Genomic DNA, 46,814 nt, shown 5'->3' on the forward strand with positions numbered 1-46,814 from the left:
CTCGGTTGATCTCATTCACTTTCTTTTCGCTGAGATCAAAGCCGGTAACCTTCACGCCCGAGTTCGCCAAGAGGAGGGAAGTCGGAAGTCCCATGTAACCAAGACCTGCAACGCAAACAGCATCCTGAGTTTGCGGAGCCAACCGAAAATGCTCGCCCATGACGATGTCAAGTATTCTCTCGGCGGTGTGGCCATCTCCAAAAGGATTCGTCCAAGGTTTAATCGGACGATTGAGAGCCGCGACCATCGCCTCAGCGTTTCGGTGTACCAAAACATTTGCGCCGACGTCGACGGTTTCAGGCCGTTCCGTGCGATCGCGAATGGTCACGCAAGGTACGCCGAGGATACAGGCTTCCTCCTGCACGCCGCCGGAATCCGTAATGACGGCCGTGCAATTCGAAAGCAAGTTCAAGAAATCCGAATAGCCAACGGGCTCGGTCCAGGCCAGGTTCATCGGCAAATCAATCTTGTTTTCTTTGAGAACCTTCTGGGTTCGATAGTGTATCGGCCAGCACACTTTACCGGGGATTTTCGCGATCAGTTGGATGATTTCCTTCAAGGCGTCCGGGTCATCAACGTTCGCGGCGCGGTGGGACGTAAGAAGGTAATAGCCGCTCTTCTGCAATTTCAGTTCGGTGAGAATCCGACTGCTCTTCTCCGCGTGAGCCCGATGAGAAAGTAGGGCGTCGACGATCGTGTTGCCGACCTGGAATATCTTCGAGTCTGGCAGGCCTTCGTGTTTGAGATGACCGACCTGCAAATCGGTAACGGCAAATAAATAGTCCGAAATATGATCTGTGATGATTCGGTTGCTTTCCTCGGGCATCGTTTGGTCGAACGAGCGTAACCCGGCTTCGATGTGCCCGACCTTAATATGAAGTTTGTGCGCCGCGAGTGCGCCAGCCACCACGGTGTTCGTATCGCCCTGAACGAGTAGTACATCAGGGTGTTCCGACATTAGGATCGGCTCAAGCTCAATCAGTATGCGACCCGTTTGGTTCGCGTGACCGCCGGAGCCGATATTCAAATTGTATTTTGGCGAGGGAAGAGCGAGTTCCGAGAAGAAGATCCCGTCGAGTTTCTCCGAGTAATGTTGCTTCGAGTGGATAATGAAGTAGTCGAGCTTTCGCTTCCGGCATTCGCGAATGACCGGTGCCATTTTGATGATTTCTGGACGGGTTCCCACGAGAATTGCGATTTTCATCTATTCTCCTTGAGCGGCTTGAGCATGACCAGGCTCATCGGCGCATCAACGGCTATCGATGTGACCAGCTCGATGTCGGTCGATTTACTGGCCTGCCGCTCCACAATGTCTCGGCCGACATGACGTCCGTTAAAGGAGAACAGCCTATGTTCGTCGTATTCGAACATTGCCCTACACGTCTCGAAGCACTGTCGTTGGCGTTACGGGTGCACTATCCCATCGCGCATGTACTCACGCACCAGCATAGTCTGTGATCCGGTTCGCGGCGCGACCCTTTAGGGTTACCAATTTCGATGGCAAGAGGAGGCTCAGACCGCTCGTGCACGCACCATGTCGGACAAATAGCTTATGGGTCCTGATGGGGCAGCCCTGGAGTTTTCCGAGCCAGCACAAGCAAAGAGGATTGTTGCTGGCGCCAGAGTGGCTATCCCGATTGCGAGGCTCCCAGCGTTCCGAGATACTACGCTGCCGAAGACAAGATCGGGATCGCTCATTGATCCGGCGTACAGCAGCGTTTGACGAAGAGTGTAGTCGCCGAAGCAATTTGCTGTTGCCTCCACTCAAGCGGAGCGGTTCGGCGTCGGCTGAGTCCGTTTTGGAGTATCGACGTATCCAGCGGCGGGCGGCAGCGCCTGAGCGCTTCAATCCGGATCATTTTGCGAATTGCTCGGACTGCAAGACGAAACCATGCAGTCAGGGAAGGTAGACGGTGATCTCCTCGTAGACGATAATGGCCTCGATGTCGCGAGAGCGCTCTATCGTGATCTGACCGAACAGACGGTGCAACACTCCGGCTGTCTGCTTCGCCAAACTACTGCGGGAAGGCAGCTCTACACGTCACTAGACCGGATGGACCTTTATCCGATCTCGCCACCGACCGCATTGTGTCGGATCGTCTGGCCGGCTTCAGAGGAATCGAGCTTCGATCCTTTCCCCCACACACGGGGATCACGACGTCGGGCAGATCCTTGGGTGGACCAGAAAACGATATCCGAAATTACCCTGGTGCGCGCGAACCCTATTGTCCAAAACTGGCGCCCGTGCGGACCCTTTTGGATTACCCCTATCGGCACCCGTCCTTGTGGGCGGACGGCGCGCGCAAGGCGACGAGACCCTTCGGGCCTACGTAGATCAGGCACATCTGCAGCCATAAGACGTTAGTCTATGGCCGTTGCTTTCTTAAGCGATCATGTCAGCGGTGGCACAGGCAACGGGTTGGAGATGCGCGACGCAAACGGCTGCGTGCCCGAGATATCGAACTCAAGGTTGGCGTACCAAACGGCGGTCGGACCAGCGCCGGTCACACCTTGGTAAAGACCAGTGATATTCCACCAGAACGGCGCACCTGTGGAAGCGGCAAATCGAATGCCCGTCGCATTCAGAACCTGCACGCCATCGAACCAAGCCTGACAGAACCCGTTCGGGCTATCGTCGAGTCTGTAGGTGGTCCTGACATGATGCCATACTCCTTTTGCGCATGGCGCACTGGTCACGACTGGATAGATGTTGTAGTGGGTCCCGTTGACATAGTACCACACGAGGAAATTCCCGGTGGCGGGATCAATCGCATGAGTCGGTCCGCAGTTCACGCCTCTCGTCTGGTCGTGCATGTTGGCTAAGTCGCAGAAGCCGGTATCAAAAACTGTCCCGTTTTCAATAAAGAACGAGAACGCCAGGTCGCAGGTCGTCTGCCATGGGATCGCAACAAGATTCGCCGTATTTATTTGCACCCGCGTGATGGTGGTGCGATCGAATGACGGACGATCCCCGGCGTGGGCCTCCAGTCTGATGATGGAATTATAGTTGGGATCGTTAACCTTGATCATGGCGTAGGGATAGGCGCTGGCTCGTCCCTGAAAACTGCCTGCAGGAGCGGGAAATGAGGGCGAAATCGGATAACCAGTCCCTGAAAAAGTGGCACAGTGCTTATAGGGGGCGACGTTGGTCGGGCCAGTACTCAACCCGGGGGTACCCGCCATCGGTCGTACATCCATCGCCGTCAGGAAAGCATAGAGTGCCTTGCTCAGCGCCAACTGTTGCGGAGCCGTCAGCTTCGAACCGTAATGCACAAAGGCGACTTGCCGCGTCGTATATGAGCCGCTTGCGCTCTTCAATAACTGCACGGCGCCGCTATCCGCACTGTGCGTTTGGGTGCTCGTGCCAAGCGATGAACCATCGACAAAGGCCTGCAACTGTGCCGTGGTATCATTCTGTTGAATGACCCAATGACCTACGGTCGAACCCCATAGGCTGGAGAATGATGCCTCTGCCGAAGTGTTGAGTGCAGCGAACAAGTTGGCAATCGCGGCGCCTGTACTGTTCGCTTGCAGCGCCATATAATGCTTTCCGCCGGCCGTCTGGAATGGCGAGATATTGTCGGTTGTACATTCGTTCAGTGTAAAGAATCCGTACTCGGCGTTACCATCCTGCGCCTTGTTTGAGTTGACGTCGAACGTCGTGGTAAAATAGCCAGTCGAACCGTCGCTGGCCACGCAGGCATTGGCACTGTAGGTCAGGTTGCCGTTGGCGGTCAGTCGTCCGCTTGTCATGTTGACCCAGTTGTAGGTACAGGCGGTCGAGCTGGGCGCGGCGAAACAATAGAAGAGGTCCAGCGTCTGCCAGACCCCGGCCGTCTTCAGCGAGGAAATCAGGGTATCTGCGGCCGCCAGCCACGACGCGCTCGGGACCGGCGTTATGGTTGCCAGCGCATTGGTCTCATCGTTGGTGAAAGGCGTCGATAGCCCGGCGGTCGGCAGGGCGCCCGCCGCCGTCGTGGCCACCAATCCGGTAAGAAGATCGCGCCGTCGCATGTGCCGCCCCCTCAAGGATCAGGCCTTTGTGATACGAAGGAAGCCTAGCACTTTCCCACGCTGCCCGAGCGGTAAAGTGACGGACCGCCTTTCCAGCTATTGGAAGGTGACCAGAGAGGTTGACATCGCGACCGGCTGTCCTTCTCGGCAAAACAATCACAAACTCTGTCGCAGATCCACGACCGACACGGCACTGATGTAGGGACCACCTGTCTGACCAATCTAGCCGATTTTGATGTGCCAGGCATGTCTACGACACCCGTCTCACGATTTAGGTAATCCTGATTGGTAAGCCCGCCCGCGGGGGGTTTGCTATTAAAGTACTGCTACGGTCAATTTTCGTCCCTCGGTGTCTCGCACCGGCTTGTTGGAGGAGAATTGATAGCGTGCGCGCGCTTTCTGCTGGCGCCTATCAAGCGTGGCCGTGGTGGCATTGCGGATGGATCGGCAGCTCGCGCGGCGTCGTACCAGTGCTGGAGTGGGATCGTGTTCAACGAGGTTCTTGTCGTCGCATCGGGAGGAGGGCACTGGATTCAACTGCGCCGGCTTCTCCCCGTGTTCGACGGATTTGATGTCGCTTATGTAAGTGTTCGCGCCCGTTTTGCGGTCCGACGCGCTGGCGAAATGACCCGGGTTGGACCGTTCAAGTCGAATGCCGCACGCCAATCGACAGGCTGCCTTAACACTTGGTCGAGCGGCGCCAATGGCGCACGGACGTCTGGACATCAATCATGATGCACGGCCGAAGAATAGCGGTGATTGGGCTCGGCTATGTGGGGTTGCCCGTGGCTGTGTCGTTCGCGCGTTCCGGAGTTCCGGTTGTCGGATTCGACGTGGACCCGCGACGTGTCGCTGAACTCAGAGAGGGAAGGGACCGGACCCATGAGGTTGATAGCGATGATTTGCACCAGGAAACGCTACGTTTTACCGCCGACCCAGCCGGAATGGTGAAGGCCGACTTCTTCATCGTCACAGTGCCGACTCCGATCGACGAGGCTCGGAATCCGGACCTGCGCGCGATGATAACGGCGTCGCGATCGGTGGGTGAGGTTCTAAAGAGGGGCGATATCGTCGTTTATGAATCAACCGTGTATCCGGGCGCCGTGGAGGACGACTGCATTCCGGTTCTTGAGCAAAACTCTCACCTGAAGGCTGGAGTAGATTTTGCAGTCGGCTATTCGCCTGAGCGGATCAATCCCGGCGACAAGCAGCACCGCTTCGAAACGATTACCAAGGTGGTCTCGGCGCAGGATGCCAGAACGCTTGAGATCGTGGCGGATGTCTACGGATCTGTAGTCAGCGCTGGTATTCACCGTGCTCCCTCGATCCGCGTAGCAGAAGCTGCAAAAGTCATCGAGAATACCCAGCGCGACCTGAATATCGCCTTCATGAACGAGCTGTCGCTGATCTTACAGGCGCTTGATATCGATACTGGCGACGTCCTAGCTGCGGCGCGGACCAAATGGAATTTCATGCCGTTCCAGCCGGGACTTGTCGGCGGCCATTGTATCGGTGTCGATCCCTATTACTTAACTTATCGCGCCGAAAAGGCTGGCTATCATCCCGAGGTAATTCTCGCCGGGCGGCGCATCAACGACGGCATGGGTCAGCGTGTGGCGCGCGAATGCGTTCGTGGGTTATTGCGCCGCAAGGCCCAGAATGGGATCGTGACCATCCTCGGGCTGACCTTCAAGGAAGACGTTCCAGACACGCGCAACTCCCGCGTCGTCGACATCGTTCGCGAGCTTCAGTCTTTTGGGCTCACGGTGCAGATCCATGATCCGTTGGCGAACGCTGCCGATGCCCGCCATGAGTATGGCGTGACATTGACCGAACTGCACGCACTGCAACCTGCAGATGCCCTCGTTCTCGCCGTCGCCCATCAGCCCTATGTCGATGGTGGCTGGCCGTTCGTTCAGCGCCTGCTGCGCGACGGCTCTGGCCTTGTGCTCGACGTCAAGACAAAGCTCGATCGTGCCGCAAAGCCCGCCGTCATTGACCTGTGGCGGCTCTAATCCGGAGATAAGATGCTGAACGACAAAGTACTGGTGACCGGGGCTGCGGGCTTCATTGGTTTTCATGTTGCCCGACAGCTCTTGGCTGATGGTCGCGAGGTGGTCGGTGCTGACAGTGTTAATGCCTACTACGATCCTAAGCTGAAAGAAGCGCGCATCGAGCTTCTCAAGCGCGATCCGAAGTTCAGTTTTGTGAAGCATGACCTAGCCGATCGTGCGGCATCATCAGCATTGTTCGAACAGCACCGATTCCCAATCGTGATTCACCTGGCTGCTCAAGCCGGCGTCCGCTATTCACTGCAGAATCCGCACGCCTACGTCGATGCGAATCTCGATGGGTTCATCAATGTGCTGGAGGGCTGTCGTCACAATGAGTGCCGGCATCTCGTGTTCGCATCCTCGTCGTCAGTGTACGGCGCGAATACGAAGCTACCCTTTTCGGTAAGGGACAATGTCGACCATCCGATTAGTCTCTATGCCGCCTCCAAGAAAGCCAACGAGCTGATGGCGCATGCGTACAGCCATCTCTATCGTATTCCAGCGACCGGCCTGCGGTTCTTCACCGTCTATGGTCCCTGGGGGCGCCCGGACATGGCGATGTTCATCTTTGCCAAGGCAATCCTTGCCGGCGAACCGATCAAGTTGTTTAACCATGGAGAGATGCGGCGCGACTTCACCTATGTCGATGACGTGAGCCAGGCTGTCGTACGCCTGATCGACCGTCCACCCCAGGGGCGGCCGGGCGCGCCTGCGGATCCCGCAACCAGCAGCGCCCCATGCAAAATTTACAACGTCGGCAACAATCGTCCTGAAAATCTGATGCATGTGGTATCGCTGCTGGAGAAGGAGTTCGGCAGGACGGCGATTAAGGAAATGCTTCCAATGCAGCCGGGGGATGTCGAAGCAACCTACGCCGATATTGACGAGCTCGAACGCGACATCGGCTTTCGCCCGTCGACGGCTCTCGACGAGGGTGTTGCACGGTTCGCGAAATGGTATCGTGAGTATCACAGGCTCTAGCGTAGGCTGCGATGAGCAAAAGTTCATTCCACTGATCATGTGGGGCGCCCGCAGGCGATTGTGGCCTGCCTCGCGTTCATCGCGGCGTGCCGGCAGGGAGCGGCTGCGGCAGGGCGCACCGTGGCGCGCTGCCGACACCGGGTGTCGTCTACCGTGCAGACCAAAGGCCATCGCGTTCCCGATTGAGGCCAAGCTGGCTCATGCGGCGATCAAGCTGCTCAACCGCCGGCTCGCACGCACAGCCTGCGGCAATCGAATCTGCGTATCGCCAAACGCGCCGAGATGATGGCGGGAGGCCCATGCCAGGCACTTCAAGCGCCGTCGTCGGCAATTGGGCCTGCTGCGGCCGCGGCTCCGGACATCCGTGCACGTTCCAGCCGATCGTGATCACCCTTGAGCATCGTGACCGGGACACCCAGGAGGGCGCGCACCCGCTTCATCGACAACGGCAGGATCGGGAATCAGCAGGTTGCCGCCGACCAAACACTGTGGCGACCGCTCCGGAAGCGCGTGGGACGCGTGGTCAGCGACGCGTCGCGATGAGCTGGACATCAAGGATATGGCGTAGGATCGGCAGGTTGGAAGCGCGCCATCCAAGGCGCCGCGGTAGCCACCCGACGGCGGTTTCGAGGGCGGTCACGACGCCTAGCGGCAGCGTCGTCTGGAAGTTGCGGATGCGCACGAAAGCCTGCACGCGCGCGAAGCCCACTGAGCGGAACAGGCCCGCTAGTTCGCTGTTCGTGTATTCGTGTAGGTGAAAGCCGCGCGCCACTTCATCGATGCCGCGCGAGACGTCGTGCGGACCGCTCATACGGTTCGGCGTGATACAGAAGTATTTGCCGCCGGGCTCCAGCGCGGCGAACACGTTCGCGAGTTGGTCGCGCGCGTCATCCGGATGGAGGTGCTCCATCAGCTGGTTCGAGAAGATCAGCGTCGCCTTTAACGGAATGCTGACGCCGTCGGAGAGCACGAGTTCGAGATTTGGCGCGCTCGCGCCGTGTGTTACCGTCGCGGAGACATCGATAGCGTAGGCCTTCCGCACGTGCGGCGCAACGAGCATCGTGAGCGCACAGTCGCCAGCTCCGATCTCCGCATACACTGTGTCAGGATTGAGGAGCGGACGGAGCGTCTCGAACAACCCTTGCAACTCGGGCCGACTCACCGTCTCCTGGCTCTTAGACACCAGCTGCGGGTGGTACGGCACCTCGCGAAGCAGCTCTTCGTACACCGAGCGGTAAACATGCTTACGCTCCGCACGGGAGGAATTACGCAACCGCTCCGCAAGCCCAATCTCCACCTTGTAGTGGTGTGCGTGCTTCGGATCCATCTGAGAGACCATCATGGCCTTTCCCTTTTTTGCTTGCTTCTTGCCACTAACGCTATTGGCGCATTTTCTATCTTCCCATTATTCCCTGTTTTTGGGGTATCTGTGATGGCACCCAGATAGCGCAACCGCGCCAAGTTGATCATCATCGCAACGATCGGAAATGCATACATGTTTTGGATTGTTGGAAGAATGTCGCTCTGAGTCGCCATACTAATCCCACAACCAAAGATGCACACGAACAGAGCCCAATATAGGTCACTATTCAACCTTCGCCCAACCCGCCAGGCGGTAGCTGTTCCAAGGAGAAGGAAAATTAGAAGCACGCCGGTTAAAATCACCCCGCAATCGAGAAAGAAGTTGATAATTGCATTATGCGCTTGGTTGGCCTGATACAGCGCTCCTGTGTCCCAAAGTTGGCTCGTCCCCATTCCGTAGCGACCAGCGCCAAACAGGAACAGGCCGATATTGCTCGTCCATTCACTTAGCAGCGGAGCCCAAACATAATCGACACGGCCCGTCAGCAAGGCATCGGCCGAGGCGCCGGAATCGCCATCAAAGCCGACGGAAAGAAGAGCTTGAACGGTTGGTCCAATCCACAGGAGCGATGTGACGCCAGCAGCCGCAGCACCAACGACTAAGATGGCGAACCTGCGCCGCAGGATCAGATATAGGGAACACGAAGCTACGACTGTGACAAGCGCGCCGCGGGACTCGAGGAGAAGAATCGCCAGGAGCGATAGACACAGGGATGCGATCCCGAGAGCATTGCGCGTAAGAGCTCGATAGACCAACAAAGGCACAGTGCAAATGTACATTGTTCCGATCGTATTGTAATGGACGCCAAAATAGGTTTCGCAGAACTCGGTCATCTTGTCCCGGCTAGCTGGAACCGGCTCGGCCATTCCGCTAACGGACGGATTCGTCAGGACGAGCGCGACGAAAACGATTGATAACAACAGCATTGAAAGGCAGATCACCGTCGTGATCCTCTCGATCTCCTGAAAGGAGCGCATGCGCTTAAGGACAAACAGGAAGGATAAAGTGTAAAAGATCGGCACAAGGCAATTCGATAATACAAAGTCAAAGTAGGACTCTGGATATGAATCGGGGAAGCGACTATGCAAAAGGGGCGCGTTTGGAACTGATCGAATGAGGGCGATGGCAAAAATTGCGAAGTACAGGAGAAATATTCTGATGGATGTTCGTTCGATCCTGTCGGTCGCGTGTAGGGGCGCAGTGTCGAAAACCAGATAAGCCAAGACTATTGCTGATAATAGGTTAAAGGGTTTGAGCCCTTGGACGCCGAACAAATTGTCAGTCAGAAATGGTACGCGCTGGAATGGCCACATGAAAACGAACAACAGAAAGAAAAAGGTTCCAGCCTGCGCGACTGAATCTGGCAAAGTGGGATGATAAGGCGTTGGGGCGCTATTGCTCAGAGATGTACTCATCTCGACCTATCGGAATTGGTTGCTCTACTCTAACCGTCCATTAGATTTTGTCGCATCTAGTCAGGTCGCCGCGAGGAAGCTCCAAGTCAAGAGGATCCGGTCGTCAGCATCGAAGTTTCGAAAATGGGCAGCAACAGTTTCGGACGTAGGTGACGGACAGAGTCCTTCTGGCCAATGGGTGCGCGGCCCAGAGCCCAAAACGCTGTGATCGCTTCGCTTCGAGTGTGACCAGTTCAAAGTAGTTGCCCTGGGTACTTTGACTTATCCATAAGGGGCTTCAAGGCCGCAATTAACTCGCGAGCTTTTGCCGTCGGCGAGTGATTGGCCTTAACGTAGATCTGACATCGTGTCGCGACCGCGTTGTATTCGTTCGCGTCCATGTCCCAAATTGCGCTCACGGATTTTGAAAGCGCCAACTCGTCCTCGGCCGATGCGCCAAGGGCATGGCGCCGAACGATCAGATCTGGGTCGACAGTTCGCCGAGTTACAACAGGGGTGCCGGTAGCCAAAGCCTCCAGGAACGTGTTCGAGAAGCCCTCGACATCCGATGTGCAGAGAAGCATCGTCGCTTCCGATAGAAATCGTTGAACGTCTGCCCGCCGGACACAACCAACCAGTTCCACGTTTGGCAGATGGCGCAGGCTATTCAGGGCGTCTAGCGTCGATTGATCAGTATCTCGCTCTGGCATCCCTGCTACGCGGAATTGGACAGCCGGATGTTCCCGGGCGATTCGAAGCAGCATTGGCAAGTTCTTTCCATGGCGGAAGACACCCAGCCAAGCGACATATCTGCGTTCTGCGCGCGGCAAAGGAGCGGCCGCGTCCTCTGCCACGGCAATGGCATTGTGAATGACGTGAATGGGTGTGCCCGGAAAAAGCGCTGCCAATTTTTCGCGTTGATACTCATTTTGACAGAGAAATGCGGCTGTTCGATGCCGAGCCCAAGAATAGGATAACCATTCATAATGTCGAAGCCCGATCTTGTATCGCTCATCGACGTCTCCGTCGCTGACAACGCGGTGAACGAACGGAATCCTTAATTGGTCGGCGACGAAAGCCATGATGGCAGTGCCCGCCCCACGTGCGCCCTGGATGATGATGTCGGGACGATAGGCGCGGGCGGCTGCCAACACCTTGGGAATGTATGAGTAGAACCACTTCGCAACCCGCACTCCCGTCGCGGGATCATAGGTCTCGATAAGTTTGATTTGCTGGCCCGAACCCACATGCGCCAAAGCACCCTTCCAGGTAAGGAAAGCGGCTTCGTGACCGGCGCTTTCAAGCGCGCGAAGCCAAAGTGAAAGTTGAACGGCCCAGCCGCCGATCGGATAGTCATCATCTTTCAATAGATATGGAATGGAAAAATCTATCGAGAGAATTCGCACCTGACACCCCGAGGTTGATGGGACCGCAAGATGAACAGCAGTTCGGCGGCTTTCGAGTGGACACGGCCGCATGTCTGAGGATGCGCATTTGATATTGTCAGGAATCGCATCGGCGTTCTCCACCAACAGCCCAGTGGCTCGGCCAGACGTGATTGTCGTCTGGCCCGTGGTGACTCAGGCTTCGCGTCCTTGCAGATGTGCGCCGTTTCAGGTCTTGCAGACTGCAACCATAGCGCTCACAAATATCGGAAATTACGTACATCGAGTTCCCTAATGAGGGCGTCAACGCATGGCAGCCACGCTCACACTCTAGCAGCATAGTCTTCTGAACCGGTCTGCGGCTCGACCCTTTCGGATTACCTATTCTCGATCACGGGAGAGGACGAGACCAGTTGGTCGGGGAATGGTATAGACGCCCATGGCGCGATTTCGTGCACCAAATGCTAACGCGTACACCGCACATGAATACTGCTACTTTGAAAGGTCATTTGCATGGGAGCGCTTTTCGGCCACTAGTCGTCAAACCCGGTGATATCGAGGGACGCCTGCATTGGGTCGCAAGAGGCAAGAGAGATTTGCGCTTTTCTAGAAGCTAGACGAGCTGGCCGCTAATTTGAGGATAGATATTGTTCACTCTTGGAACCCAACTTGCGCGCCACGCTGAGCTCATTTTGGAGGGCAGAGGATGCTCAAACACGGCATTTGCACGCTCGAACAACTAGATCGCTCCGGGCTGGGACGTTTGGCGGAGACGCGACGCTTTTTCCACCGACTTTGCGACATTGCGCTTTATGAAGCATTGGCGCGCCGTGGCGGCTCGGACGATGAGGCTCTTCAGGCGGCAGTGCTGAATTTGTTTCCTATTACCAACGGCGCTTACAAGCGCACAAGCCGCCAGCGTTTTGGCACGTTCGACCGCGAGGTGCTAAGTATATTGGCGCAGCTTTTCTCGTCAAATGCACGGCTGAGCGTCCATGATGTTGCAGTGTCCGATGGGCGGACTGCCTGTGACTTCTATCGTGTCCTGTCGGCGCAGTTCGGCGGGCTTGATTTCCTGGCGAGCGATCTCTGCCTGCGTGTCACCAGACTTTCTTTTCCAGAGGCGCGGCTAAGCGTCGTGGTCGACGAGAACGACGTCCCACTACAGCTAGTACGGCCGCCATTTGTACTAAATTTGGCACGTACAGAAAGTTGGCTCTACCCTGTCAATCACTTATTGCGTTTGTTTTGGCGGGCTCGGGCCATGGCTGTGCTCGATGCGGCTCGCGCAGGTGATGAGGCCTTGATCCGGGACCATATCCTGCTCTTGTGCAGCGAGGCGCGAAAATATCTCGATCGCTGTGCCAATTTTCAGATCAAGAACTATGATATTTTTTCGCCGCCGGTCGACCGCTATCACGTGGTGCGGGCCATGAATGTTCTCAATCCAAGCTACTTCTCGCCGGCCCAGCTTACTCAGGCAATCGCTAATTTGCGGGACGCGTTGCATGAAGGCGGAGTGCTGGTGCTGGGCTCCAATGGCGAGGCGGGCTCGACGGTGCATGGCGGCGCTTACCAACGGCGCGATAATCAGCTAGTAGAGATCTGGAGCTGTGGTGGCGGTCCACCTTTCTCTCCGGTGCTCTCGAGCGATCAGCGGCCCAGCGCTGATCAAGGCCGCGTGGCGGATATTATTGTTCGATAACTCGGAACGGATCCGATGATCGCGGGAGCCGCCATGGCGGTTGGGAGTTCGCGGGTGCAAATCATTGAACAAGCAGCATACCTATAGCGGAGTTGGTACGCATCGCTGCGCAATCGCAATCGGGGGCGGCTCGTAAGCGCTCGTGTAAGGTCGCACGCCCCGCTGGAGTCCGGCAAAAAACGACAAAGGTGTCATCGCCATATCTTCAATTCAAAAGCGATGCCAAGCGTCTTGTTCCGGTATCCGGCACCGAAGCATCGCCCCACCGACGATGCCACGACTGAAACATCAGAATATTCCAAATGAGGAAATCTTGCTCACTATCTCCGTTCAAGAATGCGGCCCAGAGCGAGCGAATGGCCTCAACGTAGAAAATATCACCAGTGCTCAGGCAAGCTTCGCTCATCAAGTCCTCGGCCCAATTCCGTAACGGACCGCGCAACCAATCTACGAGCGGAATCCCGAACCCCATTTTCGGGCGCTCGACCAAACGATCGGGCACATGGCGGGCAAGAACACGCCGGAGCAAATGCTTGGGGCGTCGGGCACGCGCGTTGTGGAAAGACGGCAGCTTCCAGACCCATTCAACCAGGCGATGGTCGAGGAACGGAACACGTACCTCAAGAGCGACAGCCATAGAGGCTCGATCAACCTTAGTCAGGATGTCATCAGGCAAATAGGTGCACATGTCCAGGTAGCGCATACGGTCCACCGGATCTGGCAAGAGGACCTCGAGGTTTTGACCCCAGCAGGCCGTCCGCACCTCTTGTGGTCCCTTTACAAGATTGTCGTGGTTCTGCGAGAGAATTTTATAGTACACGGAATCGATCGACGACATTGAGAGGATTTGCGCCAGCCGGTGGGCCTTTTGGCCAACACGTGGCACGCGCCGATAGTATGGTACATAGCGGGCTATGCTGTTGTAAGTGCTGGGCGGCACAGCGCAGATGCTTGAAGACACGAGGCGGCGGAGCGCAAGCGGAATCTTCGCACGCGGTCGCCAAAAGTTATCCGTCGATTGATACCGTGAGTACCCGGAAAACAATTCGTCTCCACCATCTCCTGACAGAGCGACCGTGACGCGTTTTCGCGTCAACGCGGAAACAATATGGGTCGGGATCTGGGAGGAGTCGGCGAACGGCTCGTCATACATCTCGGCTAATTTCGGCACCACATCGAGAGCGTCAGCGCCGCTAACGGGAAATGTTGTATGGTCGGTCCCGAGATGTCGCGCGACTGCCTCAGCGTGTTTCGATTCATCGAATGTCGGGTTCTCAAAGCTGATGGTAAACGTCTTGACCGGTCTCAGAGAAGCTTTCTGCATCAGCGCGACGACGGTGGATGAGTCATAGCCGCCGGACAGAAAGGCGCCAAGCGGAACGTCCGCAATCATGCGGCGCGATACTGCATCATGCAGCAACGCCTCGAGCTCATCGACCAGTCCCTCTTCGTCGGCTCGAAGCGAATTGCATTGCCCCTGCGAGACAACACTGGCCAGATCCCAGTACGCGCCGACTTCGGGGCCGCCGCCGCTCGCAATTTTGACGAACCCGGCGGGCGGCAGCTTGTAGACATCTTCATAGATCGTGAATGGACCCGGCACATAACTATGCTGAAGAAAGGCGGCGATCGCTCCACGATTGAGACTTGGCTTCCAACCGGGATAAGCGCGCAGCGCCTTCAATTCTGATCCGAACAAAACTAGTCCATCGAAAATCGCCCAATAAAGCGGCTTTTCGCCCATTCGATCACGAGCCAGGAATAGTTGACGTTCTCCGGCGTCCCACGCTGCAATTGCGAACATCCCATTCAGACGGGCGATGGTCGATTTGACGCCCCATTGGGCGAATCCTTCGACAATGACTTCTGTATCTGAATGTCCACGAAACCGAACTCCGCAACGCTCCAGTTCGGCCCTCAGTTCTCGGAAATTGTATATCTCACCGTTGAACGTAATGGCATATTGCCCGTTGGCCGAGACCATTGGTTGATGTCCCATTGGGGACAAGTCGATAATTGCTAGGCGACGCTGCCCGAAGGCAATGCTGGCTTGCTCGCTTAACCAAATGCCGCTGTCGTCCGGTCCGCGGTGGTTCAGGGTTTGCGTCATTGCAGACGCCCGCCTTTTCAGGTCTTGCAGGCGGCAACCATTACGCTCCCAGAGACCGGAAATTCCGCACATGCTTGAAAAGGGCTCCCTAATGAGGACGTCAACGCATGGCATCCAAACTCACACCGAAGCAGCATAGTATTTTGAAGCGGTCCGCGGCTCGACCTTTCGGATTACCCATTCTCGTGTCGCCCTTTTTGGCGAGTCCAAGCTACTTCGCGGCCCTCACGGCCCTTCCGGAGGGCTACGGAAAATGGCCTACCGAAGATGATCCGGGTCGACCAGGCGACTGGGTTCGCGTGCTGCGTCAGTATTTTCAAGCGTTCCTGAAGGCGCTTCTTCACTCGCGCCGCGAACGAGAGATATCACGGAGTGATGGAGCCTCGTGAGCACGAACCCAAGCAGCACAATCGTCATAAAAGCCGAAGACTTTGCCACGAGCCGCAGAAAAACGGATGTGTCTAGCTCGGAGGAGACGATGTGAGCGACCAGCACACCAGCCGCAACCACAAAGGCGACTTTCAATGTCTGATACAGCGGTATCAATTTAGCGATGCTGGTTCCGAGCGCCTTGGCGACCTTGATCAACGCCCACCACTCCCAAACAACGAGACCGGCGATGGTTCCTGCCACCGCGCCGGCGAGGCCGAATAACTGGACACCAAGGATGCTCAAGGCAATTGTGAGCACAAGCGATATCGCGCCGATCGTCGCGGCCAGTCGGCCGAATCCAAACGCCCAAAGCAGCCAGCTGGCTCCGAATACAGTTGCGATCTGTCCCAACGAATAAATCTGCATGAGCGGCACTGCCCCGAGATACTCGCGTGTATAGATTAGTTCCACAAGGTCGTCCGCGGTCGCTATCACCAACCCGAAGGCTGGCAGCACCATGCATCCCAGCAGCAGATTCGCTCTCAATATCAGCTTGCGGGCGCCGTCAACGTTGCCCTCGGCCAATAGGGAACTGATATTGGGCAGAAGCGCATAGCACAGAGGTCCGCGGGTCAACGTACCGACAGCCATGACCACTGATGCAATCGAGATGAGTGCAAAGGCCGAGCTCGGAAAGTTCGCTGCCACGACCCATTGACCGGCTTGCGCGCGCAAGGCGAAAAAACCGCTGGCCATCGCAAAGGGCAGCGAATACTCCAATTGCACGCGGACCAACTGGCCGTCGAATCCGAGCCCCCGTTCCTGCGCAGCAAACAGGGCATACGTCACGGCTAACCCGACCTTCAGCATGGCCAGGCCGCATAACACCACCAGAAGCCACCCGACATCGCCAAATGCGACTGCCGCACCTGCCAATGTCGCTGTTCTGACGATCGCAAACCCGATCGTTGCGCAGGCTCCCCACTCCGCCTTTCCGTCCGCCGTCGGCAGGTGATCAAGAATCGACGCCAATATCCAGGTGCCGACGCAAATCTGAACGAGGGGCGAGTGACGCTGGAGGCCTGCAATCGAACTCGGCAAAACTGGCATGAGCGCTAGGAGCAACAGAGTCGCGAGCCCCCCAAGAACGAAGAGACTTGCGAACGTGTTGCCCACCAGCTTTGGGCGGGTTCCGGGAGCGGCGCGCGACAGGAAATAGAATAGAGACTGCGGCAGGAACAGCGGAAAGAGGATCAACCCTGTTTCGACGATAAACCACGCCAGGCGATAGTCCCCGAACTCCTGCGTGGTCAGGTGGCGGACCAGGATGATCGGCACCCCCAACTGCAGAGCATAGTCGAACAGCCCCGCAGCGGCGAGAGATCCTGCCTTGCGGCGAATCCCCGATCTCGTGCCGCGTGCGCGCCTCCTGTGTGCGGCCTGCTCCCGCAGGCTTTCGTACTTCCTGCGTAGTGGAGCAAAGAAAGAGGGCTCATGGACGCGCTGATGATCGCATCTTCCGAGGTCGTGCCTGATCTCGCGGGATTCCCACATGGTTCGCCGGGCCTTGCTGACGTAGTTGATGCAGACTCGTATAGGCAGAGGGCAAAACGGACCTTCTCAAGAGTTCATTTCCTCACCGCGATAAGGGGATTGCGACCGAGTTCGTCAATGCGCTTGTCAACGTGTTGGTCGAGATGGAGGCGGAGCTTGTCGACGTGCCGAGCGCCTTTCACTTTTTGACGTGCAGAGGATAAAGCGGGAGAGAGGTTCAGAAAGCCGCCTCCAGCCTTGAGAGCTTTTCGGCTGCAGTCTCGATCTATTCCATTAAACGATCCGCGCTCTCTCCTTCTCAAGCGTCCAGACGAGCTTGCCGACTCCCTCAGTGAGACACGGGGGGCTCCACCGCTGGGGGCATGCCGATTGTCGGTCGAGGTCGCTTTCACCCCGAACCCGCGAGGCGCACTGACTTTGCCTTTGCCGATGCTTCATACTGATGATCTGGCCGAAGCTCGTCCGGAAGAGATTGCTCGGTCCTGTCATCCTCTGCGCTGGGACGAGTGTTCGGACCGCTGGTGCGAATGCGAACGGACAGATCGCGCACGATTCCCATTGCTATTCCAAGAAGCAGCCCGCCAACGATCGCTATTACAAGCACGCTTCGAGGTCTTGGCGAACTCGCCCTCAAAGGAGGCGACGCCCCGGTGACGAGACTCGCCTCAAAGCCTGGTGAGGATTGTTGTTGCGTGGCTTCCATCTTACGCAGCATATGGCGAAAATTATCATAGGCGTTTTTGGAAGAGTCTACAGCGGCTGCCAATTTATCGATGGTAGCAGTGGAATCCGCTGGCTCTTTCCCATTCTTGCTATAATCCTCGAATGCCTTTTGCGCCGCCAATGCTTGAGCGCTCAATTCGTTCAATCGCTTTTTAACCCATGTCTCGTCTAGTAAAGCGGCGTCCATTTGACGGGAAATATACTTTTCAGCTACAGCGTTTAGGATCTGCGCCGCTCGATCAGGATCTTTGGAGTCGAAGGCAATCTCGACAAGAAACGTAGGGCCAAGACGCTTGGCCGAAAACTTGCGTTCGAACGATTCCAAGGCATAGCGCGCGCCACTAACTTTTGTCTCCCCTCTAGCCCAGCCGAGCACCCGCGATATCATGCCACTACCTTGGCCGGTCGTAAATTCCGGGTCTTGAGCAAGGCCGAGCTTCTCGATGACGGCGTTAGCGATGCTCTCAGACTTGATGATTCCAATCTGAGTTTCTACGACCGTTGACACCGCCGCAGCGTCCACCCCTTTCGCGTTTACGATGAGTTGCGCCCTGGCGGTGAACGTCGGCGTCACGATGACGAGGTAAAGTATAGCAACGCCAAGCGCCGCAAAACATGCCAGCAATGTGATCAATAGATGTCGTCGTATGAAGGCCAGCACGGCCAGCACTTCTGTCAGCGACACGACCGGACCTGGACGAAATTCAGGCGCCACATTGTCGCGATCTGTCCAATTATCGGTGCTATTGGTCTGCAGCATTTTCGTACCAGCGCTGGTAGTTGAGGCTCGGCGACTGACGTGTGTCGCGATTCACCAGGGGAGGGTCGGTTGGCGGACGATGCAGCACACAGAGTCGCATCAATAGGCAACTAACCTTTCCGGAATGAGGTAGCCGGGAGCCGCCGAGCAAAGCAGGATCAAGCCATAGTGGACGATCGCTGCCAAAACAGAAGCCGCCTTGGGCAACTGACGAGCCGACTAACCGGCCCCTACCGACGATTGCTGTGGCCGCCATGCCGCCGCCAACCAAATTTGCCGGAAGCTTGGTGGACGCCGGCAAATCAGTGAAAAACGCGTAACCCATTGCACTCTACGACCCGATCGCTCGTCTCCGGCTGAATCAGTACGCTCCGGGTCACTGGATGGGAATTGGCAATAAATGGGTAGTAACGATGGTCCATTAACTCGCCAGGACCGTCGGTCGAGCGGTCGGCATGAGTTTTGGCCGTCAGAGTCATCACCGCGTCCGGCTGGTATCTTTCGTACAGTTTTCGCGGGCCCGCGCCCTCGCAGATGTACTGTTTCTCGAAGGAGTAATGCGGATTTCCCTCGGCGCCCGGCAGCGAGTCGAGATTGGCCACATAGGTCAGCTTGTCGGTGTTCACCACCCGTGCGTGAGTAAGGCGCGAACTTCATGCGCCCCCATGATCCGGCTTGCCATCGAGCGCAAGTCGGTGCGCGTGGCCGCAGATTAGCGGGGAACGCCGACCACCGCGCGCACGATCATCAGCTACGTTCTCTCGCCGCTGGCGAGGTACAAGCAGGCATCGCTTCAGGAGCGAAAAAAAGAGACGCGCTCCTGCAGCCTAAGCGTTGCGCGTCGTCAACCCGAGGAGAGTGCCTACTGCACTCGCGTGCTGTTCACGCAAGTGCAGTAGGGAACATCCTGGACGTCGGGAAGTCGACGAAAGTGTCGTAACTCACTCCGCGATGGGATCGTTCGCGCGACGGCAGTCGTTTTTCGGATCCCTGCGCCTACTTGTAGAGCCGTGTCGCCGGGCGAGTCCCTCGATCCACGCCCTTGCGGAGTAGACCGTCGATAGGGGGTACTGCGACGTGACTAGACTGGGGGACCAATGAAGCCGGCTCGCTGATCTGCTCCATCTCGGAGATCACCTCGAGAGGCTTCGCGATCCCCCGGCCTGGATCGACGGCCGTGAGCGCGCGACTGTTTGCCGCTCGTACCAGCGATCCATGGTTCATTCCCCAAATCGCCGCCTGTGTCCGGTTCTGAACCCGGATCTTGCGCAGGATCGCCTTGACGTGGACCTTCACGGTAGCTTCGGCGATGTCGATCTTTCGGGCAATGCACTTGTTGGAATCGCCCTCGATAAGGCAGGATAGGATCGCCTTTTCGCGCGGCGAGAGCTGCGGCGAGATCGCGTCCTCCGACGTGACGAGGATTGCGTGCTCGTTTTCGCTGAGCGGCGTCGGTTCGCGTTCGCGATTGCCGTCAAGAGCGAACGACAGAAATGCCGGCGGGAAGACGGTCTCGCCCATCGTGACGAGCTCAACGGACTTGATGAAAGCGTCACACGAAATGACGTTGACGAAGTATCCGTTGGCGCCTGCACGAAACGCAGAAGCGAGTTCGGCCGGCCGATAGTTGTCCGAGACGATCGCGACGCGAGCGTCCGGATACCGATCTTTCACATGTCCGATTTGTTCTCTCGCGAGATCGAAATCATCGCCGGTGTGGACGATGAGAAACATCAGTTGCTCTTCTTGAAGTGAGCTTGGCAATTCCGCGGGGCTCGACGCCGATGCCGCGATACGAAAATTTGCTGCATGCAATATTTTAGCAATACCTTCTCTAATCAGAACGTTCTTTCCAATAAGAACCGTTCCGTAAGATTGCCGCCTCCTCATTTTACCCTCCAGCCTACGCAATGACACAACAGCGACGGACGGTTGAACTCAATTTGGTCCTTCGACGGACGAACGAATCGTTGTTGTTAAATTGGTCGTTCTCCATGAGTTTGCAGTCTTCAAAAATATCGAGTTACTGCGATCGTGATCCTCCCTTTTTGCCTGTGGATTTCGATCAATCCATCTTGCTTAACCTTTTATAAATGTTAGATGCGAATTTCCGATCGCCCTATATATCGTTGGTTATAGGAGCGAGCCTGCGTATACCCGGTCGGTTACGGTGGTTAAAAACCGCTTTTGGCGCAGTCTCTGCGTGAATTAGGTCGGAACGTTCATCATACGTTGAAAACTTTTCGCTGAATTTCTTCGTCGATGCTACGTCTGCGCGAACACATTCCTGAAGCGAGTTAACGTCGCTGCGCCTATCGCGCGTTGAGGTGATTCCAAGGCCCGCGCCGTTAATGGCTGCGCCGTCATCCATGCGCGCCGAAATCTGCTTACCGGATTCTTACGGAGGGCGTTTGGGTCGCAAATTGGTGACGAGAGTCGGGAAGCGAGCAGACCGGTGCGCCTGCTAACCCCTAACTATCGCGCTGCGACATCAGCTCGCTTGCGTTAATGGAAATTTCGGATGATTCTATCAATAGTAGTTGAGTTAGAAGGGGGCGTACGGAGTTTATATTTGGGGGGCGACACGCTTAGGAGCGCCCAATGCGACGTACCAGTGTAGTCATTGCAGACCGGCATCCGGTGGTCTTGCAGGGGCTGAGCAACGTGCTTGGTGCGGTGGCCGATTTCAATATCGTTGCATCTTGCAGCGACGCCGCAAGCTGCATCGAAGCGATCCGGAACCTGGCGCCCGATATTGCGATCGTCGATCCGGCAATGCCGGAGCTCGGCGCGCTGAGAATACTTTCGACCGTCAATTCAGAAAATCGTTCGACACATTTGGTGTTTTTCGCCGCGAGTGAAGATTGCGAACTGGTGCTCGCGGCCACGCCCGTGACCTCAAGCATCGTCCTCAAGGACACGGCGCCCGAAGCGCTGGTGCAGTCGTTGCGGCACATCGCCAATGGTCACAACCTGCTGCCGGCCGCCCAATCCGGTTCGATTGCGTCGCACGAGCAGGGGGCGAATTCGGAGGGCGCGCTGACGGCGCTGACGGACCGCGAGCGGCAGATCATGCGCCTGGTCTCCGAGGGATTGTCGAACAAGGAAATCGGGCGGCGGTTGAACATTGCGGACGGCACCATCAAGGTGCACCTGCACAACATCTTTCAAAAGCTTGAAATCAGCAACCGGACGGTGCTCGCGGCCCTCGCCATCTCGCAACATGATCGCGCGACCGCCTCGCGGGAGAAGGCTCCGCCGGATTGAGTCCGGCCGGTGGAGTTGTCCGGGAAGACCTTCACGCACAACCAGTCTCGGTCGGCAGTCGCGCTGCGATGGGCTTGCGGTTGCCCAATTGGTGCGCCGGCCCCCGGCAAAAAGGTCCTCGTGGGGCTGGTTGATCATGGCGACGTCAATGTCGGGAAGCTCAAGGGAGTAGTCCGTCGGGACTGGCGGCTGATCCAGAATCGCAGCCGACGTATCGGGAGGGAAGTGTAATCTATTCGTCATCTGCAGCTCTGGGTCCATCGCGCTTTGTCCGTTGTCTGGTAAAACGAAGTCGCGGGCGATAGCGAACGGCTCCGGATGCGGTCGCAGAGATGTGCCGAGTGGATCTGGCACATCTGGAGCGGCGGCCCTGGCCCTCCCTGCTGCCCCCTATGGTCAGGGCCGTTTCTCCACAGACGGCCTGCCGACAGGACTGGACTCTGTGGTTGAGCTGACAGCGCGTAAGCGGGCGCATCTTGATGTCTCTTCAGTTTCACCGTGCCGTCGACGACATGGAAATTTGGAGTGCGACCGGCGACGGCTTTTCCTTCGTGATCACGTATGAGAGCCCTGCGGGTTCCGGGTTTCATGGACTTGCCGGCTATGTGGCGTCGTGGCGGCCGCTCTATCGGAGTAACGGCGCGATCAAGATCGGCGGTTTGACGTTTGCGACCTTCACGGAGGCCGAGGAGGCTTGCAACACGATGTTTGAGCATCTGAAGGGGTCCGCGCTGGAATGAAGTGCCACAGCCTGCGGTCGGGCTGCGTCGAGATTCCCGTGCTTTTGAGCGGAGAGGAGAGAGCCGCCAGACTGGGGCGGCCTTAAGGGTGAAGCTCATCGTCCGTTGAGAGGGGGCAATCGTCCCGCCACGACCGCGGATGCCTGAGTTTCAGCGGTCAGGCGGTGTTGCCGGCGTCGACCGTCAGCACGGTGCCGGTGATGTTCCGGCCGCCTTCGCCGAGAAGGTATTCGACCATGGAAGCGACGTCGTCGGCTTCGGGCAGGCGGCGCAATGCGCTACGGCCAGTGATGCGTCGACGGCCTTGGTCGTCCAAGGAGCTGGTCAATTCCGTATCGATGAAGCCGGGCGCGATCGCGTTCACGGTGATGCCGACCTTGCCGACTTCCCGGGCCAGCGAACGCGTGAAGCCGGTAACCGCAGCCTTGGACGCGGCATACACGGACAGGCCGCTGTAGCCGGTCGAGGCGACGATAGAGGAAATGTTGACGATCCGCCCCACACCGTCGGCCATCATATGCCGCGCCACGTATTTAGTCAGGATGATCGGCGACAGTACGTTGAGGCGAATCAACGCCTCGATTTGGGAATTGCTCATGGTGGCCAGCAGCCCATCGGTGCCGATCCCGGCATTGTTGACGAGGCCGTAGATCGCGCCGAATTTGTCGCGCACTGATTTTGCGAAGGCCGGGATCGCATCAGTCGCCGCAAGGTCGCAGGCGCGGAAATGCAGGCACCGCTGTGCTTCGCGGATTGCAGCCGCAAGCTCCCCGCTTTCGCGACGCGCTACCGCGACCACATTGTAGTCGCCGGATGCGGCGAGCCTGCGCGCAATGGCAAGACCGATACCGCGGCTGCCGCCGGTGACGAGGATGTTACGCATCGGTGCGCGCCAGTTTTCCCGCTTCTGTGACGTCCAGCCGTTCGACGAAGCGGATCACCGCAGGCACCTTCCATACCGTCAGGCAGTCCTTGCACTGGCTGAGAATCTCCTTGCGGATCGTCTCGTGGCGCTCCCGATTGGTGCCGTCGACGAGGATGACATCGGCGACCACGATGGCGCCAGTGATCGGGCTTCTGCGCGATCGCGCGCGCGACATCTGGACGGAGGCGTGCCGGTTGATCACGACTTCCACTTCCTCCGGGTGTACCTTCAACCCGCCGATGTTGATGATGCCGCCGCGCCGGCCGACAAAGTGGTATCGTTCACCGCGCAGCTCAACAATATCGCCGGTATCGACGAAGCCGTCGGCGTCGGCAAGCGGCGGCGCATCGGCGCCGACATAGGCGCGCGCGGTACGCTTGGAACGGATCCGCAGCGAGCCGTCGACCACCTTCATCTCGACGCCGTTGCGATTCCGTCCAATCAGGTCGGCAGGAAAACCTTCGCGCCCGTCGTCAACGCTGAAACCGACGCCAGCCTCGGTCGAGGCATAGGCGTGCCCGATCGACGCTTGCGGAAAGGCCCGAGCCAGGCCGTCGAGCACTGCCTGGTCGGCGATTTCGCCCGACAGGCGGACATAGTGCGGTGAGAAGTCGGCGGCCGCGCCGCTCATCAGGAGCTTGCGCCAGTGCGACGGCGTCCCGGAAATGTGGGTGACGCCGCCCGTGCGCAGCCGCGCCACATGGGCCGCGATGGTTTCGCCGGGCTCCGAAAGCACCATCGATCCGCCGCCGATCAAGGCTCGCAGGAAGATTTGCAGGCCGCCGTAGCGACGGATGTCGTAGAACGTTGCCCAGGTTGCGTTCCGGTAGCGCGCAGTCCCCTCGCCGATGATCGCGCCGGCGAGCCCATCGAGCGTATGCCGGACAATCTTCGGCAGCCCTGACGTCCCCGAGGTCAGCATCAGCCACTCGGTGGCGCGGTCGACCTTCCATCCCACGGTCCTCCGTTCGGGCAGGTCGATGCCGATAACGATGTAACTGCCGGCACTGCATTGGGGTAACGGCCGATCGGTGACGATGGTGTCGATCTCGGCCTGGTCGAGCAGGACCTGCAGGCGCTCCCAATCGAGGTCGGGCGGGCATAGAAGTATGCGGCGCGCGACGCCGTCGAGCTCGATCATTGCAAGCGCGGACAGCAGCTGTCCCGACGTCGCAAGCAGCACCGAGCGGCCGGACAGCTCGCTGGATCTGCGGGTCAGGCAGCTGTGCTGAGTAATGTCGGTCAGCGATACACTGTGCCGGGCGTCGGAAATCGTGCGGTCCGTCAGCTCCGGGCCGAGATATTGGCGCAGCGCGAAGATGTCAGGCGGGGACATTCTCGTAGGCTCTGACGAACTCACCGAGGGTTGACGGGAAGGCTGCGTCCTCCGCGACGGTGAAGGGATCAATACCGAGCTCGTCCTCCAGCCGCGCAACCAGGATTGCGAGTGCCAGCGAATCGAACCCGGTGTCGTTCAGCGGCAGATCGTCCTCAAGGGGCGGAAGCGCGACCTTCTGTTCCTCGGCGATCTGCTTCATTGCGGAGAAAATCTTCGACTTGACCGACATGGTACACCTCACATTTCGGCTTTCCGGGCCGATGTTAGAGCCTGATCTCGCCCTCAACGATGCGCGCGTAGACGGCCCGGTCGATCGAACGATAGTCGCCGGTCGCTGGATCGCGCAGGAACAGCGGATCGTCCACGACCGAAGGATCGAATCCCTCGCGGATCAGTCGCTGCTTCTTCTGCTTGAAAGTATCGGTCGCCTCGAGCGCCAGGCACAACCTGACGAAGGCTGGAACCGCATAGGGGGGAAGCCGGCGCGAAAGGTGGTCTCTGAATGTGCGGAAATCGAAACCTCGGTCCACCACCAAAGCCGCCATGCCCGCGCGGCCATCGGCCCCGGAAACGGCAACTCCATAGGTCGAGGCGTCGAGAACGCCGGGGCAGTCCCTTATTGCGTCGTTCACTTCGCTGGTCGCGACGTTCTCGCCCTTCCAGCGAAAAGTATCGCCAACGCGGTCGACGAAGTGCAAGTATCCCTGCTCGTCGCGCAGCATCAGATCACCGGTGCGGAACCAGGCATCGCCCTCGGTAAAGACGTCGCGCAGGATCTTCTTCTCCGTCTCGGCGGGATCCGTGTAGCCCTCGAAAGGTACGCCGTCGCGACCGGCGCCGCCGATGCGTCCGACGGCCTCGCCCGTCTCGCCAGGGGCACAGGCGATGCAGAGCCCGGCGTCGCTGCGGAGTGGGCTGCCGGTGTCGGCATCAACCTTGACGATCGAGGCGGGAAAGCGATGCGCCAGCACCGGCGGAATCCGACCGATCGCGCCGGGTTTTCCTTCGACATTGAACAGCGAAAAATTGCTTTCCGTTGCGGCATAGAATTCGAGGATCTGCGGAATCGCGAACCGGCTGGCGAAAGTCTCCCAGATGTCGCCGCGCAATCCGTTGCCGACGGCCAGCCGCAGCCGGTGTCGCGAATCCCGTTCAGATGCCGGCGCCTTCAGCAAATAGCGGCAGAGCTCGCCAATATATTGGAAGACGGTGCAGTCGAAACGCACGATGTCGTCCCAGAATCTGCTGGCGGAGAACTTTTCCGCAATCGCGACCGAACCGCCCGCGCAGAGCATGCTGCAGGGAGCTGCGACGCCGCCCACGGAGTGATGGAGAGGCAGGCAATCGTAGAGACAATCTCTGGTGGACGCGTTCGTCAGCCCGGCAAACCATCCGCCCCAGGTGAGAATGCGGCGATGACTGACGTTCGCCGCCTTCGGTAGCCCCGTCGTGCCCGAGGTGTAGATGAGGAGCGCGCGTCCATTGATCGTGACGTCGCCGCGTTCGGCAGAGGACAGCGGGCCCGGCTCGAAGGCGGCGAGCGTCGCGTCCAGATCGCCGCTTGGGCCGCCGGTGCCGAGGCTCCAGCATTGCGGCACGCGGTGCAGGTGCGGACGTGCAGTCTCGAATGCATCCAAGCAATCGGCAGTTAGGATGACGTGGTCGGCCTGCGCGACATCGATGCAGTGGGCGAGCGACTGGCCGACCAGCCTGGTATTGATAAGCGCCACCGTCGCGCCGACCCTGCTGATGCCGAGCCAGCAGGCGAGGTAGTCCGGCCCGTTCGGCATCAGCAGGCAAACGGTGCGACCGGCATGGAGACCGAGGCTGCGCGCCCAGCGCGCATACCGGTTGATCCGTGCGGTGAGTTCTCCATAGGTGAATGATTGGTCGTCCGAAAGCAGGGCAGGTCGGTTGGGCTGGCGCTGTGCCCATTCTTCCACGATGTCGGCGAACAACCGACGCGGCTGCGCTTCGACTCGCGCGGTTAGCGCGAAGGCTTGCAGCCAGGTTTTGGCGGCGGAGCGTCTAGGCTGCGGTGCCTCGGGTCTGGTCGTCACGACCTGATCATGCAGCTGCGTTGGATCGACATCCGCGCGCGCCTGCTCGCTCGTCGGCAACGCCGCGGCCAGCGCGACCGTGCAATCATTGTCGGTGCGGACCGCTTGGTCGTCGACGCGGAGTCTCTGTTCAACCACCTTCATCCCGGCCCGGGTCCGAGCTGGTTGAGGATCATCCGCTCCATCGTCTTCACCGATTGAAAATTTTCAGGTGTGATCGCGAGTTGCGGAAGGATGAGATCGAACTCGGCCTCGACCTTGAGCATCAGCTCGACCATGCCCATCGAGCTCAGTCCGATATCCACCAGCCGCGACTCCGGGTGGACGTCGGCGGTGATCGCGTTCTGCTGGAGGACGCTTCTGACGACGGCTAGAACACGGTTCTGAACGTTGACGGTAAAGTCGTGCATCTCAACGGCCTCTGGCCGTGATCGGGCGTGATCACAATTGGGCGACGATACCCAACTGCTCTTCCGGTCAATAGCTCTGCTTCGGAGGTACCTCGCTCGGGAATGCAAGCTCCTTGACACCCACTTATGCGCCAACGACGCAGCCGGGGAAGTGGGCTAGTTGTCGATTTTGAGCGGAATTCATATCGACCTGGTTCGCGTCGTCCAACCGTGAAATGCGAAGGCTTTGGCCATGAGTGTGCAGGAAGTCCAGTTCCGCGACGTCGCCACCGAAATTGGCCGAGTAGGATTCTCCCCCGACGGCTCCTCGTTCCGGCAGCGGACGGCGAAGGTCGCGGAGGTCGCTGCGTCGGAGGCCGAGGCGGTCGATCGCGAGGCGCGGTTCCCGCGGAAGGCGATCGACGCGGCGCGCAAGGAGAGACTTCTCGGCGCCCAGATTCCGATCGAGTTCGGCGGAGAGGGTGCATCCATCTCCGAGGTGACCGATATGTGTTACGGGCTCGGCCGCGCCTGCGCGTCGGTCGGGATGATCTTCGCGATGCATCAGACAAAGATCGCGTGTCTGGTTCGCCACGGTGCGGGCAGCGGCTGGCACGAAAGTCTCATGCGCCGCGTGGCTACCGAACAGCTGCTGCTGGCATCGTCGACCACGGAAGGCCAGAACGGCGGAAACATACGGTTCAGCTCGGCCGCTGTGGAGCGCGCTGGCGCCGAGATTTCGCTGGTGCGCGATGCGACGGTGATTTCGTACGGCGCAGAGGCAGACGGCATCGTCACCGTCGCTCGCCGTTCCGACTCTGCCGCCGGATCCGATCAGGTGCTGCTGGCCATCACCCGCGACGATTATACGCTGGAACCCACTCTCGCGTGGGAGACGCTTGGCATGCGTGGGACCTGCAGCGCCGGGTTCAAGCTGAATTTCAGAGGCGCCGCGGACCAGATATTCCCGGTGGCATACGAAAGGATCCATGCGCAGACGATGACGCCCGTCGCCCACCTGTGCTGGTCTTCGGTCTGGGCGGGGATCGCGGCTGCGGCGGCGGACCGAGCGCAGCTCTTTATCCGCAAGGCCGCCCGCGGGGCGGGCGGCAACATGCCTCCCGGCGCGGCGCATTTCACCGCTGCCAAGATGACGCTGACGAAACTGCGCGCCATCATTGCCGCGAATCTCCAGTTCTATGAAGCTCGTGAACGGGACGAGCGCGCGCTGTCGTCCGTCGACTTCCAGTCCTCGATCAATCTTCTCAAGGTGGAGGCTTCAGAGCTCGCGGTCACCGCCGTCATGCACGCGATGCGCGCCTGCGGCCTGTCCGGTTATCGCAACGATACCGACGTAAGTATCGGTCGCCACCTGCGCGACGTGCTTTCCGCTCCCATCATGATCAACAACGACCGCATCCTTGCCAACGTGGGTACCGCCACGCTGATGAGCGCCGTCCCGGAGACCCTGCGCGATTGATATCTGGTCCAACGAAAGGAAATGAGGCTCGGCATGAACCTAGCTATGTTTGCAGCACCGCCGCAATCCGCTTCGCGTCCGTCCGATCCGCTCGACCATCTTACCGATTTGCTGTTCCACGAGATGGGCTCCCCTGGGGTCTATGGTCGTACCGCGCTCTATGAAGACGTCGTCGAGCGACTTGCAGTGCTGATCTCGCGGCATCGCGAGCCCGACACCGAGGTGATGCGTTTTCCCCCCGTCATGAATCGCGCACAGCTCGAGAGGTCGGGCTATCTGAAAAGCTTTCCGAACCTCTTGGGTTGCGTTTGCGGTTTGCACGGCACGGATAGTGAGATCCACGCCGCAGTCAGCCGCTTCGAGGCCGGCGGCGACTGGACGCAGTCGCTTTCACCGGCCGACCTCGTGCTGTCGCCAGCAGCCTGCTATCCGGTCTATCCGATCGCAGCGAGCCGCGGTCCCATGCCCGCAGGCGGTTGGCGTTTCGACGTAGCCGCCGATTGCTTCCGCCGCGAGCCCTCGCACCATCTCGACCGGCTGCAGTCCTTCAGGATGCGTGAATTCGTCTGCATCGGCAGCCCTGATCAGGCCTTCGCGTTCCGGGAGCGTTGGATCGAGCGGGCACAGCAGATCGCTCGCGATCTCGGGCTGACCTTCAGGGTCGACGACGCCAGCGATCCGTTTTTCGGCCGGGTCGGCCAGATGATGGCGCTGAGCCAGAAGCAACTGTCGCTGAAATTCGAACTGCTGGTGCCTCTGCGCTCCGAGGAGCAGCCGACAGCCTGCATGAGCTTCAACTATCACCGCGAACATTTCGGCGCCACCTGGGGCATCGTGGATGCGGCCGGCGAGCCGGCCCATACCGCCTGCGTGGCGTTCGGAATGGACCGTCTTGCGGTCGCCATGTTCCACACCCACGGCGGAAACACGACCCGCTGGCCGACCGCGGTGCGGGATCTGCTGGGCTTCCCGCGCAACGACCGCTAGGCGGCGTCGGAATTGGAGGATCTGCGATGCGCCAGGGACATCCCGAGATCGCCCGGGATCGGCGAGCCGAAGGACCCTCTTCCATGAGACGAGAGACCATCGCCGTCCACGGCGGCTTCAAGGACGATCCGGCCACCAAGGCCGTCGCCGTACCGATCTATCAGACCGCCTCGTACGCATTCGACAGCGCCGATCATGGAGCCGCGCTCTTCAACCTTGAAGTGGACGGCTTCCGCTACACGCGGATCGGCAATCCGACCAATGCGGTGCTTGAGAGCCGCGTAGCCGCCTTGGAAGGAGGCATCGAGGCACTCAGCGTGGCCTGTGGTCAGGCCGCGGTGAACTACGCGGTCGTCAATATCGCGGAGATGGGCACCAACATCGTCTCGGTCCCGCAGCTCTACGGAACCACGCATACTCTGTTCGCGCACATCCTGCCGAGGCAGGGCATTACGGTCCGCTTTTCAGAAGACGACGGGCCGGCGAGCGTGGAAAGACTGATCGACGACGATACGAGGGCGGTGTTCTGCGAGAGCGTCGGAAATCCGGCCGGAAACGTCTGCGACATCGAAGCGATGGCCGAGGTCGCGCACCGGCACGGCGTGCCGCTGATCGTCGACAACACGGTGCCGACACCGATCCTGCTCCGGCCGATCGAATATGGCGCAGACATCGTCGTGGAGTCGCTGACGAAATTCATGGGCGGGCATGGCACTACGCTCGGTGGAATCATCGTCGACGGCGGCAGGTTCCCGTGGGCGGAGCATCGCCGGCGCTTCCCGATGATGAACGAGCCGGAGAAATCGTACCACGGGCTGGTCTTCGCTGAGCGCTACGGAGCTGCTGCGTACATTGCGCGTTGCCGCGCCGTGTCCCAGAGGACCACCGGCGCCGTCCTGGCGCCAATGAACGCTTTCCTGCTGCTCCAGGGCATCGAAAGCGTCGCGCTGCGGATCGAGCGGCACGTCGATAATGGCGAGAAGGTCGCGCAGTTCTTGCGCAATCACCGCGGTGTCGGGTGGGTGAATTATGCCGGCTTTCACGACAGCCCCTATTACGCGCTGACACAGAAATATCTGGGCGGCCGGGCGTGTTCGCTGCTGACTTTCGGCGTGGCTGGCGGCTTCGAGGCGGGCAAGCGGTTCTACGACGCGCTGAAGCTCTGCAAGCGGCTGGTCAATATTGGCGACGCGAAATCGCTCGCCTGCCACCCCGCATCGACCACGCATCGGCAAATGTCGCCCGGAGAGCAGGAGAAAGCCGGCGTGCGGCCCGAGATGATCAGGCTGAGCGTCGGGATCGAACATATCGACGACATCATCGCGGATCTCGATCAGGCCCTCGGTGCTGCGAATTGATGTTTCGTCAAACATGAAGGCATTCCGATGCCAGTTCTAATCGATATCGACTCCGACGACCACCATCTCTTTTTGCGAGCGCGGAGCGGAGCCGGCGCCGCTGTTGCGTCGCCGGCAAATCGGGTGGAGTGCCTCGACATCGGGCTCATCAACAATATGTCGGATGCTGCCTTGATGTCGACCGAGCGCCAGCTGTTCGACCTGCTTGATGCGGCGGCGGGACGCCTTTTCGTCAGGCTGCATTTCTACACGATGGAGGCGACCCCACGTCTGGAATGGGGGCGCGATTACGTGCGTCGATATTACCGTGGCATCGACGAGCTGCTGAGCCGGCGCCTGGACGGGATGATCGTGACGGGGGCCGAACCCAGAACCGCCAGCCTCTCGGACGAGCCATATTGGAACACGTTCGTTCAGGTCGCCGACTGGGCCAAGGAGAATACCGTGTCATCGGTGTTTTCCTGTCTGGCCGTCCATGGGGTCGTCCTGCATCTGGACGGCGTTGCGCGCCACAAGCTGCCTGCCAAATGCATCGGTGTCTTCGCCCAAACGAAGAAAAGAAATCATCCCCTGATGCACGACGTTCCGGCGACTTTCAGAATACCGCACGCTCGCTGGAACGGGGTGCAGGAGGAAACTCTCGAGAGTTGCGGATACTCCGTTCTCACAGAGTCGGCGGAGGCCGGCGTCGACTGCTTCGTCAAGCAGCAGAAGAACAGTCTTTTCGTTCATTTCCAAGGCCATCCGGAATACGAAACCCGGACCCTGCTGGGCGAATATAGAAGAGACATGGGTCGTTTCCTCCGCGGGGAGAACGAAGTCTGTCCGACGATACCGACAGGTTATTTCAACGAGGAGGCGGCAGAGATACTGATCGCTTTCCGACAGAAAGCCTTGTCCGACAGAAACCCGGAGCTTTTCGCCGATTTTCCAGCCGATCAAGCGGCGAAGGATCTCAGCAACGCCTGGCATCTGCCGGCCAAGCGCATATACCGCAACTGGTTGCAGTACATGATGTCGCAGCGAGTTGGACGTTCAAAGCCGTTGGGGACGCGAGAAGCGGCTCTCTCCGCAACCGGAATGCCGGCGCGTCGCCATGGACGCAAGTTGGTTGCCGCTCGATCCGCGCGCCTGGCGCGCTCGCCAAGCCTGATGACCAAGAGGCAGCCCGCTGTCAGCAGTGAGAGCTCGGATCATGATCCGATGCCGTGAAATAGGAACAGCCGATCTTGGCGCCATCGTCGATCTTCTGACATGCTGTTTTCCGATCCGCTCGCGCGACTACTGGATCGACGGACCACGGCGTCTGTCCGTGCGCGAGAGGCCCGCCAGTTTGCCGCGTTTCGGCTACATGCTCGAGCATGACCGGACGCCCGTCGGCGCTCCGTTGTCGATTCACACCGCACGGAAAGATGGCGGCCGTACCTCGATCGGCCACTTCCTGCTCTGGCGCGGCCGAATCTCCGTCGCTCTCGACGCCAACGGCCGCATGAAGGGCCTAGTCGGGCTCTACAGGGAACGCCGCAAATACTTCAAGGGTCCGCATCGCCCCAGGCTTGCCGATCTGTCGGATTCTGAACTGGCGATCTACGGACCATAACTCGGTCGTCCCAGAATGGAGGTTCGTCATGGTTCCCGACGCCAAGTCCGTCAGCCATTCGAGGACACTGACATTCTTCCAGGGCAAGTGGCACGAAGGAAACGTGCCGATCATGGGGCCGCGCACCCATGGGCTCTGGCTCGCATCGACCATCTTCGATGGCGGGCGTGCTTTTGAAGGCGTTACACCCGACCTCGATCGTCATTGCGCCCGCGTCAATCAATCTGCGGTCAACTTCGGGCTCAAGCCGATCGTCGATCTCGGCACGTGGCTCGGACTGGCGCGTGAAGGCATCGCCCGTTTCCCGGCCAATGCCGAACTCTACATCCGTCCGATGTACTGGCCGCAGAACGGCATCGGCGGCGGCGTGCTGTTCGATCCGGAAACGACGGACTGGTGCCTTTGCATCTACGACGCGCCGATCCCGCAGCCCGTCGGCAGCGCGATTACGCTGTCGCCGTTCCGCAGGCCGACCGCCGAATGCGCACCGGCCGATGTCAAGGCCTCCTGTCTTTACCCGAACAGCTCCCGTGCGCTCATGGAGGCCGCCTCGCGCGGCTTCCAGAATTGCCTGATGCTGGACATGCTCGGCAACGTCGCGGAGTTCGGCAATTCCAACGTGTTCATGGCGAAAGACGGCGTTGTCTATACGCCGGCGCCGAATGGCACCTTCCTGAACGGAATCACGCGGCAGCGCGTGATCGAACTTTTGCGCGATGACGGCACCACGGTGATTGAGGCAACGCTGCGCTACGCCGACTTCGTCACTGCGGACGAGATCTTTTCGACCGGCAATTTCGCCAAGGTCGCACCCGTGATCAGGATCGACGACCGGCAGCTCATGCCCGGGCGCTTTTATGCGCGTGCACGAAAGCTGTATTGGGACTTCGCCCACGGGGTGAAGCTCGCGGCGTGAGGGGGGATGTGCCGCTGAAGTGCCGGCGATTGGTCATCGCGGCGTCGCCCGTTGTCCATGGTACAGAATTACCGGATTCGGCAAATCAATATGATACCGTGCGCGCTGCAGGGAAGGCCGCCCTGCAAGCGAGAGTCGACGCTCCGCTTTGCGCCGTAAGACCCTACGCCATCGCAACAGGGCGACGTGTGGCTGGCTCTTGCAATCGGGAAAAATATCCAGTTGCGATGCAGGCATGCCTCCATCCTCTGCGCGTGTCCCATGCCCAGGCGCGTCGTCTACCTTGCCCTTGCCCCTTTCAGCTGCTCAACGCCGCCATGCAGAGCTCCGTATGTTTACGGTGAAGGGATTGTTCTCCCGGTGGTTAACGGCAGCCGACGCGCGCGTTCAAGGAGATTTGCAATCTTCATTTGTCATGCATGGCGACTTCCTCGCAGCGAATTTTTCGCCATTCCGTGAAGCTCTTACGCGCGTTGAGCGCAACGCGGCGAACACAAGAGCTCCGGCGCAAACACCTCAAAACAGTTGAGGTGGGAATATCCGGCAATTTCGGGCTACTCCCGGAAATCACAGCCGTCGTGATGATCGCCAGCTTATAAATACATCTGTCGGCACCGGCCTTTCTCTGCCGTCGATGTGCAAATTCATCTTCAAAGAAGGGATTTTCTCCTATGTTAACGTATTACATCAAGACCACGGAAGCCCTGAAGCGTCTGCGCGAGGACCAGGACGGCGTGGTGTCGTTCGAGTACATCATTGTCGCGGCTTGCATCATCGGCGCGGTGGTTGCTGCATTCGGTACCGGTACTGGTGGTGCAATCGCGACGGCGCTGACTGGCGGGATCGCCGCTATCACCGCTGCTTTCACTGCGGCCGTGTAACACAGGCATCTCGCCCCAGAGGGGGGCATGGGAATCTGCCCCCCACTTTATGCGGCCTGCATTCAAGAATTGGATTGCTCCCATAGCCTCGCTTCTGAACGTCCTGCCTTCGGGCAAAGAAGGATTCCTCCTATGTTGAGTTATTACGTTAAGTCTGTCGACGCATTGAAGCGTCTGCGCACGGACGAGGGCGGCGTGGTGTCGTTCGAGTACATTATTGTCGCGGCTTGCATCATCGGCGCAGTGTCTGCTGCGTTCGGTACCGGAGCTACTGGTGGTCTCGGGACCGCGCTGAGTGGCGCGCTCGCCGTTGTCACCGCCGCTTTCACTGCAGCCGTATAATGCAGACGTCTTGCTCCCTAAGGGCGGCATCGGAATCTGCCTCCCACTGTTTTTGAGGCATGTATTTGAACGTGCCCCGCTGTTTTTAAGGCGTGCGTTTGATGAGTTGGATTGTTTCCATAATCTCGTTTCTAGAAATCCTATTGTTGCTGTATGTCGCAACGATCGATGTTGCGACACGATTGATCCGAAATGAGATCTGCCTGGCTCTGGCGCTGCTCGGGATTGCGGGCCAATTGACCAGCCCGACGCACTTCGTCGAATCCCTGATATCAGCGACGATCCTGTTCTTGCTGCTGTTCATGATCTACCAGCGGGGACTGATCGGCGGCGGCGACGTCAAGTTGCTGGTTGCTTTGGCGATTGGTCTGCCGCTCACGGGCGTGATTCAGTTGTTGACCATCACCGCGCTGGCCGGCGGCGTTCTTGCCCTGGTGCATCTGATGATGCGCCTTCTGCCATATCCCAGGTTAGCGCCCGCCGGATCGTCGCTCGTACGCCGCGTCTACGCAGTGGAGCGTTGGCGCCATTTGCGACACGCACCGCTACCTTACGGGGTTGCGATAGCGTGCGGCGGCATCTGGACCATTTTCAGCAAAGGATTTTGACATGTCATCCGCTTTGCGTCTCTCAATCATCATGGTGTTTGTGCTCGCGACCGCTGCGCTCGGGCTTATCGCCTACAGCATGTACCCGCCGAAAGCACAGGCCCCTGTAGCACAGGTCACGGAGAATACTCCAGCGCCGGCGCCCACTGTCGGGTACTTTGTCGCGGCACACCCCCTACCGAGAGGGACACTGGCGCGCGATGAGGACTTCGAGGTACGCACGTCGCCGCCGGGTAGTGTTCCGACAGAGGCGATCCTTGATACGCCCGACGCCAAGATCGGACTTCGCGGATCTCTGGTTCGCAACTTCCTCGACACTGGTAATCCCGTCACACCGAAAGACATATTGCGCCCGCGAGAACGGGGGTTCCTCGCCAGCGTCCTGGCACCGGATACCCGTGCCATCAGCATCAACGTTGACGCTGCGTCTGGTGTCTCGGGCCTGATCTGGCCGGGTGACTATGTGGATGTCGTGTTGACCCTGGAGTCGACGACAGCGGCCGAGAAGATAAATCCAGACTACCAGCATGGCACGCTGAGCGAAACCGTCGCTCACAATGTTCGAATCGTCGCGATTGATCAGGAGATTGTGCAGGGTGGCCCAGCCAACAACGCCACGGCCGGCAAGGTAGCGCACACCGTATCGTTGCAGCTTGCGCCGGAGCAGGTCAAGAAAGTCACAGTCGCAGCAGCGCTCGGAAAGCTCTCCCTGGCCGTACGGTCAGCGGTCGATCGACAGGACACAGAAGACACGGCCGCGACGGTAGTGGTCTATGCGCGCAACTTCGGCACGAAATACTCGGTCAGAAGAGACGGTACGGAGAACACGCGCACGCTGTTGAGCGGCGATGTGTCGTCGGGAGTTGCCCCGTCAACGCCGGTCGCTTCGGTCGCATCTTCACGTCGGTAAGGGGAGGTAGTGGTGATCGCTAACATGGCAGCAGTTAGTCCGACTGAAGAGGCCGCGTCTGTTGTAACGCGCGACCGGATCGTCTGTTTCGTAGATGACGAGCTTAGTGCCGCGACTCTGCGCAAAGGCCTCGAAGGCAGCAATCTATCGATCAGGCGCGGCACGATCCGCAATGCCATACGGATGCTCGAAACTGACACCGAGTTGTTCGCGTTGGTGACGGACATCAGCGGCATCGATGATCCATTTACCGAACTGGAAAGGTTGGCCGGCGTCTGTCCACCCGATGTCCGGGTGGCTCTGATCGGCGAGAGCAGGGAGATCACCTTCTACCGCGAGCTGATGGAAATGGGTTTGACGGAGTATCTTCCGAGGCCGCTCACGCGCGACATGGTGCTGGACAAGCTGCGTCCGAAGTTACTCGGCGACGTGGCGCCCGGTCCCGATCGTGGCGGGCATGTGATCTCGATCTGCGGTGCGCAGGGTGGCGCCGGAGCAACGAGCATTGCCATCAACCTGGCGCTCCAGGTGGCCGAAACCACGAAGGCGAAGGTCGCGCTGCTCGACCTTCATCTGCAAGGTGGCGAAGCAGCCGTGATGTTGGGCGTTCAGCCTGGACCAGGGCTGCGCATTGCTCTCGAAAACCCGATGCGGGCCGACACGTTGTTCCTCGAACGCGCGGCAATTGATGTCAACGAGCGAGTTTGCCTGATTTCCGCCGATGAGGAATTGGACGCGCAACTCGACATCACTGAGGCGGGCGTGAGACACGTGCTCGGTCTGCTCCGGCAGCGGTTCAATTACATCGTCGTCGATGTACCCGTCCCGTTTCCGCCCTCAATCTATCCGGTGATCAATCTTTCGCGTCACGTGATGGTGCTGCTGGAGGCCGAGGTGACCGGACTTCGCAATGCCCATGCACTCCGCACCGCCGTCACCAATATCGCCGGCAAGGATCGAGTTTTTACCTTGCTTAATCGTGCCGATCGTGCCGGAGGACTTCCCAAGGCAACGATTGTCAAGGCCCTGGGCGCAGAACCGGACATGGTGATTCCCGATCTCGGGAAGGGGATGACCCAGGCGGTCAATCTCGGAATTCCGGCTCTCAAGCACGTATCGGGACTGCGGCGTCACCTTGCTCCGATTGTACGGGAGATCACGGGGGTCGGCGCCGAACGGAAGGGACGGCTGAGGAGGCTGCTCGGGCTATGAAAAAGTTTGGTAGGCGCGAAGACGACACGCCAGCTCGTTTGCCTGCATTGACGCCAAACTTGCCTGCGTCGACGCCGAGCTTGCCGGTATCTACGCCAAGGCGCGATGAGCCTTCTACCCAGCGGCCGGTGATGCCAGCTTCGCTGCGCGAACGGGTCATCGAGCAGATTGAGCCGTCAGTGGCCGCGACTGTTACGCGCGATGTTCTCCGGCGGCAGATCGAGGAAATCATCCACGGCATCGCCAACGAGGAACGGCTCGAGCTGTCGGGCCGCGAGCAGCTTCAGCTGGCGGACGAGATTGCGGACGACATGACCGGCTACGGGCCGCTCCGCCCGCTTCTGCTGGATCAATCGATCAACGACATCATGGTCAACGGGCCGAGCAATATCTATGTCGAGCGCAGCGGCAAGCTGGAGCGGGTCGCGGTGCGGTTCCGCGACAACGATCACATCGCGTCGGTCGCGCAGAAAATTGCTGCGCAGGTCGGGCGCCGCGTCGACGAATCCAGTCCGATGGTGGATTGCCGCTTGCCGGACGGCAGCCGCGTCAACATCATCTTCCCGCCGCTCGCGATCCACAGTCCCTGCATATCGATCCGAAAGTTTCCGAGCCGCCGTTTGGACATGGCCGGGATGGTTCAGAACGGGTCGGTGACCGCGGCGATGGGACAATTGCTGGAGATCGCCGCCCGATCCCGGCTGAATGTTCTGGTCTCCGGCGGTACCGGTTCCGGCAAGACGACGCTGCTCAACGCGCTGAGCCAGTTCATCGATCACAGTGAACGCATCGTCACCATCGAGGATGCCGCCGAGCTGCAGCTTCAGCAGCCGCATGTGATCAGCCTGGAGACCCGGCCTCCCAGCCTCGAAGGCACGGGGCAGGTGACACAACGCGACCTGGTGTGGAATGCGCTGCGAATGCGTCCGGACCGGATCGTCGTCGGCGAGGTGCGCGGCGCCGAGGCGTTCGACATGCTGCAGGCGATGAACACCGGCCATGACGGTTCGATCTCCACGGTGCACGCCAACAGTGCCCGCGACGCGATGACCCGCATCGAAAACATGGTGCAGATGGGGCAGCCAAATCTGCCGCTGCGGGCGATCAGGTCCCAGATCGTCGCTGCGCTGGATCTGATCGTGCAAGTCGAGCGCATGCGGGATGGACAACGTCGCGTCGTCCAGATTTCCGAAGTGATCGGGCTGGAAGGCGATGTGATCACGACCAACGACATCGCGGCGTTCGAGTACGAACAGGAGGATGCTCACGGGCGGATATCGGGCTCCTACAGGTCCACCCACGCGGTCCCGAAATTCAAGAGCCGTCTTGTCTATTTTGGGCTCGATCGGGCCTGGGCCGAAGCCATGAGGCAGCTGTGATGCCGGAGTTCCTGACCACGATTGACCTGGTGCTCCTGGTATGCGCGGCAGCTATGACGCTGTGGCTCGACGCGGCACAGCGACGCATCGATCGGCAGGTAGCAAAAGCTCTGCCGGTTTCAGATCAAGCGACACTGCCCTCCATTCGTCGTTTGGAGGCCGGATCCCGATGGCCGCTGTTCTTCCGCTTGATCGATTACAAGCCCGGGATCGACTACGCTTTCCAACCCGCCTATGTGGTATTTGCCGGCGCGATTGCCGCGGCTGCAATCCTGTATGCCAATAGCCTGCTGCAATTCTCCAACGTCTATGGGTATCTGGCGGCGGCAATTGTAGGGCTCCTGATGGTGCGGGGCCTGTTTGGCTGGCAACGACGTCGTCTCGCCAATCAACTGTTTCGACAGCTTCCTGACACGATTCAGCTGGTGACAAGCACCGTTCGATCCGGGCTGCCGGTGACCGAAGCATTTCGCACCATTGCGCGCGAGATGCCGCAACCGACAGCCGGGCAGTTCGCCGTCGTATGCACCGAAGTGAGTCTGGGAAGACCTCCCGAGGAGGCCATCGAAGCCATCTATCGGCGAACGCAAGTGACGGAATATGGAATCTTCGCGGTCACCCTTGCGGTTCAGCTGAAGTCGGGCGGCAACTTGACCGAAACCTTGCAGACACTGGGCGATACGGTGAGGCAGCGCGTTGCGCTGGCTGCTCGCGCGAAGGCGCTGGCCGGAGAGGTGATCTTTTCCTCACGCGCGCTGTCGGTGTCGCCCGTGATTGTGGGTGGGTTGCTGTACCTGATCAATCCGCAGACCGTCGATCTGCTGATCTATGATCCGACGGGAAACAGGCTTCTGGCCTACGCCGCAGCCTCGGTGATCATCGGATCTCTCGTCATACGTTGGATGGTCAGAAGGGAAACAGAACTATGACCCTTGGTCTCAGTCTGGTGGCCCTCGCGATCGCACTTGCGGCCGTGACCGCGGTCCTGATGATCCACGAGCTGCACATTCGGGCGTTGAACGTGCGGGTATCAAACGCCGTGCTCGGCGTTCCCAGTCGGTCGGCGTCCTTCCGGGATGTGACCGGTTGGCTTTCGTCGCTCGGCACGCGGTATCGGCGCTTTTACTCCGCGGAAAATCTGGACCAGCTCCGGACAATCGTTCAATCGTCGGGTTTGAATCCTCATCGCACCATGTCGATCTGGATCGGCCTCAAGACCGTCAGCATGTTCTTGTTTCCGGTCACTGCGTTGCTCGTTGGACAGCTTCTTGGCAAGCCGCTGAGCGATGTGCTGATCTTCAGCCTCATCGGCGTGGTGATCGGAATCATGGGGCCGCGGTTGATCCTGCTGGTGCTGAGACGGCGTTTCAATGCCGCCATCCGGCAAGGCACGCCTGACATGATCGACTTGCTGGTCGTCTGCAGCGAAGCGGGAATGGGCCTGGAGAGCGCGCTGGAACGCGTGGCGGAAGAAATGAACCAGACCAATCCTGCCATGGCCCGGGTCCTGTACGGACTTCTTGATGACTTGCGGATATTGCCAAATCGCAGCGAGGCTTTCGAGAAAATGGCGTTGACCTCGGAGGGGCTCCGGCGGTTCGGCACCATGGTCAGCCAGAGCCTCCAATACGGAACGCCGCTGGGTCAGGCGCTGCGCAGTATCGCCATCGACCTCCGGCGAGAACGCATTACCAATTTGGAGGAAAGAGCGCACAAGCTCGGCGCCAAGCTGACCATTCCGATGGTGCTGTTCCTGCTTCCGGCCATGTTCGTCATCCTGGGCGGCAGTCCGTTTCTGCACCTCGTGCGCACATTCTCAAGCATCTCGGTGAAGTAAGCCATGAACACGCTGATCCTGTCGAAGAACCGGTCGCTGTCGAAGAGCCGGCCCTATGAGTGGACGATGCAATTGCTCGGCAGCATGTGGTTCATGTTGCTGGCACTCTGCGTCGCCATCAGAGTTGGATCATTTGCCGATCCCTGGCCATCGCTGCTGTCGAGTTTTTGCCTGGCTATCTTCTACATGCTGCTGGCACTGCTGATCCTGACGAGATCACCGGCAAAGGCGCATGCGGATGGGATCATGCCGAGAATAGCTGCATTCGTCGGCTCCTATATGCCGTGGACGATCTCCTTCTTCGGCAAGACCGACGAGGCGTTGCCGAACCTGCTGTCGACCGGCTGCGTGCTGATCGGCCTGGTCATGATGCTTGTCACGATCCGGCACCTGGGGCGGTCGTTCAGCCTGGTGCCGCAGGCGCGCTCAGTTGTGCAGACCGGTCCCTACCGCTGGATCAAGCACCCGCTCTACTTCGCGGAGGAAATCGTGATCGTGGGTGTCGTGCTGCAATACCTGACGCCGGTCACGGTGCTCGTGCTGGTCCTGCACATCGGCGTCCAAGTCTGCCGGATTCTCTACGAAGAGGATCTGCTTCGGCGCACTTGCCCGGAGTATTCCAGCTACGAAGCATCGCGCTGGAGATTGGTCCCGTATGTTTGGTGAGCGGCTATGCGTGGGCGAACTGACATCATTCAAATTGCTCGGACTCGGAGCCGGCATCCGAACGTGCTAGGTGCTCGTCGCGGCGGGCGCGCGAGCCATAAAAAATCTCTCGTCGCCGATCAACGCGGCGCCGTCGCGTTTGAGACAATGTTCGTCTACGCGTTGATAGTGGCGTTTCTGCTGATGCCGCTCGCCGATGTGGCTGCCGCGGGCTTCCGGTTTATCTCCGCGTGGTCGGCCCTGCGATCCTTCGGGCAATACATCCAGTACAAGACTCCGCTCGGTGCCGACGGCTCGGTGAACTGGGGGACAGGCCTACAGACAACGGTCAATGGCTATACGATCAGCAACATCCAGGTTTGGTGTGGAAGCAGTGTGTGCTCCTCAGGCAACCTTACCCAGATCCCCAAATACTTCACGTTTTCGACGACTGTCACTCTGGCTCCGATCGTGTGGAGACCGGTGCTGTGTCCCAGTTCTTGTACGTACACGCTGTCTCACTCAGAACGCTTCCAGTAGGTGTTCCCATGCGTAATCTTCTCCGTTCGCAACGAGGCTCAGCCGCATTCGCAACGGTCCTCGCCCTCGTGCCGCTCATCGGAGCGGTTGCGCTCGGGGCCGAGGCCGGGTCGTGGTACGTCACCAGGCAGCAAGGGCAGAACGCCGCCGACGCGGCGGCCTACGCGGGCGCCTTGCGGCTTTCCTGCACGATTGCCGGTGCGACCTGCGAAACATCATCAGTGGATTATCGGAGCAGGCAATTCGCGGCGCAGAACACGTTCTGCAACTCCGGCGATTCCTATCCGGGCTGCGCGACCAGCCTTCCGAGCCGAATTTCGCGGGCCGTGCAAGTCGATATCGGTAATTACAGCTCGGGCACGTTCACGACGCCGGCTGTGGGCATCGGTAACGCCGTTCGCGTCAGGGTCAGCCAGCAACAGCCGGCCTATTTGGCGGCGGTGTTGGGGGCAACCAACCCCGTCAACATCCCCGCCCAGGCCATTGCTATGGTTCAGAACCCGAGCAAAGTGTGCGGCCTGGCGCTTGGTCCTGATCCGAACGGTGGTGGGGCGCTGAAAATTGCTGGCAATGTCACCAACAACGGCACGGGTTGCCCCCTGATGTCGGACGCGAGTGTCCAGCTTGCCAGCACGCCATCTTTCACCGGTCCGGGGTGGGGCGTCTATGGTGCAACTGGCTGTAGTCCAACAGGCACCTGTGGCGCTGTCAGCGTAACGCACAACTACTTCATGCCTCTTGCGACGGACCCTCTACAGGGGCTGCAGACTGCGTCGTTCAACACGAGGACCGGCAATACCAACAGCAATTCTACAAAGGTGACATGCCCCGCCACCAACCCCCTCACGAACCAACCATACCCCAACGGCAGCAAGTGCTATAACCTCCCGCCCAACACCGGCAGCGGCGCGTATAGCGGGAATTTCAACTGGGGCAACCAGGACTATGTGACGTTTACCGGGTCAGGGACGTATTTCTTCTACAATGCATCGATAAACATCACTGGCGCGACCGTCACGGGCGCGGCTGTCAACATCGTGTTGCTCGGTACTTCGAGCCTCACGATCAATGGCGGCAATGTCAATCTCACCGCCTACGCCAACAACACGACATACCCTGCTCTGGATGGGGTTCTGATTGACGATCAAACGACCGCGAACGTCAACATTGGCGGCAATGGCGTGATCAAGCTCGCGGGCGCGATGTACTTCCCCAAAGCAGATGTGTCGTACGGCGGGACGACCCAACCCACCAATTCGACCTGTTCGCAAGTGATTGCCAAGACGCTTAACATGACCGGTAGTGCTTACCTGAGCACCGATTCATGTCTTCCGTCCACGATCGCCTACACCCAAGTCGTCGCCTTGGTGCAGTGATGAGAAAACTCAACAATCGCGGCATGGCGTCGTTCGAATTGATCTTTATCTTCGTGCCGCTTTTCACGTTGATCTTCGCGATTTTCGATTTGGCGCGCTATGCGATCACCATGCAGTCGTTACGCACGCTCTCGAGCGCCGGCGCGCGGGCGATGATGATCCAGTGCTACACGCCTGCCATAACCGGTTTGACACCTGGCATATCGCCCTCGAGCTGCACCGGTAACTACCTGTCTGCCACGCAGAAGCAGGCTGCTGCCCCCTTCCTGTACAGGAATGGTAGTTCCGCACCGACAGTCAGCATCACTTCGGGATCGGGTAAACTGACGGTGACGGCCTCGCAGGCCGGCTTCGCCATGGTGATGCCTATCTGGGGCGCATCATTGAACGCGCCGAGCGCGTCCACCACGATTCCTTTTTAGTGGTAGCGGGCAACCACTCTGCGATGCGTGCGGATTTCGGGAAGCGGGTCCCACTTGTCCGAACGGATCTTCAGAAAATCGATAGGGAACTTGCCAGGCGAAGCGGCAGCAGCGGGAACTCGTCCGCGGTTCCGCTGCGGGATAGTTCGAGCAGCAGAAAAAGTGGTGCTCGCTGGCAACATCGGAAAGTTTTCTCTGCACTTGCCGCAGTGCGATAAGCGTCTCTTGTTGCAAGGAGGCGGCATGAGGGAAATGATCTCGGAAATACGAAGTAACGATTTGTAATCTGACAGATTGTAATCTCTCCGACGTGGTGCGCGGAGGGGAACTCTAAGGGGACATCGAGTGCGTAGATTTGCGGGGGCAGCCGCGGATCGCAGCGGGGGGACTCGAATGGGTGGCGGTCGCGTTGCGGGTAATTCGGTAGGGAGGCTTCGCGCCTTCGGCGTGATGGCTCTTGGCGCGGCGCTCGCCGTGTTCGGGCCCGCTGGCCGCGTGGAGGCCGCGGAGCGAGGCTCCGGCGGCGTCTTCGTCAGCGAAATGAACGACGTCCAGCGGGTCAAGGTGGTCGTCAACAAGTCGCGCACCTTCAAGGTCGACACGCCGTTTGCGACGATCGTCGCGGGCTCGCCTGACATCGTCGACGTGAAGTCGCTGAGCGATCGCATGATCTACGTCCAGGGCAAGCAGACCGGCACCACCAACGTTATCCTGTTCGACTCGTCGATGAAGCAGATCGGGATCCTCGACGTCGAGGTCGTGATCGATACCGGTAATCTGCAGCAGAACATCCGGGCCGGCACCGGGATGCAAGGCATTCGCGTCTCGGCCTCCGAAGGGCAGGTGGTGCTCAGCGGAACCGCCACCGATGCGGTTGCGGCTGAGCGGGCCATGGCGATTGCCACCGGCAGCGTTGCGAAGGGCGGTACCGTGGTCAACGCGATGAGCGTCGCGGCGCCACAGCAGGTGATGCTCGAGGTGCGCTTTCTCGAAGTGAATCGGGACGCCGGTCGCAACCTGGGCGTCAACCTTTATGCGGCGAATGCCAATGGGACGAATGTAGGGAATTCGGGACTTGGCAATTTGAATACCGCAGCCGGCCGAACACCGATTGGTGGTATTAACACCGCCAACGGTCCCCTCGGTACTGGCGGGGGCGCTGTCGGTTCCCCTCCGACGGGTAGCCTTCCGCTACTCGGAACCGTCGGGACGCTCGTCGGCACCGCAGGTGGTCTGGCACCTACACCATTCGGGAGCTTGTTGACCAGCATCGTTCGGACGTCCAACGGCGGCTCGATCGACCTGCTGATCTCTGCTTTGGAAACCAAAGGATTGGCTCGCCGCTTAGCGGAGCCAAACTTGACCACGCTTTCCGGCGATGCCGCTCGCTTCCTGGCGGGCGGCGAGTTCCCCGTACCGGTCGCCTCGACGGCGGTCGCGGGTGCTCTGCCGACCGTAACCATCGAATTCAAGAAGTTCGGCGTCGAACTTGCGTTCGTGCCCACCGTTCTCTCGCGCGGTGTGATCAACCTTCGGGTCGAGCCGTCGGTCAGCGAGCTTGATTTCTCCAATGCGGTGCAGATTGCGGGGACGATCGTTCCGGCGCTGACCCGCCGCGACGCGCGCACCACGGTCGAGTTGCGCGACGGTCAGAGCTTTGCCATCGCCGGCCTGCTGCAGACTCGTAACCGGCAGGACGTTTCGCAATTGCCCTGGATCGGCTCGGTGCCAGTGATCGGAACCTTGTTCAGCAGCAAGTCGTACCAGCAGCAGGAAACGGATCTGGTCATTATCGTGACGCCGCGCCTGGTTGCGCCGGCGGCGCCCGGTCAGCAACTGGCCTCTCCGCTCGACTCCCGCCTTCCGGCCAACGACGTCGATTTCTTCCTCAATGGTCAGATGGAAGTCCGCAAGCGTTACGATGACTACGTCAATTCCGGTGGCGACGTGAAGGGGCCGTACGGCCACATCATCGCTCCCGAGGTCAGGGCGCCAGTTGCGGCACCGGCTGCCGCTGCCAACCAGCCGGTCGTAAAGACCCTGAACTAGAGGAGCGAGAGATGACCATCAGGTATCTGGTTCTGTTCGCGCCCTTCCTGCTCGGCGGATGCTACGGGCTCGCCGGTCATGACGAGATGGACCGCTACGTCCAGCGTTCCGACACCATCACGATGAGCGCCGGCAACGCCAAAGAGGTCAACGCCGTCACTCATACGATCCATCCATGGCCGCGAAACGTCGGTGATCGCAGGATCGCATACGACGCTCGGCGCGTCGGTGCCGCCGTCACACGCTATGGCAATACAACACGTCCGGTGGATCAGCTTCCCGATATCGGACCGGCGACGGAAGCGATGGGCCAGCGGCCTCCCACCAACCAGAATATCAACATAGAAGGATTGCCGCCTGGATCGAACGCCGGCGTATCGGTGCCGGTCGGGGGAGCCGGCGTAGCGCCGGGCAGATGAAGGAGCCAGGGGGCCTTGGCTTTGGATAATTCAACGATGATATTTCAATGCGTCCGCTGAGCCGGGCGGGGACAACGATTATGCGGCGCATCTTCTTAATGCTGACCTGTTGCTTGTTGGGGACGGGCCTTGCGGCGTGTGACTACACGACGAGGGAGGCCGCCATCGTCGCCCCCGTGGATCCGCCAGGCGGCGACCCCGTGCAGGAGCCGACCGACGTCAAATACTATCCGTCTGACGAACCCGTCCGGGTGGGGCTCGAGCATTTCAACCGCGGCAGTTACGGGCTTTCCCAGCGCTATTTCAGGGACGCCGTCGAGAAATCGCCGAAGGACGTGACGGCCTGGATCGGGCTCGCGGCAAGCTATGATCGCCTGCGTCGTTTTGACCTGGCTGATCAGGCCTATGCCCATGCGATCAAGCTTACGGGCGAAACGGTTCAAATCCTGAATGACCAGGGATACTCGTACATGCTGCGCGGCAATTTGAGCGCGGCGCGGCGGAAGTTTGAGAAGGCCTATTCCCTCGATCCAGGCAACCCGGTGATCGCCAACAACCTCGAGCTTCTCAACGGCAGTCGCAGGTTCATCGAAAGGCCGCCGAATAATCAGCCGTAGCTACTAAAGCGTGATGGCATTAAGTTCGATAACCTGAATTTTTGAGGTAGTTGGCGCATTCCTCGGATGTGAAGGCATCGAGTGCGTGGCCGATTGCGGCG

Annotated in this window: 42 protein-coding genes and 1 pseudogene (1 of these 43 running past the window's edge); 27 read left to right on the top strand and 16 right to left on the bottom strand. The window is 59.3% G+C overall.

Annotated elements, in window-relative coordinates; all coding sequences use genetic code 11:
- From wecB to QQL28_RS16520, 3 genes are all read right to left on the bottom strand, one after another.
- Positions 1–1,204, bottom strand: the 5' portion of a protein-coding gene (gene wecB / locus QQL28_RS16510) for a non-hydrolyzing UDP-N-acetylglucosamine 2-epimerase (protein WP_284267100.1). Its footprint begins 1,037 nt before the window's first position; 1,204 of the gene's 2,241 nt are visible here — the first part of the coding sequence; it begins with the start codon at positions 1,202–1,204; the stop codon falls past the left edge of the window.
- Positions 1,201–1,371 carry a hypothetical protein gene (locus tag QQL28_RS16515; protein ID WP_284267101.1) on the bottom strand — a complete coding sequence of 57 codons (171 nt, stop codon included), beginning with the start codon at positions 1,369–1,371 and terminating at the stop codon, positions 1,201–1,203. The genes wecB and QQL28_RS16515 overlap by 4 nt, the downstream gene beginning before the upstream one ends.
- Positions 1,372–2,391: 1,020 nt before the next feature.
- A complete protein-coding gene (locus QQL28_RS16520) occupies positions 2,392–4,014 on the bottom strand; it encodes a heparin lyase I family protein (protein ID WP_284267102.1) in 1,623 nt (540 codons plus the stop codon).
- 731 nt (positions 4,015–4,745) lie between these two features.
- On the opposite strand from QQL28_RS16520, the gene QQL28_RS16525 reads away from it, so the two are divergent.
- Together QQL28_RS16525 and QQL28_RS16530 are read left to right on the top strand one after the other, a co-directional pair.
- Positions 4,746–6,029 carry a nucleotide sugar dehydrogenase gene (locus tag QQL28_RS16525; RefSeq protein WP_284267103.1) on the top strand — a complete coding sequence of 428 codons (1,284 nt, stop codon included), beginning with the start codon at positions 4,746–4,748 and terminating at the stop codon, positions 6,027–6,029.
- Between the two features lie 12 nt (positions 6,030–6,041).
- A complete protein-coding gene (locus tag QQL28_RS16530; protein ID WP_284267104.1) occupies positions 6,042–7,049 on the top strand; it encodes an NAD-dependent epimerase in 1,008 nt (335 codons plus the stop codon).
- A 523-nt stretch (positions 7,050–7,572) separates the two neighbouring features.
- Here the strand turns inward: QQL28_RS16530 and QQL28_RS16535 are convergent.
- The 3 genes from QQL28_RS16535 to QQL28_RS16545 all read right to left on the bottom strand — a co-directional run bounded on the left by QQL28_RS16535 (position 7,573) and on the right by QQL28_RS16545 (position 11,212).
- A complete protein-coding gene (locus tag QQL28_RS16535) occupies positions 7,573–8,391 on the bottom strand; it encodes a class I SAM-dependent methyltransferase (RefSeq protein ID WP_284267105.1) in 819 nt (272 codons plus the stop codon).
- Positions 8,388–9,827, bottom strand: coding sequence for an O-antigen ligase family protein (locus QQL28_RS16540; RefSeq protein WP_284267106.1), 1,440 nt, complete (start codon positions 9,825–9,827; stop codon positions 8,388–8,390). Before QQL28_RS16540 ends, QQL28_RS16535 begins: the two co-directional genes overlap by 4 nt.
- A 233-nt stretch (positions 9,828–10,060) precedes the next feature.
- Positions 10,061–11,212, bottom strand: a complete 1,152-nt coding sequence (locus QQL28_RS16545) for a glycosyltransferase family 4 protein (RefSeq protein WP_284267107.1) — start codon at positions 11,210–11,212, stop codon at positions 10,061–10,063.
- 685 nt (positions 11,213–11,897) lie between these two features.
- Between QQL28_RS16545 and QQL28_RS16550 the strand changes: the two genes are divergently transcribed.
- Positions 11,898–12,896, top strand: coding sequence for a protein-glutamate O-methyltransferase CheR (locus tag QQL28_RS16550; RefSeq protein ID WP_284267108.1), 999 nt, complete (start codon positions 11,898–11,900; stop codon positions 12,894–12,896).
- Between the two features lie 205 nt (positions 12,897–13,101).
- On the opposite strand, the gene asnB is transcribed toward QQL28_RS16550, so the two are convergent.
- The 5 genes and pseudogenes from asnB to QQL28_RS16575 form a co-directional block, all read right to left on the bottom strand.
- Complete coding sequence (gene asnB, locus QQL28_RS16555; RefSeq protein ID WP_348522501.1) at positions 13,102–15,120, bottom strand: asparagine synthase (glutamine-hydrolyzing); 2,019 nt, start codon at positions 15,118–15,120, stop codon at positions 13,102–13,104.
- A gap of 144 nt (positions 15,121–15,264) precedes the next feature.
- Positions 15,265–16,716 (bottom strand): lipopolysaccharide biosynthesis protein, encoded by a 1,452-nt coding sequence (locus QQL28_RS16560; RefSeq protein ID WP_284267110.1) that lies wholly within the window; start codon positions 16,714–16,716, stop codon positions 15,265–15,267.
- Between the two features lie 604 nt (positions 16,717–17,320).
- Entirely contained in the window at positions 17,321–18,415 is a 1,095-nt protein-coding gene (locus QQL28_RS16565) for a Wzz/FepE/Etk N-terminal domain-containing protein (RefSeq protein ID WP_284267111.1), read from the bottom strand.
- Between the two features lie 419 nt (positions 18,416–18,834).
- Positions 18,835–19,062: pseudogene (locus QQL28_RS16570) on the bottom strand (dTDP-glucose 4,6-dehydratase); the annotation flags it as partial.
- Positions 19,063–19,411: 349 nt separating this feature from the next.
- Complete coding sequence (locus QQL28_RS16575; protein WP_284267112.1) at positions 19,412–20,305, bottom strand: LuxR C-terminal-related transcriptional regulator; 894 nt, start codon at positions 20,303–20,305, stop codon at positions 19,412–19,414.
- Positions 20,306–21,016: 711 nt separating this feature from the next.
- On the opposite strand from QQL28_RS16575, the gene QQL28_RS16580 reads away from it, so the two are divergent.
- Together QQL28_RS16580 and QQL28_RS16585 are read left to right on the top strand one after the other, a co-directional pair.
- Positions 21,017–21,682, top strand: a complete 666-nt coding sequence (locus QQL28_RS16580) for a LuxR C-terminal-related transcriptional regulator (RefSeq protein ID WP_284267113.1) — start codon at positions 21,017–21,019, stop codon at positions 21,680–21,682.
- Positions 21,683–22,161: 479 nt separating this feature from the next.
- Positions 22,162–22,422 (top strand): hypothetical protein, encoded by a 261-nt coding sequence (locus tag QQL28_RS16585; RefSeq protein ID WP_284267114.1) that lies wholly within the window; start codon positions 22,162–22,164, stop codon positions 22,420–22,422.
- 157 nt (positions 22,423–22,579) lie between these two features.
- On the opposite strand, the gene QQL28_RS16590 is transcribed toward QQL28_RS16585, so the two are convergent.
- The 5 genes from QQL28_RS16590 to QQL28_RS16610 are packed head-to-tail and all read right to left on the bottom strand — an operon-like array spanning position 22,580 to position 27,156.
- Complete coding sequence (locus tag QQL28_RS16590) at positions 22,580–23,305, bottom strand: SDR family NAD(P)-dependent oxidoreductase (RefSeq protein ID WP_284267115.1); 726 nt, start codon at positions 23,303–23,305, stop codon at positions 22,580–22,582.
- A complete protein-coding gene (locus QQL28_RS16595; protein ID WP_284267116.1) occupies positions 23,298–24,683 on the bottom strand; it encodes an AMP-binding protein in 1,386 nt (461 codons plus the stop codon). The genes QQL28_RS16590 and QQL28_RS16595 overlap by 8 nt, the downstream gene beginning before the upstream one ends.
- Positions 24,670–24,915 carry an acyl carrier protein gene (locus tag QQL28_RS16600; protein ID WP_284267117.1) on the bottom strand — a complete coding sequence of 82 codons (246 nt, stop codon included), beginning with the start codon at positions 24,913–24,915 and terminating at the stop codon, positions 24,670–24,672. Before QQL28_RS16600 ends, QQL28_RS16595 begins: the two co-directional genes overlap by 14 nt.
- Before the next feature lie 34 nt (positions 24,916–24,949).
- Entirely contained in the window at positions 24,950–26,890 is a 1,941-nt protein-coding gene (locus QQL28_RS16605) for a long-chain-acyl-CoA synthetase (protein WP_284267118.1), read from the bottom strand.
- The gene (locus QQL28_RS16610; RefSeq protein WP_284267119.1) at positions 26,887–27,156 is read right to left on the bottom strand and encodes a phosphopantetheine-binding protein; all 270 of its coding nucleotides are present in this window, start codon (positions 27,154–27,156) and stop codon (positions 26,887–26,889) included. Before QQL28_RS16610 ends, QQL28_RS16605 begins: the two co-directional genes overlap by 4 nt.
- Before the next feature lie 232 nt (positions 27,157–27,388).
- On the opposite strand from QQL28_RS16610, the gene QQL28_RS16615 reads away from it, so the two are divergent.
- The 22 genes from QQL28_RS16615 to QQL28_RS16720 all read left to right on the top strand — a co-directional run bounded on the left by QQL28_RS16615 (position 27,389) and on the right by QQL28_RS16720 (position 46,713).
- Entirely contained in the window at positions 27,389–28,615 is a 1,227-nt protein-coding gene (locus tag QQL28_RS16615) for an acyl-CoA dehydrogenase family protein (protein ID WP_284267120.1), read from the top strand.
- A gap of 33 nt (positions 28,616–28,648) precedes the next feature.
- Positions 28,649–29,602, top strand: a complete 954-nt coding sequence (locus QQL28_RS16620; protein ID WP_284267121.1) for an amino acid--[acyl-carrier-protein] ligase — start codon at positions 28,649–28,651, stop codon at positions 29,600–29,602.
- Between the two features lie 83 nt (positions 29,603–29,685).
- Positions 29,686–30,960, top strand: coding sequence for an O-acetylhomoserine aminocarboxypropyltransferase/cysteine synthase family protein (locus tag QQL28_RS16625; protein ID WP_284267122.1), 1,275 nt, complete (start codon positions 29,686–29,688; stop codon positions 30,958–30,960).
- A gap of 27 nt (positions 30,961–30,987) precedes the next feature.
- Positions 30,988–32,172 carry a homoserine O-succinyltransferase MetA gene (gene metA / locus QQL28_RS16630; RefSeq protein WP_284267123.1) on the top strand — a complete coding sequence of 395 codons (1,185 nt, stop codon included), beginning with the start codon at positions 30,988–30,990 and terminating at the stop codon, positions 32,170–32,172.
- Entirely contained in the window at positions 32,156–32,560 is a 405-nt protein-coding gene (locus QQL28_RS16635) for a hypothetical protein (RefSeq protein ID WP_284267124.1), read from the top strand. The genes metA and QQL28_RS16635 overlap by 17 nt, the downstream gene beginning before the upstream one ends.
- Positions 32,561–32,588: 28 nt before the next feature.
- Positions 32,589–33,476 carry a branched-chain amino acid aminotransferase gene (locus QQL28_RS16640; protein WP_284267125.1) on the top strand — a complete coding sequence of 296 codons (888 nt, stop codon included), beginning with the start codon at positions 32,589–32,591 and terminating at the stop codon, positions 33,474–33,476.
- A 331-nt stretch (positions 33,477–33,807) separates the two neighbouring features.
- Positions 33,808–34,005, top strand: a complete 198-nt coding sequence (locus QQL28_RS16645; RefSeq protein WP_284267126.1) for a hypothetical protein — start codon at positions 33,808–33,810, stop codon at positions 34,003–34,005.
- 142 nt (positions 34,006–34,147) lie between these two features.
- Complete coding sequence (locus tag QQL28_RS16650; RefSeq protein WP_284267127.1) at positions 34,148–34,357, top strand: hypothetical protein; 210 nt, start codon at positions 34,148–34,150, stop codon at positions 34,355–34,357.
- Between the two features lie 132 nt (positions 34,358–34,489).
- Positions 34,490–34,699: a hypothetical protein gene (locus tag QQL28_RS16655; RefSeq protein ID WP_284267128.1), complete on the top strand. Its 210-nt coding sequence runs from the start codon at positions 34,490–34,492 to the stop codon at positions 34,697–34,699.
- 101 nt (positions 34,700–34,800) lie between these two features.
- Positions 34,801–35,307, top strand: a complete 507-nt coding sequence (locus tag QQL28_RS16660) for an A24 family peptidase (protein ID WP_284267129.1) — start codon at positions 34,801–34,803, stop codon at positions 35,305–35,307.
- Between the two features lies 1 nt (position 35,308).
- On the top strand, positions 35,309–36,217 hold the full coding sequence (cpaB, locus tag QQL28_RS16665) for a Flp pilus assembly protein CpaB (RefSeq protein ID WP_284267130.1): 909 nt from the start codon (positions 35,309–35,311) through the stop codon (positions 36,215–36,217).
- Between the two features lie 12 nt (positions 36,218–36,229).
- The gene (locus tag QQL28_RS16670) at positions 36,230–37,429 is read left to right on the top strand and encodes a CpaE/TadZ family protein (protein ID WP_284267131.1); all 1,200 of its coding nucleotides are present in this window, start codon (positions 36,230–36,232) and stop codon (positions 37,427–37,429) included.
- Positions 37,426–38,808 (top strand): TadA family conjugal transfer-associated ATPase, encoded by a 1,383-nt coding sequence (locus tag QQL28_RS16675; protein ID WP_284267132.1) that lies wholly within the window; start codon positions 37,426–37,428, stop codon positions 38,806–38,808. Before QQL28_RS16670 ends, QQL28_RS16675 begins: the two co-directional genes overlap by 4 nt.
- On the top strand, positions 38,808–39,737 hold the full coding sequence (locus QQL28_RS16680) for a type II secretion system F family protein (protein WP_284267133.1): 930 nt from the start codon (positions 38,808–38,810) through the stop codon (positions 39,735–39,737). Before QQL28_RS16675 ends, QQL28_RS16680 begins: the two co-directional genes overlap by 1 nt.
- A complete protein-coding gene (locus QQL28_RS16685; RefSeq protein WP_284267134.1) occupies positions 39,734–40,645 on the top strand; it encodes a type II secretion system F family protein in 912 nt (303 codons plus the stop codon). The genes QQL28_RS16680 and QQL28_RS16685 overlap by 4 nt, the downstream gene beginning before the upstream one ends.
- 3 nt (positions 40,646–40,648) lie before the next feature.
- Positions 40,649–41,311, top strand: coding sequence for a methyltransferase family protein (locus tag QQL28_RS16690; protein ID WP_284267135.1), 663 nt, complete (start codon positions 40,649–40,651; stop codon positions 41,309–41,311).
- A gap of 6 nt (positions 41,312–41,317) precedes the next feature.
- Entirely contained in the window at positions 41,318–41,830 is a 513-nt protein-coding gene (locus tag QQL28_RS16695) for a hypothetical protein (protein ID WP_284267136.1), read from the top strand.
- Between the two features lie 8 nt (positions 41,831–41,838).
- Entirely contained in the window at positions 41,839–43,206 is a 1,368-nt protein-coding gene (locus tag QQL28_RS16700; RefSeq protein WP_284267137.1) for a pilus assembly protein TadG-related protein, read from the top strand.
- Complete coding sequence (locus tag QQL28_RS16705; protein WP_284267138.1) at positions 43,206–43,628, top strand: TadE/TadG family type IV pilus assembly protein; 423 nt, start codon at positions 43,206–43,208, stop codon at positions 43,626–43,628. Before QQL28_RS16700 ends, QQL28_RS16705 begins: the two co-directional genes overlap by 1 nt.
- A gap of 393 nt (positions 43,629–44,021) precedes the next feature.
- On the top strand, positions 44,022–45,677 hold the full coding sequence (locus QQL28_RS16710; RefSeq protein ID WP_284267139.1) for a type II and III secretion system protein family protein: 1,656 nt from the start codon (positions 44,022–44,024) through the stop codon (positions 45,675–45,677).
- A gap of 11 nt (positions 45,678–45,688) precedes the next feature.
- Complete coding sequence (locus tag QQL28_RS16715) at positions 45,689–46,096, top strand: hypothetical protein (RefSeq protein WP_284267140.1); 408 nt, start codon at positions 45,689–45,691, stop codon at positions 46,094–46,096.
- Positions 46,097–46,176: 80 nt separating this feature from the next.
- Positions 46,177–46,713: a tetratricopeptide repeat protein gene (locus tag QQL28_RS16720; protein WP_284267141.1), complete on the top strand. Its 537-nt coding sequence runs from the start codon at positions 46,177–46,179 to the stop codon at positions 46,711–46,713.
- Positions 46,714–46,814: the final 101 nt, after the last annotated feature.

Origin of the sequence: Bradyrhizobium iriomotense, from assembly GCF_030160715.1 — a bacterium.
GTDB classification, from domain to species: domain Bacteria; phylum Pseudomonadota; class Alphaproteobacteria; order Rhizobiales; family Xanthobacteraceae; genus Bradyrhizobium; species Bradyrhizobium iriomotense.

What these genes read in the sequence shown, in the direction of transcription:
- QQL28_RS16515 (WP_284267101.1), bottom strand. Translation starts at nt 1,371, where the DNA reads ATGTTCGAATACGACGAACATAGGCTGTTCTCCTTTAACGGACGTCAT.
- QQL28_RS16520 (WP_284267102.1), bottom strand. Translation starts at nt 4,014, where the DNA reads ATGCGACGGCGCGATCTTCTTACCGGATTGGTGGCCACGACGGCGGCG.
- QQL28_RS16525 (WP_284267103.1), top strand. Translation starts at nt 4,746, where the DNA reads ATGATGCACGGCCGAAGAATAGCGGTGATTGGGCTCGGCTATGTGGGG.
- QQL28_RS16530 (WP_284267104.1), top strand. Translation starts at nt 6,042, where the DNA reads ATGCTGAACGACAAAGTACTGGTGACCGGGGCTGCGGGCTTCATTGGT.
- QQL28_RS16535 (WP_284267105.1), bottom strand. Translation starts at nt 8,391, where the DNA reads ATGATGGTCTCTCAGATGGATCCGAAGCACGCACACCACTACAAGGTG.
- QQL28_RS16540 (WP_284267106.1), bottom strand. Translation starts at nt 9,827, where the DNA reads ATGAGTACATCTCTGAGCAATAGCGCCCCAACGCCTTATCATCCCACT.
- QQL28_RS16550 (WP_284267108.1), top strand. Translation starts at nt 11,898, where the DNA reads ATGCTCAAACACGGCATTTGCACGCTCGAACAACTAGATCGCTCCGGG.
- asnB (WP_348522501.1), bottom strand. Translation starts at nt 15,120, where the DNA reads ATGCCATGCGTTGACGTCCTCATTAGGGAGCCCTTTTCAAGCATGTGC.
- QQL28_RS16565 (WP_284267111.1), bottom strand. Translation starts at nt 18,415, where the DNA reads ATGCTGCAGACCAATAGCACCGATAATTGGACAGATCGCGACAATGTG.
- QQL28_RS16575 (WP_284267112.1), bottom strand. Translation starts at nt 20,305, where the DNA reads ATGAGGAGGCGGCAATCTTACGGAACGGTTCTTATTGGAAAGAACGTT.
- QQL28_RS16580 (WP_284267113.1), top strand. Translation starts at nt 21,017, where the DNA reads ATGCGACGTACCAGTGTAGTCATTGCAGACCGGCATCCGGTGGTCTTG.
- QQL28_RS16585 (WP_284267114.1), top strand. Translation starts at nt 22,162, where the DNA reads ATGTCTCTTCAGTTTCACCGTGCCGTCGACGACATGGAAATTTGGAGT.
- QQL28_RS16590 (WP_284267115.1), bottom strand. Translation starts at nt 23,305, where the DNA reads ATGCGTAACATCCTCGTCACCGGCGGCAGCCGCGGTATCGGTCTTGCC.
- QQL28_RS16595 (WP_284267116.1), bottom strand. Translation starts at nt 24,683, where the DNA reads ATGTCCCCGCCTGACATCTTCGCGCTGCGCCAATATCTCGGCCCGGAG.
- QQL28_RS16600 (WP_284267117.1), bottom strand. Translation starts at nt 24,915, where the DNA reads ATGTCGGTCAAGTCGAAGATTTTCTCCGCAATGAAGCAGATCGCCGAG.
- QQL28_RS16605 (WP_284267118.1), bottom strand. Translation starts at nt 26,890, where the DNA reads ATGAAGGTGGTTGAACAGAGACTCCGCGTCGACGACCAAGCGGTCCGC.
- QQL28_RS16610 (WP_284267119.1), bottom strand. Translation starts at nt 27,156, where the DNA reads ATGCACGACTTTACCGTCAACGTTCAGAACCGTGTTCTAGCCGTCGTC.
- QQL28_RS16615 (WP_284267120.1), top strand. Translation starts at nt 27,389, where the DNA reads ATGAGTGTGCAGGAAGTCCAGTTCCGCGACGTCGCCACCGAAATTGGC.
- QQL28_RS16620 (WP_284267121.1), top strand. Translation starts at nt 28,649, where the DNA reads ATGAACCTAGCTATGTTTGCAGCACCGCCGCAATCCGCTTCGCGTCCG.
- QQL28_RS16625 (WP_284267122.1), top strand. Translation starts at nt 29,686, where the DNA reads ATGAGACGAGAGACCATCGCCGTCCACGGCGGCTTCAAGGACGATCCG.
- metA (WP_284267123.1), top strand. Translation starts at nt 30,988, where the DNA reads ATGCCAGTTCTAATCGATATCGACTCCGACGACCACCATCTCTTTTTG.
- QQL28_RS16635 (WP_284267124.1), top strand. Translation starts at nt 32,156, where the DNA reads ATGATCCGATGCCGTGAAATAGGAACAGCCGATCTTGGCGCCATCGTC.
- QQL28_RS16640 (WP_284267125.1), top strand. Translation starts at nt 32,589, where the DNA reads ATGGTTCCCGACGCCAAGTCCGTCAGCCATTCGAGGACACTGACATTC.
- QQL28_RS16645 (WP_284267126.1), top strand. Translation starts at nt 33,808, where the DNA reads ATGTTTACGGTGAAGGGATTGTTCTCCCGGTGGTTAACGGCAGCCGAC.
- QQL28_RS16650 (WP_284267127.1), top strand. Translation starts at nt 34,148, where the DNA reads ATGTTAACGTATTACATCAAGACCACGGAAGCCCTGAAGCGTCTGCGC.
- QQL28_RS16655 (WP_284267128.1), top strand. Translation starts at nt 34,490, where the DNA reads ATGTTGAGTTATTACGTTAAGTCTGTCGACGCATTGAAGCGTCTGCGC.
- QQL28_RS16660 (WP_284267129.1), top strand. Translation starts at nt 34,801, where the DNA reads ATGAGTTGGATTGTTTCCATAATCTCGTTTCTAGAAATCCTATTGTTG.
- cpaB (WP_284267130.1), top strand. Translation starts at nt 35,309, where the DNA reads ATGTCATCCGCTTTGCGTCTCTCAATCATCATGGTGTTTGTGCTCGCG.
- QQL28_RS16675 (WP_284267132.1), top strand. Translation starts at nt 37,426, where the DNA reads ATGAAAAAGTTTGGTAGGCGCGAAGACGACACGCCAGCTCGTTTGCCT.
- QQL28_RS16680 (WP_284267133.1), top strand. Translation starts at nt 38,808, where the DNA reads ATGCCGGAGTTCCTGACCACGATTGACCTGGTGCTCCTGGTATGCGCG.
- QQL28_RS16685 (WP_284267134.1), top strand. Translation starts at nt 39,734, where the DNA reads ATGACCCTTGGTCTCAGTCTGGTGGCCCTCGCGATCGCACTTGCGGCC.
- QQL28_RS16690 (WP_284267135.1), top strand. Translation starts at nt 40,649, where the DNA reads ATGAACACGCTGATCCTGTCGAAGAACCGGTCGCTGTCGAAGAGCCGG.
- QQL28_RS16695 (WP_284267136.1), top strand. Translation starts at nt 41,318, where the DNA reads ATGCGTGGGCGAACTGACATCATTCAAATTGCTCGGACTCGGAGCCGG.
- QQL28_RS16700 (WP_284267137.1), top strand. Translation starts at nt 41,839, where the DNA reads ATGCGTAATCTTCTCCGTTCGCAACGAGGCTCAGCCGCATTCGCAACG.
- QQL28_RS16705 (WP_284267138.1), top strand. Translation starts at nt 43,206, where the DNA reads ATGAGAAAACTCAACAATCGCGGCATGGCGTCGTTCGAATTGATCTTT.
- QQL28_RS16710 (WP_284267139.1), top strand. Translation starts at nt 44,022, where the DNA reads ATGGGTGGCGGTCGCGTTGCGGGTAATTCGGTAGGGAGGCTTCGCGCC.
- QQL28_RS16715 (WP_284267140.1), top strand. Translation starts at nt 45,689, where the DNA reads ATGACCATCAGGTATCTGGTTCTGTTCGCGCCCTTCCTGCTCGGCGGA.
- QQL28_RS16720 (WP_284267141.1), top strand. Translation starts at nt 46,177, where the DNA reads ATGCGGCGCATCTTCTTAATGCTGACCTGTTGCTTGTTGGGGACGGGC.